Annotated in this window: 55 protein-coding genes, 2 tRNA genes and 2 rRNA genes (1 of these 59 running past the window's edge); 26 read left to right on the top strand and 33 right to left on the bottom strand. The window is 41.1% G+C overall.

Going from position 1 to position 57,671, the window contains the following annotated elements; all coding sequences use genetic code 11:
- Positions 1 to 840: the end of an ankyrin repeat domain-containing protein gene (locus tag JQC92_RS03900; RefSeq protein ID WP_204998416.1), read on the top strand. 7,017 nt of this gene lie to the left of the window's left edge; only the last 840 of its 7,857 coding nucleotides appear in the window; its start codon lies beyond the left edge, outside the window; the stop codon is at positions 838 to 840.
- Positions 841 to 908: 68 nt separating this feature from the next.
- Here JQC92_RS03900 and rplI read toward each other — a convergent pair whose 3' ends face one another.
- Genes rplI through rpsF form a run of 4 tightly spaced genes read right to left on the bottom strand, consistent with a single transcriptional unit; the run spans position 909 to position 2,355 of the window.
- Positions 909 to 1,361 carry a 50S ribosomal protein L9 gene (gene rplI / locus JQC92_RS03895; RefSeq protein WP_129945795.1) on the bottom strand — a complete coding sequence of 151 codons (453 nt, stop codon included), beginning with the start codon at positions 1,359 to 1,361 and terminating at the stop codon, positions 909 to 911.
- 26 nt (positions 1,362 to 1,387) lie between these two features.
- Positions 1,388 to 1,615 (bottom strand): 30S ribosomal protein S18, encoded by a 228-nt coding sequence (gene rpsR / locus JQC92_RS03890; RefSeq protein WP_129945797.1) that lies wholly within the window; start codon positions 1,613 to 1,615, stop codon positions 1,388 to 1,390.
- Between the two features lie 12 nt (positions 1,616 to 1,627).
- Positions 1,628 to 1,933, bottom strand: a complete 306-nt coding sequence (gene priB, locus JQC92_RS03885) for a primosomal replication protein N (protein WP_129945799.1) — start codon at positions 1,931 to 1,933, stop codon at positions 1,628 to 1,630.
- A gap of 8 nt (positions 1,934 to 1,941) precedes the next feature.
- Positions 1,942 to 2,355, bottom strand: coding sequence for a 30S ribosomal protein S6 (rpsF, locus tag JQC92_RS03880; RefSeq protein WP_129945801.1), 414 nt, complete (start codon positions 2,353 to 2,355; stop codon positions 1,942 to 1,944).
- Between the two features lie 220 nt (positions 2,356 to 2,575).
- Here rpsF and JQC92_RS03875 point away from each other — a divergent pair, with 220 nt between their 5' ends.
- Positions 2,576 to 3,328 (top strand): DUF481 domain-containing protein, encoded by a 753-nt coding sequence (locus JQC92_RS03875; RefSeq protein ID WP_204998415.1) that lies wholly within the window; start codon positions 2,576 to 2,578, stop codon positions 3,326 to 3,328.
- Between the two features lie 149 nt (positions 3,329 to 3,477).
- On the opposite strand, the gene JQC92_RS03870 is transcribed toward JQC92_RS03875, so the two are convergent.
- From JQC92_RS03870 to JQC92_RS03850, 5 genes are all read right to left on the bottom strand, one after another.
- The gene (locus tag JQC92_RS03870; RefSeq protein WP_204998414.1) at positions 3,478 to 4,782 is read right to left on the bottom strand and encodes a protein-tyrosine phosphatase family protein; all 1,305 of its coding nucleotides are present in this window, start codon (positions 4,780 to 4,782) and stop codon (positions 3,478 to 3,480) included.
- A gap of 365 nt (positions 4,783 to 5,147) precedes the next feature.
- Positions 5,148 to 5,885, bottom strand: a complete 738-nt coding sequence (gene rlmB, locus JQC92_RS03865) for a 23S rRNA (guanosine(2251)-2'-O)-methyltransferase RlmB (RefSeq protein WP_204998413.1) — start codon at positions 5,883 to 5,885, stop codon at positions 5,148 to 5,150.
- Between the two features lie 74 nt (positions 5,886 to 5,959).
- The gene (locus JQC92_RS03860) at positions 5,960 to 7,108 is read right to left on the bottom strand and encodes a protein-tyrosine phosphatase family protein (protein ID WP_204998412.1); all 1,149 of its coding nucleotides are present in this window, start codon (positions 7,106 to 7,108) and stop codon (positions 5,960 to 5,962) included.
- A 142-nt stretch (positions 7,109 to 7,250) separates the two neighbouring features.
- Positions 7,251 to 9,677, bottom strand: coding sequence for a ribonuclease R (gene rnr / locus JQC92_RS03855; RefSeq protein WP_204998411.1), 2,427 nt, complete (start codon positions 9,675 to 9,677; stop codon positions 7,251 to 7,253).
- Positions 9,678 to 9,720: 43 nt separating this feature from the next.
- Positions 9,721 to 10,347, bottom strand: coding sequence for a tetratricopeptide repeat protein (locus tag JQC92_RS03850; protein ID WP_239480333.1), 627 nt, complete (start codon positions 10,345 to 10,347; stop codon positions 9,721 to 9,723).
- 175 nt (positions 10,348 to 10,522) lie between these two features.
- Here JQC92_RS03850 and JQC92_RS03845 point away from each other — a divergent pair, with 175 nt between their 5' ends.
- Entirely contained in the window at positions 10,523 to 10,924 is a 402-nt protein-coding gene (locus tag JQC92_RS03845) for a VOC family protein (RefSeq protein WP_204998410.1), read from the top strand.
- A 29-nt stretch (positions 10,925 to 10,953) separates the two neighbouring features.
- Here the strand turns inward: JQC92_RS03845 and JQC92_RS03840 are convergent, their stop codons facing one another.
- From JQC92_RS03840 to JQC92_RS03830, 3 genes are all read right to left on the bottom strand, one after another.
- Positions 10,954 to 12,249: an adenylosuccinate synthase gene (locus JQC92_RS03840; protein ID WP_204998409.1), complete on the bottom strand. Its 1,296-nt coding sequence runs from the start codon at positions 12,247 to 12,249 to the stop codon at positions 10,954 to 10,956.
- A gap of 66 nt (positions 12,250 to 12,315) precedes the next feature.
- Positions 12,316 to 12,486 (bottom strand): DUF2065 domain-containing protein, encoded by a 171-nt coding sequence (locus tag JQC92_RS03835; protein ID WP_420851289.1) that lies wholly within the window; start codon positions 12,484 to 12,486, stop codon positions 12,316 to 12,318.
- A gap of 31 nt (positions 12,487 to 12,517) precedes the next feature.
- Positions 12,518 to 12,910 carry a VOC family protein gene (locus tag JQC92_RS03830; RefSeq protein WP_204998408.1) on the bottom strand — a complete coding sequence of 131 codons (393 nt, stop codon included), beginning with the start codon at positions 12,908 to 12,910 and terminating at the stop codon, positions 12,518 to 12,520.
- 87 nt (positions 12,911 to 12,997) lie between these two features.
- On the opposite strand from JQC92_RS03830, the gene JQC92_RS03825 reads away from it, so the two are divergent.
- Positions 12,998 to 15,097: a cytochrome-c peroxidase gene (locus tag JQC92_RS03825; RefSeq protein WP_204998407.1), complete on the top strand. Its 2,100-nt coding sequence runs from the start codon at positions 12,998 to 13,000 to the stop codon at positions 15,095 to 15,097.
- A gap of 87 nt (positions 15,098 to 15,184) precedes the next feature.
- Here the strand turns inward: JQC92_RS03825 and rpsI are convergent, their stop codons facing one another.
- From rpsI to zapE, 4 genes are all read right to left on the bottom strand, one after another.
- A complete protein-coding gene (gene rpsI, locus JQC92_RS03820; protein ID WP_129946061.1) occupies positions 15,185 to 15,577 on the bottom strand; it encodes a 30S ribosomal protein S9 in 393 nt (130 codons plus the stop codon).
- Positions 15,578 to 15,591: 14 nt separating this feature from the next.
- A complete protein-coding gene (gene rplM / locus JQC92_RS03815; RefSeq protein ID WP_129946062.1) occupies positions 15,592 to 16,020 on the bottom strand; it encodes a 50S ribosomal protein L13 in 429 nt (142 codons plus the stop codon).
- A 380-nt stretch (positions 16,021 to 16,400) separates the two neighbouring features.
- Complete coding sequence (rarD, locus tag JQC92_RS03805) at positions 16,401 to 17,285, bottom strand: EamA family transporter RarD (RefSeq protein WP_204998405.1); 885 nt, start codon at positions 17,283 to 17,285, stop codon at positions 16,401 to 16,403.
- A 347-nt stretch (positions 17,286 to 17,632) separates the two neighbouring features.
- Entirely contained in the window at positions 17,633 to 18,742 is a 1,110-nt protein-coding gene (zapE, locus tag JQC92_RS03800) for a cell division protein ZapE (protein WP_204998404.1), read from the bottom strand.
- Between the two features lie 400 nt (positions 18,743 to 19,142).
- On the opposite strand from zapE, the gene JQC92_RS03795 reads away from it, so the two are divergent.
- Positions 19,143 to 20,495, top strand: coding sequence for a DegQ family serine endoprotease (locus JQC92_RS03795; protein ID WP_204998403.1), 1,353 nt, complete (start codon positions 19,143 to 19,145; stop codon positions 20,493 to 20,495).
- Between the two features lie 147 nt (positions 20,496 to 20,642).
- On the top strand, positions 20,643 to 21,761 hold the full coding sequence (locus JQC92_RS03790) for a trypsin-like peptidase domain-containing protein (protein WP_204998402.1): 1,119 nt from the start codon (positions 20,643 to 20,645) through the stop codon (positions 21,759 to 21,761).
- Between the two features lie 54 nt (positions 21,762 to 21,815).
- Here JQC92_RS03790 and nfuA read toward each other — a convergent pair whose 3' ends face one another.
- Positions 21,816 to 22,394, bottom strand: coding sequence for a Fe-S biogenesis protein NfuA (gene nfuA / locus JQC92_RS03785; RefSeq protein ID WP_204998401.1), 579 nt, complete (start codon positions 22,392 to 22,394; stop codon positions 21,816 to 21,818).
- Positions 22,395 to 22,599: 205 nt separating this feature from the next.
- Here nfuA and JQC92_RS03780 point away from each other — a divergent pair, with 205 nt between their 5' ends.
- The gene (locus tag JQC92_RS03780; RefSeq protein ID WP_204998400.1) at positions 22,600 to 25,134 is read left to right on the top strand and encodes a M14 family zinc carboxypeptidase; all 2,535 of its coding nucleotides are present in this window, start codon (positions 22,600 to 22,602) and stop codon (positions 25,132 to 25,134) included.
- Positions 25,135 to 25,273: 139 nt separating this feature from the next.
- On the opposite strand, the gene JQC92_RS03775 is transcribed toward JQC92_RS03780, so the two are convergent.
- Both JQC92_RS03775 and JQC92_RS03770 read right to left on the bottom strand, forming a co-directional pair.
- Positions 25,274 to 25,876: a hypothetical protein gene (locus JQC92_RS03775; RefSeq protein WP_204998399.1), complete on the bottom strand. Its 603-nt coding sequence runs from the start codon at positions 25,874 to 25,876 to the stop codon at positions 25,274 to 25,276.
- 165 nt (positions 25,877 to 26,041) lie between these two features.
- The gene (locus JQC92_RS03770) at positions 26,042 to 26,785 is read right to left on the bottom strand and encodes a ComF family protein (protein WP_239480331.1); all 744 of its coding nucleotides are present in this window, start codon (positions 26,783 to 26,785) and stop codon (positions 26,042 to 26,044) included.
- A gap of 49 nt (positions 26,786 to 26,834) precedes the next feature.
- On the opposite strand from JQC92_RS03770, the gene bioH reads away from it, so the two are divergent.
- Together bioH and JQC92_RS03760 are read left to right on the top strand one after the other, a co-directional pair.
- Positions 26,835 to 27,608, top strand: coding sequence for a pimeloyl-ACP methyl ester esterase BioH (bioH, locus tag JQC92_RS03765; protein ID WP_204998398.1), 774 nt, complete (start codon positions 26,835 to 26,837; stop codon positions 27,606 to 27,608).
- Between the two features lie 65 nt (positions 27,609 to 27,673).
- Positions 27,674 to 28,168, top strand: coding sequence for a hypothetical protein (locus tag JQC92_RS03760; RefSeq protein ID WP_204998397.1), 495 nt, complete (start codon positions 27,674 to 27,676; stop codon positions 28,166 to 28,168).
- Between the two features lie 21 nt (positions 28,169 to 28,189).
- Here the strand turns inward: JQC92_RS03760 and JQC92_RS03755 are convergent, their stop codons facing one another.
- Positions 28,190 to 30,520 (bottom strand): Tex family protein, encoded by a 2,331-nt coding sequence (locus JQC92_RS03755; protein WP_204998396.1) that lies wholly within the window; start codon positions 30,518 to 30,520, stop codon positions 28,190 to 28,192.
- Between the two features lie 165 nt (positions 30,521 to 30,685).
- On the opposite strand from JQC92_RS03755, the gene greB reads away from it, so the two are divergent.
- Positions 30,686 to 31,162 (top strand): transcription elongation factor GreB, encoded by a 477-nt coding sequence (gene greB, locus JQC92_RS03750; RefSeq protein WP_204998395.1) that lies wholly within the window; start codon positions 30,686 to 30,688, stop codon positions 31,160 to 31,162.
- Positions 31,163 to 31,964: 802 nt separating this feature from the next.
- On the opposite strand, the gene JQC92_RS03745 is transcribed toward greB, so the two are convergent.
- The 3 genes from JQC92_RS03745 to zntR form a co-directional block, all read right to left on the bottom strand.
- Positions 31,965 to 33,809, bottom strand: a complete 1,845-nt coding sequence (locus JQC92_RS03745; protein WP_204998394.1) for a hypothetical protein — start codon at positions 33,807 to 33,809, stop codon at positions 31,965 to 31,967.
- A gap of 146 nt (positions 33,810 to 33,955) precedes the next feature.
- The gene (locus tag JQC92_RS03740) at positions 33,956 to 35,137 is read right to left on the bottom strand and encodes an SO_0444 family Cu/Zn efflux transporter (RefSeq protein ID WP_204998393.1); all 1,182 of its coding nucleotides are present in this window, start codon (positions 35,135 to 35,137) and stop codon (positions 33,956 to 33,958) included.
- 2 nt (positions 35,138 to 35,139) lie between these two features.
- Positions 35,140 to 35,604, bottom strand: a complete 465-nt coding sequence (zntR, locus tag JQC92_RS03735; protein ID WP_204998392.1) for a Zn(2+)-responsive transcriptional regulator — start codon at positions 35,602 to 35,604, stop codon at positions 35,140 to 35,142.
- Between the two features lie 269 nt (positions 35,605 to 35,873).
- On the opposite strand from zntR, the gene purH reads away from it, so the two are divergent.
- Complete coding sequence (gene purH / locus JQC92_RS03730) at positions 35,874 to 37,460, top strand: bifunctional phosphoribosylaminoimidazolecarboxamide formyltransferase/IMP cyclohydrolase (protein WP_204998391.1); 1,587 nt, start codon at positions 35,874 to 35,876, stop codon at positions 37,458 to 37,460.
- A 144-nt stretch (positions 37,461 to 37,604) separates the two neighbouring features.
- Positions 37,605 to 38,900: a phosphoribosylamine--glycine ligase gene (purD, locus tag JQC92_RS03725; protein WP_204998390.1), complete on the top strand. Its 1,296-nt coding sequence runs from the start codon at positions 37,605 to 37,607 to the stop codon at positions 38,898 to 38,900.
- A gap of 317 nt (positions 38,901 to 39,217) precedes the next feature.
- Here the strand turns inward: purD and JQC92_RS03720 are convergent, their stop codons facing one another.
- The 3 genes from JQC92_RS03720 to JQC92_RS03710 form a co-directional block, all read right to left on the bottom strand.
- Positions 39,218 to 39,949, bottom strand: coding sequence for a hypothetical protein (locus JQC92_RS03720; RefSeq protein WP_204998389.1), 732 nt, complete (start codon positions 39,947 to 39,949; stop codon positions 39,218 to 39,220).
- Between the two features lie 326 nt (positions 39,950 to 40,275).
- Positions 40,276 to 40,764, bottom strand: coding sequence for a hypothetical protein (locus tag JQC92_RS03715; RefSeq protein ID WP_204998388.1), 489 nt, complete (start codon positions 40,762 to 40,764; stop codon positions 40,276 to 40,278).
- 1,277 nt (positions 40,765 to 42,041) lie between these two features.
- Complete coding sequence (locus JQC92_RS03710; protein ID WP_204998387.1) at positions 42,042 to 42,962, bottom strand: manganese-dependent inorganic pyrophosphatase; 921 nt, start codon at positions 42,960 to 42,962, stop codon at positions 42,042 to 42,044.
- 195 nt (positions 42,963 to 43,157) lie between these two features.
- Here JQC92_RS03710 and JQC92_RS03705 point away from each other — a divergent pair, with 195 nt between their 5' ends.
- A complete protein-coding gene (locus JQC92_RS03705) occupies positions 43,158 to 44,069 on the top strand; it encodes a pseudouridine synthase (protein ID WP_204998386.1) in 912 nt (303 codons plus the stop codon).
- A 165-nt stretch (positions 44,070 to 44,234) separates the two neighbouring features.
- Here JQC92_RS03705 and JQC92_RS03700 read toward each other — a convergent pair whose 3' ends face one another.
- Together JQC92_RS03700 and JQC92_RS03695 are read right to left on the bottom strand one after the other, a co-directional pair.
- Complete coding sequence (locus tag JQC92_RS03700; RefSeq protein ID WP_204998385.1) at positions 44,235 to 44,723, bottom strand: CesD/SycD/LcrH family type III secretion system chaperone; 489 nt, start codon at positions 44,721 to 44,723, stop codon at positions 44,235 to 44,237.
- Positions 44,724 to 44,773: 50 nt separating this feature from the next.
- The gene (locus JQC92_RS03695; RefSeq protein WP_204998384.1) at positions 44,774 to 44,995 is read right to left on the bottom strand and encodes a hypothetical protein; all 222 of its coding nucleotides are present in this window, start codon (positions 44,993 to 44,995) and stop codon (positions 44,774 to 44,776) included.
- Positions 44,996 to 45,122: 127 nt separating this feature from the next.
- On the opposite strand from JQC92_RS03695, the gene JQC92_RS03690 reads away from it, so the two are divergent.
- From JQC92_RS03690 to mutT, 13 genes are all read left to right on the top strand, one after another.
- The gene (locus JQC92_RS03690; protein ID WP_204998383.1) at positions 45,123 to 46,025 is read left to right on the top strand and encodes a virulence factor BrkB family protein; all 903 of its coding nucleotides are present in this window, start codon (positions 45,123 to 45,125) and stop codon (positions 46,023 to 46,025) included.
- Positions 45,985 to 46,434 (top strand): D-aminoacyl-tRNA deacylase, encoded by a 450-nt coding sequence (gene dtd / locus JQC92_RS03685; RefSeq protein WP_204998382.1) that lies wholly within the window; start codon positions 45,985 to 45,987, stop codon positions 46,432 to 46,434. The genes JQC92_RS03690 and dtd overlap by 41 nt, the downstream gene beginning before the upstream one ends.
- A complete protein-coding gene (locus tag JQC92_RS03680; RefSeq protein WP_204998381.1) occupies positions 46,431 to 46,883 on the top strand; it encodes a thioesterase domain-containing protein in 453 nt (150 codons plus the stop codon). The genes dtd and JQC92_RS03680 overlap by 4 nt, the downstream gene beginning before the upstream one ends.
- An 80-nt stretch (positions 46,884 to 46,963) precedes the next feature.
- A complete protein-coding gene (locus tag JQC92_RS03675) occupies positions 46,964 to 48,427 on the top strand; it encodes a hypothetical protein (RefSeq protein WP_204998380.1) in 1,464 nt (487 codons plus the stop codon).
- Positions 48,428 to 48,968: 541 nt separating this feature from the next.
- Positions 48,969 to 49,415 carry a pilin gene (locus JQC92_RS03670; protein ID WP_204998379.1) on the top strand — a complete coding sequence of 149 codons (447 nt, stop codon included), beginning with the start codon at positions 48,969 to 48,971 and terminating at the stop codon, positions 49,413 to 49,415.
- Between the two features lie 125 nt (positions 49,416 to 49,540).
- Positions 49,541 to 51,247, top strand: a complete 1,707-nt coding sequence (gene pilB, locus JQC92_RS03665) for a type IV-A pilus assembly ATPase PilB (RefSeq protein WP_204998378.1) — start codon at positions 49,541 to 49,543, stop codon at positions 51,245 to 51,247.
- A gap of 39 nt (positions 51,248 to 51,286) precedes the next feature.
- On the top strand, positions 51,287 to 52,555 hold the full coding sequence (locus JQC92_RS03660) for a type II secretion system F family protein (protein WP_204998377.1): 1,269 nt from the start codon (positions 51,287 to 51,289) through the stop codon (positions 52,553 to 52,555).
- Positions 52,556 to 52,924: 369 nt separating this feature from the next.
- A complete protein-coding gene (locus tag JQC92_RS03655) occupies positions 52,925 to 53,446 on the top strand; it encodes a hypothetical protein (RefSeq protein ID WP_204998376.1) in 522 nt (173 codons plus the stop codon).
- 126 nt (positions 53,447 to 53,572) lie between these two features.
- Positions 53,573 to 54,490, top strand: a complete 918-nt coding sequence (locus JQC92_RS03650) for a prepilin peptidase (RefSeq protein WP_204998375.1) — start codon at positions 53,573 to 53,575, stop codon at positions 54,488 to 54,490.
- A 5-nt stretch (positions 54,491 to 54,495) separates the two neighbouring features.
- On the top strand, positions 54,496 to 55,107 hold the full coding sequence (gene coaE / locus JQC92_RS03645) for a dephospho-CoA kinase (RefSeq protein WP_204998374.1): 612 nt from the start codon (positions 54,496 to 54,498) through the stop codon (positions 55,105 to 55,107).
- A 4-nt stretch (positions 55,108 to 55,111) separates the two neighbouring features.
- Positions 55,112 to 55,846 carry a cell division protein ZapD gene (zapD, locus tag JQC92_RS03640; RefSeq protein WP_204998373.1) on the top strand — a complete coding sequence of 245 codons (735 nt, stop codon included), beginning with the start codon at positions 55,112 to 55,114 and terminating at the stop codon, positions 55,844 to 55,846.
- 44 nt (positions 55,847 to 55,890) lie between these two features.
- The gene (gene yacG, locus JQC92_RS03635) at positions 55,891 to 56,127 is read left to right on the top strand and encodes a DNA gyrase inhibitor YacG (protein ID WP_204998372.1); all 237 of its coding nucleotides are present in this window, start codon (positions 55,891 to 55,893) and stop codon (positions 56,125 to 56,127) included.
- A complete protein-coding gene (gene mutT / locus JQC92_RS03630; RefSeq protein ID WP_204998371.1) occupies positions 56,124 to 56,537 on the top strand; it encodes an 8-oxo-dGTP diphosphatase MutT in 414 nt (137 codons plus the stop codon). The genes yacG and mutT overlap by 4 nt, the downstream gene beginning before the upstream one ends.
- Here mutT and JQC92_RS03625 read toward each other — a convergent pair.
- The 5 genes from JQC92_RS03625 to rrf (JQC92_RS03605) form a co-directional block, all read right to left on the bottom strand.
- Complete coding sequence (locus JQC92_RS03625) at positions 56,527 to 56,802, bottom strand: HU family DNA-binding protein (RefSeq protein WP_204998370.1); 276 nt, start codon at positions 56,800 to 56,802, stop codon at positions 56,527 to 56,529. The genes mutT and JQC92_RS03625 overlap by 11 nt on opposite strands.
- A gap of 113 nt (positions 56,803 to 56,915) precedes the next feature.
- Positions 56,916 to 56,992 (bottom strand) — tRNA-Asp (locus JQC92_RS03620).
- A 40-nt stretch (positions 56,993 to 57,032) separates the two neighbouring features.
- Positions 57,033 to 57,148, bottom strand: a 5S ribosomal RNA gene (rrf, locus tag JQC92_RS03615).
- Positions 57,149 to 57,163: 15 nt separating this feature from the next.
- Positions 57,164 to 57,239: transfer RNA gene (locus JQC92_RS03610), tRNA-Thr, on the bottom strand.
- 97 nt (positions 57,240 to 57,336) lie between these two features.
- A 5S ribosomal RNA gene (gene rrf / locus JQC92_RS03605) occupies positions 57,337 to 57,452 on the bottom strand.
- Positions 57,453 to 57,671 lie beyond the last annotated feature (219 nt).

Raw genomic sequence — 57,671 nt, 5'->3', positions numbered from 1 at the left:
GACTTTACTTCAACCGCTGGTGACCGAAATCCACTGCAATTAAATACAAGCACGTCGCTTAGCCAAAGCATTGACTTAGGTATAGTAACCAAGCCTACACCACTGACTAATGAAAATTTAGTTATTCAACATGACGAAACACTTTTCAATCAAACAAATGCAAAAGACGGACCAAAATTAATACGAACAGAAATCAAGGATCAAAGTGCAAAAACAAAACCCACAGATTTACCTCAGAGTTATTGGGTTTCTAACCCTCTTATTACATACAAAGGTTCATCTGAACTTCTTGGTGATGTAACTCCTGTTGTCGAATCAACCGCCAAGCCTGAAAAAACAGCAAAGTTAGAAGTCTCTGATACCGATACCGCATGGCTTGAATACGCTCAAACACTCCAGGATGAATCAAAGATGAGAGATTTAATTATGGTTGCTCATGCTAAGGAAGTTTTAGACGGCGGATTTACTGAAGGGGTATCTCAGCCTAAAGAAAAGTTCGAAACTCCTCAAAGGTTATTGTCAAGATTTAAAGGTCCTATTGAAACTGACACTACAACTCAATCACTTCATAGTGGAGACCTTTATTTTCCGTTAGCAGATCCAGTATCTGGAGCTGATGAAGGTAACATTTTCCATTGGTTAATCGCTAATAACAAGCTACTTGCAATATCGTGCCTTTTAGAATTAAAAGAAATTGACTCAGATGCGGCATTCAACACTAAAAATAATCAAGGGGAAACGCCAGAAGAAATTGCGAAATTGCACAACTTAACATTGAAACGATGCGCACCGTTACCCGCTATCCAAAGCACTCAACCTCAGCCCATATTGGTTCAATGATTATCATTGTCCACAAACAAAAAACCCCAGCCAAAGCTAGGGTTTTATCTGCGGAGGCTTAAGTTTAATTAAGCTTCAGCTACAACAGAAATTTTAACTGTTGCTTTAACTTCTGTGTGAAGTTGAACTTCAACGTCGAACTCACCAGTGTGGCGTAGTGCACCGTTTGGTAGGCGAACTTCAGCTTTCGCTAACTCAACACCAGAAGCAGTTACTGCATCAGCGATGTCGCGAGTACCGATAGAGCCGAATAGTTTACCTTCTTCACCAGCTTTAGAAGCGATTTCAACAGCTTCTAGTGCAGCAAATTTTTCAGCACGTGCAGTTGCACCCGCTAATTCACCAGCAAGCTTAGCTTCAAGTTCTTGACGACGCTCTTGGAAGAATTTTTCGTTTTCTTCGTTAGCAACAACCGCTTTACCTTGTGGTAAAAGGAAGTTACGAGCATAACCAGACTTTACAGAAACCTTGTCACCTAAGTTACCTAGGTTAGCGATCTTATCAAGCAGAATAACAAACATTATTTAATCCTCTCAATTCGTTGCAATTACTGATGTAAGTCAGTGTATGGCAGTAGAGAAAGGTAACGAGCACGCTTGATAGCGCGAGCTAGTTGGCGTTGATATTTAGCGCTAGTACCAGTGATACGGCTAGGAACAATCTTGCCGCTTTCAGTGATGTAGTTCTTTAACGTAGCAATATCTTTGTAATCAATTTCTGCAACACCATCAGCGGTGAAACGGCAGAACTTGCGACGACGGAAATAACGTGCCATTTTGACAGTCTCCTAAATTTTCAAATCGACTTGTTCGGCATGAAGGACCATTTTATTCTGGCCACTGCGAGAGGTTTGCATAGCAATAAAACCCTCAACGCTCATCTCCATACCGGCTTCTAACTTTTCTGCAATTGGCGCAAATTGAGCGCCACTCATAATCACTTGAATTTGCAAATACACATTTCTAAGAAGCTCAGCCTCATAGCGCTGTGATTTATGCTCTAGCGTGGCTATCCAATGAGGAATGCCCGCTGGGCTTTTCATGCTTTTAGTACGTTTAACGGTACCAAACAAGCGAATGTGATTATCAGTCACAGATAAAATTACTCAGCAGCAGCTGTTTCTTCAGCTTTTGCTTCTTCTTTTGGCGCTTCAGCAGGTTTGTCAGCTGAAGGAGCACGACGAGCATCACGCTCATCTTTTGCTTTTGCCATTGGAGAAGCTTCAGTTACTGCGTTTTTAGTACGCATAACCATGCTACGTAGAACAGCGTCGTTGAAACGGAAAGCTGTTTCTAATTCTTCGATAGCTTCTGCAGATGCTTCAACATTCAAAAGAACGTAGTGAGCTTTATGCAGTTCAAGAACTGGGTAAGCTAGTTGACGACGGCCCCAGTCTTCTAGGCGATGAACGGTACCAGCAGCTTCAGTAATTAGGCCAGTGTAACGCTCGATCATACCTGGGACTTGTTCACTCTGATCAGGGTGAACCATAAATACGATTTCGTAATGACGCATTTATCATTCCTTACGGTTATCTAGCCTCGTTTTGGGATCAGCCAAACCAACGTTGAGGCAAGGAATTAATTAAAAAGGCTGAATCAGGCCGCGAATAGTACAGAAAATAGTAACAATTAGCAAGTTATTGGTGTGACCATAGAAAGGGGACTGGTCACAAAATCGGTTTTCAGTTTATGATATGCCTACCCACTCGATATTATGATATTTAGTTGTAATCATGCCACTCAAGTCTGTCCGTTTTTTCGCCTTGTGCACTACTTTAGTCACTTCCACTTGTTGGGCGCTTGTGCCCAGTTATTACAAAGATCCAGAAAATAACTTTAAAGCAGAGGTTGAGGCTGGATTTCAACTCAATACCGGCAATACAAGTAGTACTAGTTTCAATGGCCGAACTAAGATTGTTTACGACACTGACGAAGCAACACAAGAGATGACCGTCAAAGGCTTCTTTTCATCAGATAAAGAAAGAACGACCAGTGAGAAGTATGAACTGCAATTACAATCGAACTACAAGCTTTCGACGGGGTACCTCTTTGCTCAAGGAGACTTTACTTGGGATAGATTTGGTAGTTATACCAAGCTAAGTACCGTTTCGTCAGGTTATGGCTTTGATGCTTTGGATGATGGTAAGGCCAAACTGAGCTTAGAATTCAGTCCCGGTTTCCGCTATAATCTGCCGATTGAAACGGAAACTGAACCAACCCCTTCTAGTAACTCCGATATTATCTTACGTTCTGCAGCAAAGTTTACTTATAAACTTCAAGAGTATTCCAGTGTAGATGCCAGCTTAACGGCTGAAAACGGCGAAGATAATAATACGCTTACTTTAGATGCCAGTTATAAAAACTTGGTTTTTAAAGATTGGGCGTTCAAGTTAGGGGTGAATGTGAGGTATACAGAAGTTGTTCCTGCAGGGACTGAAAAGACCGATACCGTCACTACGTTTAATCTGCTTTATACCTTTCAGTAATTCCCCACTTGCTTTGCAAAGCTGGTTAATGTTTGCACACTAATCAGCATATCTGGATGTGCTGATTAGGAAAACGTCTAGCGCATGCAGTGTTTCAAGTTTGAAATAATAATTTGTCTAACCCAATGAGCTTGTGACACCATCAAATCTTAGGGGTTAAGTTGCCCTATGCCTCTTAAGTACAAATAATATCGTCCAATACTGACCAACATAGTCCTCTGAACAGCATGATTTATGGCTCCAGTTTGTCTTTGTTCTCTCATATTAAGAATAATTGAATCAATGCTTTGCTCTAAATTTACCTCACTGACTTTTCCTTTTAGTATTTCGGCTCTGAGTTGCACTCCTGCAAACAAAGTCATCGTTCTTCCTTTTCCAGCTCTACAGTGAACAACAACCCTAGAGTAGCATCTAACCTTATCAATAAGCCTCACAAAGTCACACAGTTCCGCATCACCAAAATCTTTCCAATGCTGAAAATGAAGATAGTCGACAACCTTTTTAGACAAATAGACTTTATTCCAATTTGTAGAAGTGATGAGCATTTTTGAAACACCTTCGCTTTCACTTAATTTTTCAGTCATAAACAATCTAAAATCAAAAGGTGTAACATTATGGCAGTGCTGCTCATTGTTTCGAAAATACTCGATTTCATTGTCTTTCTTTGAAGTTAAGTTAACGACAATCTCAATGTTATATTCCATAAGCATTTGCAGAAAGCGTTCTATATTGTCCGGTTTACTGGTTAACACAGGAATTCTAACTAGAGGGTACTGACAAGCAATGGCTAAATTAAATTCTGCAACGTGTATTGTGTTACCGTGATACAAACCTATCGTCGGTTCTTCGACCCAGCTCTCTCCTATTTCATTATTCATACGCACAGCATTTCCCCTATAAAAAGATTCTCCAGAAAACTTAGTATTCTGAATTGTCATCAATGGATTTTTTTTCAAGTACTCTGCTGAAACACGGATATTTGTATACCTTGAACTACTGTTTGCAAGTTCACTTTCAGTTAACTTAAAATCAGAGGGCTGCTTCAGAATAAATGTAGGGCGAGACTCTAATTGTGGGATTGGTTGTTCAGGGTATGTTTGAGTGCTTTGCTCATCTCGCACTTCTCTTTCGTGGCTTAACTGCCTGACTTGATATTCCTTCTGTGGATTGTTATTTGCTGAGGCGGGATGAAGTGCTCGCTGTTGATGAGATTCCTGCTCTGCATTTAAGCCAGTTTCTGTACCTTTTAAAAAAGAGACTACTCGCCTATAAGTACGAGTGAGTCTACTGGCTGTTGGTCCAGTAAAGTCAACTGAGCATGCCTGATACATCTTAGGGCTAACATACAGCCAATTAGACTGCTCTTCACTAGTAATATCTCCATTGTCATCACAATACTTAAAAACTGGTGCTGGAGTAATATTCTCGCCATTAGAAGGTGAACAATGTGCCATTATTAGATTCAAAATTAAAAGAAAGAGTGTATTTCAATTCTAATAATGACTTTATTAATTTTTGTTCATAATTTATAGCCCAACCTTATGTACAAAAAAGGTTTATACCCATGATACTTGAAGATGCATGTTTCAGGACTTTTTCAGCGCCAATTCTTTGAGGCGCATTAGCGAAGGAATATCGGGATTCTTTCGCTAATGTAACAAAGAAGAATTGGCGCTGAGAAGTCCACGCAGTGCGAGTTGCACAGCTTGTTACTCTTCGTTGCCAGTGCTAACAATAGTTCACTATTGCCGCACACCGTCGCCTTGATTAGCAAGTTGTGCATTCTCGCTGAAATCGAGCATCTTCAGGTATCATGGGTTTATAAGCGCTGGCGTACTGCCTCAAACAAACACACGCCTGTCGCAACAGAGACGTTCAAACTTGAAACGGCTCCAGCCATCGGAATCGAAATAAGACTATCACACGCTTCACGAGTTAAACGGCGTAACCCCTTGCCTTCAGCTCCCATCGCCACAGCTAATGAGCCTTTTAAGTCAGCTTGATATACATCACTGTCCGCTTCACCTGCTGTACCAACTATCCATACACCCAATTGTTGAATATGACGCATCGTACGAGCAAGATTAGTAACTTGAAATACAGGAACCGTTTCAGCCGCACCACAAGCCACTTTGCTTACTGTTGACGTCACAGCAACAGCATTGTCTTTGGGTACAATAACGCCCTGCACGCCTGCTGCATCAGCGTTGCGTAAACAAGCGCCAAGATTGTGAGGGTCTGTTACACCATCTAGAATCAATAAAAATGGTTGAGGTATTTTTTCTAATAAAGCATCTAAATCTTTTTCCGTTAGTGCCTTGGCTAGCTTAACTCGAGCAACCACACCTTGATGTTGATGGCTTTGTGCTTTTTCATCTAACACTTTTCTAGAGCTGCGTTGAATGCTGATACCATAGGTGTTAGCCAGTTCAATGATTTTTGCTAAACGTTCATCATCGCGACCTTGCAATAACCAAAGTTCTAATACGCGTTCTGGAGATTGTTTAAGAAGAGATTCTAAGGCATGAATGCCATACATTACATCGTGTTTTTTCATTGGCTAAATATAGTATAAGTGCAGATAGGGCGCACTTTAGCATAAAAGTGTTTTATTCTGGAAAATTACATGCGCTATTTTGCTATTTCGTTTAACCACGCTTCAGCCGCATCCAGTAGCAGCCATTTTTGCCCCTCTGAAGTCAGTACTTGGGTACCTCTTTCAGCCCGAGCTTGATTGATTATTTTTGCGACGGCTTCTTGGTAATTGGTCTTATCAATTGTGCCATTTTCAATTCCTTCTTTAAGCTTTATACCAGCCAAACAACACATAGTTCGCCCCCTTCCTTCTAAGCAGTGCACCAAAATGCCATCATCGATATGACCCTGCATTTCATTGACCAAACCTCTAAACTCAGAGACGCTGACGGCTCCCCCATCCGGCCAATTTTTGTAATGAAAACGATGAACTCTAAACTCTGTCTTTTCATCAACTTTAACCGTTAAACTTTGTCTTGAATTATCCAGTTCAGATGCTCTTACACTCAATTTCCCCTTTTCATCAGTATTTTTGTAATATTGGAACTGGCTCGGTTTTTCTGCCGAAGTTAAGTCATAGATAAACTGAATTTTTTTCTCTGCTATCATGTCCCAAAAATGATATTGCCCGTTAATGTCATGAGAGTGAGGATACGACATTGCTACAGCGCAAACTGAAGTACTTTCCCCTTCTTTTTGCTTCACTGTTATTGAGTTAGCATCAAACAATGGGCGCTCTTCTGCTTCGTGCGCTCCTTTAATGGTTTTGACCAATGTAGCTCTACTCGCCAATATATGATCATCGTTCCCAGTCATACAAAACTTGAAACCGCTAACATAATCAGAGTTTTCATCATTAATCCGATACGGTTTTAATGATGACAGGAATGCTTCGGGAAAAACTCTTGTTTTTTGCGCAGACGGCGTGGAGGGTGTAACTTTTTGTGTAGTTGATGAGTTAGCTGGTGCACTCTCTTTTTGGCCTGCATCATTTAAAGAAGTTGATTTTGAAAAGCTGAGTGTTAACTTCATTTGATTTGCTCTACTCCGTGCTTTTTTGCCTGAGTTTTGCTTATCTTCAAAAAAAACTGCATCAGGAGTACCTTTACTTGATTCTACAGTCGCTGTTGAAAATGTCTCACCTGAAGCGTTAATTGTTGGCTTATCATCTAATTTAGGTTGCTCATCGTTTCCACGGAAACTATTAACATCATGAGCTGGAAGGTCAGCAGAAAATGTTGCCATCGGTATCTACCCAGAGAGTTATGCATTAAATACAAAATACTCTGAACCTAGTGAATACTTAAATGAATTATTGTTTAAACTTAAATATTAAAGCCAACAAAAAGAAATCCTTAATGTTGGCCTTAATTTGATCAGAGGTGGATCAACGTTTACGAGATTTCTTCTTTGCGCCTGATTTTTTGGGTTTCTTGGTATCTAGATCTTTTTTAGGTTTAGATTTTCCTGACGCTGGTTTCTTCGACGATCGCCGCTTACTCTCAGTATTTCCCTTTTTCTCACCGCTTCTCGAAGCATGTTCTTTCTTACCATGCTTCGCCCCTTCAATATTCACTCGTTCTCTTGCCGTCATTGGCTTTTTACGACGAGAGGAACGACGCTTCTGTTGGTTGTCGCCATCCAACACTAAATCGATTTGTCGGTCATCAAGATTTACACTGGCCACTTGAATGGTGACAGGATCGCCCACTTGATAAATGAACTTGGTATTTTCACCAATCAATCGCTGCCTTTCTTGATCAAACTGAAAGTAGTCACTGGCTAAGGAAGATACATGCACTAACCCATCAATGAATAAGTCATTAAGACGTACAAACATGCCGAAATGCGTGACTGAGGCAATCACACCTTCAAATACATCGCCAACATGATCTTGCATGTATTCACATTTAAGCCAATCACTCACATCACGAGTCGCTTCATCAGCACGACGTTCATACTCTGAACACGTTTCAGCGAGCACATCTAATTCTTCTAGCAGATAATTGTAACCACCATCAGGTGTCCATTTTTCTTTATTCTGTCCTTTTTCCTTCGCCAATAAATGACGGATAACACGGTGCAAAATAAGATCAGGATAACGACGAATTGGTGACGTAAAATGCGCATATTGCTCAAGTGCTAACCCAAAGTGGCCATTATTATCTGGGCTGTAAACCGCTTGTCGCATTGAACGCAATAACATCACTTGTATCAGTTGCGCATCAGGTCTATCGGCAATCTCTAACATCAAATTTTGATAGTCAGCCGGCTCTGGTTGTAAGCCACCTGATAACGTAAGTCCTCGCTCAGCTAAAAACGTTTTAAAATTCGTTAGCTTTTGCTCAGATGGTGCTTCGTGAACTCGATAAAGTACTTCACCTTGATGTTTTTCAACAAACTTAGCCGCCGAGACATTTGCCAAAATCATGCATTCTTCAATGATTTTATGCGCTTGATTTCGATGCCTAGGTTCTATGCGCTCGATTTTACGTTGCTCATTAAAAATAAACTGGGTTTCGACGGTCTCAAAAGCAATAGCACCACGCTCTGCCCGTTTCTCTTCAAGCGTTAAATAGAGGTTCTGCAAGTTTTTCAACTGCGGCAGTAAATCTTGATGTTCTGGCAACCCTTGCTCACCTTCAAGCATGGCAGCCACTTGTGTATAAGTGAATCGAGCATGCGAATGCATGACTGCTGGATAAAACTTATAGCCAGACAATTTGCCATTGGCTGAAATCGTCATTTCTGCAACCATACATAGACGATCGACTTTAGGCTTAAGTGAACATAAGCCATTGGACAGTTTTTCTGGCAGCATTGGGATAACTTGTGATGGGAAGTACACCGAAGTACCACGAGCTTGCGCTTCTTTATCAATTGCTGAATCGGTACGTACATAATGGCTTACGTCGGCAATCGCCACCCATAGGCGCCAGCCGCCACTCTTTTTCGTTTCGCAATAAACAGCATCATCAAAATCTCGCGCATCTTCACCATCGATAGTAACCAACGGTAAATGGCGTAAATCAACGCGATCAGCCAATTCACTTTCAGTCACTTCGTCTGGCATTCTGCGCAATTTTTTCTCAATAACCGACGACCACGTATGTGGCAGATCGTAGTTACGCAATGCGATTTCAATTTCCATACCTGGCGCCATTTGTTCACCGAGTACTTCTGTAACTTTTGCTGTCGCCTTGATATAACGACTCGGACGTCTTGTTAACTCGATAACAACCACGTCACCATGACGAGCACCATTTCTGGATTCTGCTGGGATCAGTATCTCTTGAGTAATGCGCTTGTCATCAGCAACGACGAACCCCATACCGGCATCTAAAAAGTAGCGGCCAACTAATGGTGCAGTTCTCTCGCCTATCAACCTGACAATGCGTGCATCACGTTTGCTACGACCTTGATCGCCCGCTTGTTGTGCCAACACTTTATCGCCATGAAAATACATTTGCATATCACGGGCATTAATATAAAGGTCGTCACCACCTTCGTCAGGTTTAAACCAGCCAAAGCCATCTTTGTGGCCAAGAACGGTACCAGACAATAAGTCCATACGTTCTGGCAAGCCGTAGCTTTTACCTCGGGTGAAAACTAATTGTCCATCGCGCTCCATTGCTCTTAAACGTCGACGCAACGCTTCGAGTTGTTCTTCATCGAAGATGTTCAATGCTTTGGCAATTTTTTCTTTAGATTGCGGAGCGGTTTGAGATGTCAGGTACTCTAAAATGTACTCACGACTTGGGATGGGGTTTTCATACTTACTTTGTTCACGCGCTAAATGCGGATCTTTTGACATTCAATTTCCAATTTTTTCATTTCAAGCTCCGAGTATTGCAAATTTAATATTTTCCTCTTTGAGCTCGTTCTACGACACTTTGTGGCATTTTTTTCGCCAATTGTCGCAATAATTTTTCTGCTTTATTTTTAGTAACGTTATCATCAAAAGTATTGTGATAAAGCAGTCGATAACTCATTTCATAATCAAATGGACTACCATGACCTTCAATAAATAAACGTACTAACATCATTTGTGCAGGTACATACTCACCTGCTGCTGCGGGTAGAGCGTATTGAATTGCTCTATCCTTATTTTCGATGACGAGATCACCTTCGTCATAATAGCGAGCCAAACGGTACATGGCTCCGTTACTGCCTTGATTAGCACTGTCAAGAACTAATGTCATACCGCGCTTTTTATCTGCTTTGATACAAGTGCCAGTATTAAGCATTTCGCCCCATAAAAATTGGTACAAGGGCTCCTTTAACACTTCGGCTTTCGCTTCAATATCTTGTACTAACTGACAATCATCTCGCTTGACTTGCTGTAAATACTCATTCTTTTTAATGAGTTCTGACAACTGCTTCACCGAATAGATATCAATGGCTTGCAACTCTGCTTTGACAGATGAGCTAAAAAACAAACTGGTTGCAATGATAATAAATAATGAGGTCAGTGTATGCAGCATAGTCTTTCTCGATGACAGCAGAATTACAGTCATTATCGGCAGTATAACTCAAATCTTGAGCAAATGAATGCGATTGTTAGCAAATTGACAGCAACAACCTAGCATTAAGTAAAATTAATCCACATTCGAATTGATTACAAGTACATTAGATTTTTAGTAAATTACAAGGTGCATTATGTTTCAGTTTGACCATATCAACCTCAGAGTACCTGAAACAAAATTGATTAAAGAAAAGGATTTTTTCTGCGAAATTTTAAGCTTAAAAGATAGCACTCGAGTAAATCAAAAGAGTAAGGGGTTTTGGCTAAGTGACTCCCAAGATAACATTGTCATACATTTATCGGTTCTTTCATCCAGTAATCCAATCCCAACAAATACCGGTGTCATTGATCACATAGCATTTAGATCATCAAACGTCGATAAATTCTATGACCACTTAGAAGAACACGATATTCCCAGTTCAATAAAGTATCACGACAATAACAATGTCACGCAAATATTCTTTTACTCACCTTCTGGGATCAAAATAGAAGCTAACTTTACCAACGAAAAAATAACAAAAAAGGCGCCTCAATGAGCGCCTTTTTTTGTCAGTAAGAACAAGCGTTAGTTAAATGGATTAACTAGAATCATAGTTTCGTTACGATCTGGACCAGTAGAAATAATATCAACAGGCGTTTCCAGCAACTCTTCAATGCGTTTGATGTAATTGATTGCTGCTTGTGGAAGCTGCTCAACCGTAGTAGCACCTTCTGTGCTCTCTTTCCAACCAGGCATGGTTTCAAGTACAGGTGTGACTTCTTCATAACCTTCGGCCGCAAGTGGTGTTTGCTTCATTACAGTACCGTCTGGCATTTGGTAGCCAACACAAATTTTCACTTCATCTAAGCCATCTAATACATCAAGCTTAGTTAAGCAGAAACCAGTAATTGAGTTGATCTGTACAGCGCGTTTCATTGCGACTGCATCTAACCAACCTGGACGGCGCTTACGACCCGTCGTTGCACCAAACTCGTGACCTTTTTCACCTAAGTAATCACCAATTCCGTTTTGCAATTCAGTCGGAAACGGACCTGCACCTACACGTGTAGTATAAGCTTTGATGATACCAAGAACGTAATCTAAGTGACGTGGACCAAAGCCACTACCTGTTGCTACGCCACCCGCAGTGGTGTTCGACGACGTTACAAATGGATAGGTACCGTGATCGATATCAAGCAGTGTACCTTGAGCACCTTCAAATAAGATTGGCTCACCAGCTTTGCGAGCCGTATCAAGTAACTCAGTAACATCAACACACATAGATTGCAGATAATCAGCAAGTGCTAACGCATCTGCTAGGGTTTTATCGTAATCTACGGCTTCAGCTTTGTAGTATTCCGTAAGCATAAAGTTGTGATAATCCATCACGTCTTTTAGCTTCTTAGCGAATAATTCTTTATTGAATAAATCGCCAACACGAAGACCACGGCGAGACACTTTATCTTCATACGCAGGGCCAATACCACGACCTGTCGTACCAATGGCATTGTTACCACGAGCATGTTCACGAGCTAAATCAAGTGCACAGTGGATAGGTAGAATCAAAGGACAAGCTTCAGAGATCAATAAACGCTCTTCAACTGGAATACCACGCTCTTTGAGCATGTTGATTTCTTTCATTAGGGCATCGGGTGCTAAAACAACACCATTACCAATAATGCATTTCACATTATCACGAAGAATACCAGATGGAATAAGATGAAGAACGGTTTTCTCGCCATCGATCACTAGGGTGTGACCAGCATTGTGACCGCCTTGATAACGAACTACGTATTTTGCCTGTTCTGTCAGAAGGTCGACAATCTTACCTTTTCCCTCGTCACCCCATTGAGTGCCGAGAACTACAACGTTTTTGCCCATTTTCATTCGTAGGTAGAGGTTAAAAAAGGATTTTAACAGATCTTAGGGGTTAAGTGGCAAGCATTTTTAAGAAAAAATGATCAACAAAACAACTCCAGCAGTTACAAGGCACCCACCAAGCCGTTGAAGTGACTGAGGTGATTGTTCTGAAATTGAGGCCAATACCTTCTTCCAGACCGTTGGAGCGAATAATGGGCCGAGTCCCTCAAGAATTAATACCAGGCCCACCGCTAACATAATCAATGCAAATGTCATTGTTAACGTTACCTTATGTAATTTTCCCTTGTGGTGGTTCCCACAATTCGACTTTATTATCGTCAGGATCCATAACCCAACCAAACTTGCCAAACTCAGACTCTTCAATCTCATCCATAACCTGACAACCTTCTTTCTTTAGTACGCTGAGCAACGCTTTCAAATCATCAACCCGATAATTGATCATAAAACCTGATTCACTCGGGTTAAAATACTTCGACGATTTATCAAATACACTCCAAACCGTTGCACCATTTTCGTTTGATTGGTTTTCATTGTGCCATTGAAAAGAAACACCGCCCCAATCTTGAATATCCAAACCGAGATGCTGCTTGTACCAATCTCTTAATCGTTGTGGATCTTCTGATTTAATAAATACGCCACCAATCCCTGTTACTCGTTTCATTTACACACCTTTTTCGTCAAAAAACCTAATTAAGACTATGCTTATATCTGTGTGAGTTTCTACTTTATTGCGATGGAGAGCAAGTTGATGTTAGTAAGAACACGATTTTTAATTACTTCTATTATGATTTCAGGGCTGATTGTAGGTTGTGGTAGTGATTCTAAAAGTAAAAAAGTTGAACCAGAAATTATTGAGCCTGCAAAAGAGCTAACCGCAAAAGAAATCAGAGAGTTTATCGCTCAGCAAGTAGGAAGTTTAGAACACTTAAAAATACCAGCGACAAATACAGCCATTCCATTACCGCCAGTTGATGATGACAAAGATTATTACATTAAAACCACTGAAGAGAAACGTTATCTAGGTAAACAACTTTTCCATGACTCTGTTAGAACCGTACGGATTCGTCCAGAGTTTGGTGGTATGCCTGAATTAGCGCAAACAGGTTCTTGTGGTAGTTGCCATTTTGGTGAAGTTGGTTCTAAAGCGGGCACTCAAATTAACTTCAACCTTGGTGGTGAAGGAAAAGGCTATACCGATGCAGAAGGTAAATTCCATCCTCGCCGTCGAGCTAGAATGGATATTCTTGACGCTCTTCGTTCCGACCCCTTATTCGAAGGTGATCTTAAAGTTGACCGTGTTCCAACGCTCACTGATGTTTATGAAAATGCAGTTGGGCTTCCATCAATACCACAGTTCGTTGATGAACCAGGAGCACTGATTCATTCAGGTCGTTTTGATGCGGTAGATAGTGTTGGAAGAAATGCTCCCAGTGTGGTCGGTTCAGCATTTAACAACAGATTATTAGGCGGTGGATTTGCTGGTGAGCCCATGAATAACCCAATAGCCATTAATCCTTTTGGGGATCCTGCACAAGAAAATATTACCTTGTTGCTGCTAGATGCTCACCGAATGCTTGAAGACCAATCAGCGGTGCTTCAGCAAATTCCGGGCTATGTTGAGCTATTCCGCCGAGCATTCCCTCAAGAAGCAAGAGCAGCGGAAGAACTCGACGATCTTAACCTGCTTATTAACGATCAAACAGTACTTAGAGCGACAGCAACCTTTATCAGAACAGTGATCACTCGTAACACGCCTTGGGATCATTTTTTAGCTGGAGATGATGAGGCGTTAACACCTGCTCAGCTTCGTGGTGCGAAGCTGTTCTTCACTAAAGCAAAAGATGATGGTGCTGGGTGTGTCAGCTGTCACTCAGGTCCAGCACTAAACAAGCAAATTAATGACCCCGATATTGCTGGTGTTGGCGAGTTTGTTGAAGAAAACTTCTTTAATTTAGGTTTGTCCGATCACCCTCTTCAAGCTTTGAATCGCCATGTGAGAAACGATCCAAACTATCGAGATGAAGGACGAATGGAAGTGACTGGTAGGGAAGAAGATGCCCATAAATTCCGCACCACGACACTACGTCAATTAAAAGGCAGCCGAGTGTTTTTCCATAATGGTGAATTTAAATCAATAAAAGGCGTAGTCGAGTATTTTAACGCTGGTCAGCCTCAAGATAGCATTACTGGCAACTCACCAACTCTGAGCACACGTTTTACCCACCCTAGGGGAGAAGGTAGCGAAAGAGGCTTAGGTTTATCTGAAACTGAAATAAACGATCTTGTCGCTTACTTAGAAGATGGATTATACGATGATGCATTTGTGAATTTTGATCCAAACTCTACCACTGATACCTTCCAGTTAAATGAAAGAGATGTCACTTATTCTGTGCATCGTCCGTTTCTTACCAATGCTGGAGTAGCCGATGGCTTTGTAATTAGTGGCATGGCACAAAACAACAATGACCCACTGACCCGCCGTGATGCGGGGATGGAGTTTTTAGACGTAACCGATAAAGTAGAAACCAGCTTATATCAACGTATAAAAACTGACGGTGAACAAAGGGATGAAATAAAGATTAAAAATTCCAGTGATTACTTTATTGATACTCATCTTCTGATCATTATTGATGGTTTGCCTGATGGTGTCACTTTAGTTAATGCCAGCGGAATGACTGAAGATACAGAGAAGCCATATTTAAGAGTATTTTTAGATGATGAAGGGGTGCTTAAGGCTGGAGCAAGCAAAAAGGTAACATTTACCCTTGCAGATAAGCGAGATGCCGATGCGCAATCAACAATTGATGATTATGTGCTCACGCTAAAATCAGGGCAAGGAAACCCATAACCCTAAAGGGCGTTCCCAGTTAGTTTGACTGCCAATAAAAAACCCAGCAAAAGCTGGGTTTTTTGACAAAGGTTCCGAGCGTAAAACTTAACGCTTAGAGAATTGTCTCTTACGACGTGCTTTACGGAAACCAACTTTCTTACGTTCAACTTTACGAGCATCACGGGTAACGAAACCAGCAGCACGTAGAGTAGGACGAAGAGTTTCGTCAAGTTGCATTAGAGCACGAGTAATACCGTGACGGATCGCACCAGCTTGACCAGTAGTACCACCACCTTTAACAGTGATGTTTAGGTCTAACTTTTCTAGCATCTCAACCAATTCTAGAGGTTGACGAACTACCATGCGAGCAGTTTCACGACCGAAATAAACGTCCAAAGAACGATTATTTACTGTGATGTTACCACTGCCTACTTTTGCAAATACGCGAGCAGTTGAAGTTTTGCGACGGCCAGTGCCGTAGTACTGAGTTGCAGCCATTAGCTTAATCCCGTTTAGATATCAAGAACTTGAGGTTGTTGTGCAGCGTGGTTATGTTCTGCGCCTGTGTAAACTTTAAGTTTACGGTACATAGCGCGGCCCAAAGGACCTTTAGGTAACATACCCTTAACTGCTTTCTCGATGATCATTTCTGGCTTATGAGCTTGTAGCTTTTCAAAGCTAATTTGCTTGATGCCACCTGGGAAGCCTGAATGCGAGTAGTACGTCTTGCCTTTTGCTTTGTTACCAGTAACAGTAACTTTCTCAGCATTGATCACGATGATGTAATCACCAGTATCAACATGAGGAGTGTATTCTGGCTTATGCTTTCCGCGTAAACGAGCAGCGATTTCAGTTGCAATACGACCTAAAGTTTTACCTTCAGCGTCTACAACATACCAGTCACGAGTTACAGTTTCTGGTGTAGCAGTAAAAGTCTTCATTTACAAAAACCCAATGTTATATGTTGTTTCACACATTATTAGCCGATGCTAGTAATGTAAAAAGTGCCTTCGATGTTGCCCCTTCGAGCAAACGAAATGGCTTAATAATCCGCTAATTAAAACGGTTTAACGTGGGCAGGCGCAAGATTGTACTAGAAGATGAGTTAAAAATCATCTATTTTTTCGTAGCTCAGCATACTCAATGCGGCTTTTTGTTTAACCACTAAAGGAGTTTCCATGTAGTTTGTATTTTCCAACTCCTATGAGCGTCTTTCATGGAAGAGTACATCATCAAATTTCCATTTGGTCAAAACACTAAAGACTTGATTAGATATACAAATAAGGGCTACGTCAGCGTTCATCTCATGGATAAAAATCCACTAAGCTAAATTCCCTTGCCTGTTAAGCTTAAGCTCGCTTGAAAACAATATTAACGCTAACCAAATGAAAGCAAACGCTATCGCCTTATCCCAAGTTATCGCTTCATGTTGCCAAAACAATCCACAACAAAACATTAAAGAAGGAGACAGATATTGAAGAAACCCAAGCACAGTGACAGGTATTTTGACTATTGCACCAGTAAAACAAATTAGAGGTATTGCGGTTAGAATGCCTAATATTATAAAGCTCATCTGTGTAGTGAAAGAGTAATTAAATGTTTGCCAATGACCTGAATATAACTGCCATCCTGCATACATCAGCAGCATAGGGAGCAGTAATATTGATTCAATCAAAAGTCCGAGCCTGACATTAATTTTTATCGCTTTTCTCAATATGGGATATAAACTTGAAACCACAGCCGTAATTAATGCAAACATCGGTAAGTATCCAAACACACTGGCTTGAATCGTGACGCCCACAAGAGCAAAAAAAATCGCAACCCATTGATATCGAGATAGTGTTTCTTTATAAAAAACAACACCGAGTAACGACGTCATTAAAGGCATCATAAAATACCCTAAACTCACTTCTAACGTTCTCTGATGGTTCACAGCCCAAATAAATACAGTCCAGTCGATTACGAGTAAAATAGCAGTACAGAACAGCATCAATATAATGGTTGGCTTATCCAATACTTTTTTTAGTTGTTTAAAAAAATTTAGAGAAAAAAGTGATAAGAAAAACAGTAGCCATAGACTACGAAAAAAAACTAAGTCGGTCGCAGTCGTCTGCCCTCCCAAAGTATAAAAAATGGGACCTAAGCCCCAAAAGGTATAAGCACACAAAGCCAATAACAAGCCCTTATCAAACTCTGTTATTCGCATAAACCCTCAGAAACAATACCTTAAAAAAATAACTTATCAGCTTTAACTAATAAAAAGCTGAATCGTAACTGACAATGAGCCGTTTTTTATCTGGACTTCGTTTCCGTTGAGTCAATAAACAGTGTAAACGGCAATAAGATGGGAAACGAAATCGAACATTGCAAATCGTCAGGACGACAAAGATGGGCTAATGAGCAATTCTGTTGTTACTTCGATAGAAGCTCATCGTGCTATTGCCGTTGATAATGTATCACTGACAAAAATATTGACTGATTGGGTGGTCATTCAAAGATAATGATGTCAGCCCTGACAACTTTGCCTCTGAATGAACGTCATTTTAATTAAAGCTACGGTAGGTGCTCTAATGCTAAATAGTCGTGGGATTGCATTTCAATTAAACGTGAACGGCATCGTTTAAACTCAAAATTGAGCTGACCGTCTGTGTAAATATCCTCAAGAGCGACTTCTGCAGAAATGATTAATTTCACATGGCGTTCATAAAATTCATCAACCAAAGCGAGAAAACGACGAGCGATATCGTCACCCGTTTGTTGAGAGCCCATTTGCTTAACACCACTGATCATTACTGTATGATAGAGACGAGCTAATTCCATATAATCAGTCTGACTTCTAGGACCATCACAAAGTGCAATAAAATCGGCCATGAGCACCCCTTGCGAGTGTTGGCGAATTTCAATGCTTCTTCCCTCTACTTCAATCTTACTGGTATCGACCTCTGACTCCGACGCCAGTTTTGCAAAGTAGTCAGTAAGATTAGTTTCGGCTTGCTCATCTAACGGGTAATGATAAATTTCTGCTTGTTTCAATGTCCGTAAGCGATAATCAATACCAGAATCAACATTTAAGACTGAGCAATTAGCATTCAGCTCAGCGATTGCAGGTAAGAATCGTGCTCGTTGTAGACCATTCTTATATAAGTCGTCTGGAATAATATTTGACGTCGCAACCAGTACTACGCCACGTTGAAATAACTCTTGGAAAAGTGTTCCCAGCAACATAGCATCAGTAATGTCTGAAACGAAAAATTCGTCAAAACAAATGATTTTATACTGTTTCGACATGTTCTCAGCAATGACTTTTAGCGGATCTTGCGTACCGGTCAATGCTTTCAAGTCATGATGAACTTGATGCATGAAACGATGGAAGTGAGCTCGTAATTTTTGCTCGAAAGGAAGCGCATCAAAAAAGGTGTCCATTAAATAGGTTTTACCTCGTCCGACTCCTCCCCATAAGTATAAGCCTTTAACTTTCTCTTGTGATGAATGTCCGAACCAATTCAATACCTTCTGCCAGCCCAAAGCGCTTTGCTGCGCTTCAAGCAAGTCATCATAGACTTTTTGTAGCGCCTTTACAGCCTGCTCTTGTGCTGGATCATGATTAAAATCATCTCGTTTAAGGTCTTGCTTATAATGCTGCAGGGGCGTTAATTTCGACACTACTGAACTTCTCTTCGATAAAGATTAAAACGGCGCAATGTTAGCACGAGTTAGAAAAAGAAATATGTTTTTACATTTAGTCTACTGATTTTTGGCGAATAACTTGATATTTATTGAATCGACACCTATCTATACTAGTAGGTTAATTCTTCTGCGGCACTGTTTATGCGCAAATATTCAGCATCAAATACCTGATTTCTGAAACTTTGTGAACTTTGTTAATACTGCCCGGTCGGAATTATAAACACCTTGAAAAGTACTTTTAAGATCATAAGCCAGAAATTATTTTTCAAGTATTGAAACAACTTGGACGAGAGTGGATATTAAGTAACACCCAGGCGCTACTTTTCATCAAACACTCATCATCTAAAACTTTGAACGTTTTTGGAGCAACAAATTGATGAAGACAAAACTAACTGTCCTATCAGCTGCCGTTTTAGGCGCTGCACTAACGCTGACCCCTGCGATTTCTCAAGCATCAATGCCACAGTCTGTCGATGGCCAAGAGATGCCAAGCCTTGCACCTATGCTACAGAAGGTGACGCCAGCAGTGGTTTCAGTCAACGTTTCTGGTGTTCAAGTTTCTAAGCAACGTGTACCTGATGTTTTCCGTTACTTTTTTGGCCCTAATGCACCACAAGAACAAGTACAGAAACGCCCGTTCCGTGGTTTAGGTTCCGGTGTCATTATCGACGCCAAAAAAGGTTATATCGTTACCAACCACCATGTAATTGATAATGCTGATGATATTACTGTCGGCCTAACAGATGGCCGTGAAGTACCCGCAAAATTAATTGGCAGTGATTCAGAAGCCGATATTGCATTACTGCAAATCAAAGCTAAAAACCTTTCTCAAATTCAACAATCTAACTCTGATAATTTGCGAGTGGGTGATTTTGCAGTAGCTATTGGTAATCCATTTGGGTTGGGACAAACCGTCACATCAGGTATCGTAAGTGCATTAGGCCGAAGTGGTCTAGGCATCGAAATGCTAGAGAACTTTATTCAAACAGATGCTGCAATTAACAGCGGCAACTCAGGTGGTGCCTTAGTAAACCTTCGAGGCCAGCTCATCGGGATTAACACAGCGATTGTTGCACCTAGCGGCGGTAACGTAGGTATTGGTTTTGCCATTCCAGCAAACATGGTCCATAACCTAGTGACTCAAATCATTGAGCACGGTGAAGTTCGTCGAGGCATACTGGGTGTCACAGGCCGTACCTTAACTAGCGAGCTTGCTAAAGGCTTTGGCCTCGATTCTCAACACGGCGGATTTGTGAATGAAGTTCAACCTGACAGTGCTGCGGATAAAGCTGGCATTAAAGCGGGTGACATCATCGTGAGCGTGAATGGCCGTAAGATTAAATCATTTACTGAACTTGCAGCAAAAGTGTCGACTCTTGGTGCTGGCGCTAAAGTTGAATTAGGCATTATTCGTGATGGCAAGACTAAAAACGTCAATGTCACGTTGGGCGAAGCCAAACAAGTGCAAGAAAAAGGTGCAGGTGAACTTCATCCGATGCTACAAGGTGCTGCACTGAAAGACACACGCAAAGGTGTCGAAATTACGGAAGTAGCTTCAGGCTCACCAGCTGACGCAGCGGGTCTTCAAAAAGGTGATGTAATTGTTGGCATCAACCGTAATTCAATTCGTAACCTTAAACAGTTACGTAAAGCACTTAAAAATAAAGAAGGCCAAGTGGCTTTAAAAATTGACCGTGAAGGTAATCATTTATTCTTAATACTTAGATAAAACTGATTCGTTTCTACTCTAGAGGAGGCTGACGCCTCCTTTTTGTTTTATATCAATAACATCTATCCCCAACCATCATTTTGATTCATAGGCTGACTCTGGTAAACTTTTAAGTTCTTTTGCGGGTTTATGGATTGCTGGGCCAATATGTTTTTTAAGAATTCACTGATATACATCACTAAAGCCATCGCCTTCGGTTTGATCATGGCTACCGTGGTGATTGTGCTATCGTCATCTTTAGGGCAAAAGCTAAAAATCAATGAATGGTTTGGCCGTGAGAATGTCTCTGAACGTTTATCTTTTGCCAAAGCCGTGCGAAAATCGGCCCCAGCTGTAGTTAATATTTACAGCATCAATATTGTGCCTGCACGTGGCTCCTCGTCAAAAACCTTACAATCAAGATCAAGATTACAGGGATTAGGATCAGGCGTGATTATGCGTAAAGATGGTTTAATCCTAACTAATTATCATGTCATTCAAAAAGCTGATGAAATTGCCGTATTACTTCAAGATGGTCAGCAGTTTGAAGCTGAAATCATCGGTATGGATCCAGCAACAGATCTTGCCGTCCTCAAAGTAAATGGCACTAATTTACCTGTGATAAAGTTTGATGTTAAAAGCATGCCGCAAGTGGGTGATGTTGCTCTTGCCATTGGTAACCCATACAACTTAGGGCAAACCATCACTCAAGGCATCATAAGTGCGACTGGCCGTGCTGGATTAAGTGCTGGTTATCAAGAGTTTTTACAAACTGACGCTGCAATTAATGCTGGAAACTCTGGCGGTGCACTGATTGATACTAAAGGAAACCTCATTGGCATAAACACGGCCGCATTTCGTGTAAGAGGTGAAAACGAGCAATCTCTTGGTTTTGCCATTCCGATTAAGCTGGCTTATGACGTGATGAGTAAGCTCGTAAAATACGGTAGAGTGATTCGCGGAGAGATTGGTTTTAACGGTGGAGCCGTTGCTGCCAATCCAAAGCTCGCACAAATACTAAGGCTGCCTGATCTCTCTGGTGTACTGATCCAAGGCGTTGATAGAAACAGCAGCGCCTATTCGCATTTAATGGTTAATGATGTTGTTATTGCCTATAACGGCGAGAAAATTCCTACTGGCGTACAAGGTACTTGGATGTTGAGAGATAGAATTGCTGAGAGTAAGCCAGGTTCAAAAGCTAAAATTACCTTTATCCGTAACGGCAAAGAAATGACGACGGAAGTGAATGTAACCGAAAAGCCAACGTTACCGTTAAACGTGAGATAAATACAAAAACACCAGCTTTCAGCTGGTGTTTTTCATCAATAATAGATCAAGATGCTAGTAGAACGAATGCTCACCACGTTGGTGTTCTGTGGCATCTTTTACAGCCGTCAACTCACCTGGGAATTGTTCAAGCAGTTGCTTTTCAATTCCATCTTTCAAAGTTACGTCAACTTGAGCACAACCGTTACAACCACCACCGAACTGAAGAATCGCTTCACCTTCTTCTGTTATCTCTAACAATAAAATGTGACCACCATGACTCGCTAACTGCGGGTTGATTTCAGCTTGGATCATATATTCAATACGATCTTTTAATGGCGCATCATCATCAACTTTTTTAACCTTAGCATTAGGTGCTTTCAGTGTTAGTTGAGAACCTAATTGGTCCGTAACAAAGTCAATACTCGCCTCTTCTAAAAAAGGAGCGCTCTTTTGATCAATCTTAGCATTGAAGCCATTGAACTCCAGCGAAATATCATCGTCTTCAACGGCATCTGGAGGACAATACGACACGCCACATTCAGCTTGAGCTGTACCTGGACTGATCACAAACACCCGAATATCTGTACCTTCAGGCTGATCTTTCAATAACTTAACAAAGTGTTCTTGTGCTGATTCAGAAATGCTAATCATTCAAACCTACTTCTTCAGGCTATACCTGAGTGTTTTACTTGGGAATTGCGTCATGATAACAATTTTAGCACTGATTTGACCACCTTATATCATCGACATTAACTAATTCGATGATAAATTTAATAACACATTTCCATTTCACATCTAAATTACGAACTGGTAACTTAGCCGCATAAAAATTCAAAACAAAAAGAATGAACACACTATGATTAAGCCTCTTACACGCTCATTACTATGCGGTGCATTATTGTCCGCAGGTTTTAGCCTTTCAGCTCACGCTGACATAAAACGCACCTTTGAATTGCCGGATGCACAGTATTTGCAGCAATTACCTACACCTGAAACTTTATTAGGTTACCCACTAGGAAAATGGCACTTACGCCATGATCAGCTCAATCAATACATTAAAACACTCGCAGAGAACAGTGAACGAGTAACGCTTGAAGAAACCGGTTTTTCTCATGAACAACGTCAGCAGTTGTCATTAGTGATTTCTTCAAAAGCGAATCAACAAAACCTAGATAAAATCATCAACGCTCGTGGTCAAGTTAAAAACGGTAAAAGTTCAAAAGGTCCTGTCGTTATTTGGTTAGCCTATTCCATTCATGGGGATGAAGCCAGTGGCTCACATGCGGCAATGGCGTTGAGCTATTACCTAAGCGCAAGTAAAGAGCAATGGGTACAAGATTTACTCGATGATGCAATCGTGATCATTACTCCTAGCCAAAATCCTGATGGCATGGACAGATTTGCAACTTGGGCAAACAACAACCGCAGTAATACTTTGAATACTGACCCGAATAATCGTGAGCACCACCAACATTGGGCTCGTGGTCGGCTAAATCACTATTTAGCCGATTTAAATCGAGATTGGTTGTTCTTACGTCACCCTGAGTCTCAAGGCCGAGTGGCACTTTTTCATAAGTGGCAACCGCATTACGTCGGTGATTTTCATGAAATGGGCCACCGTTCAAGCTATTTTTTCCAGCCTGGTGTACCGAGTAGAACTCACCCATTAACACCACAAAAAAACCAACAGCTCACCGATAAAATCGCGAACTATCACCGCACAGCATTAGATAGTCTAGGGCAAGCGTATTACAGCAAACAATCTTTCGATGACTTCTTCTATGGTAAAGGCTCGACCTATCCTGATATTAACGGTGCTATCGGTGTTCTATATGAACAAGCCAGTGCGCGCGGTAAAGCACAAACCTCAATGAATGGGGTGGTAACGCTAGAGCGTGCGATTCAAAACCAATTCGCAACTTCACTTTCAAGCCTAAAAGGCGCATTTGCTGTCAGAAACGAGTTACATCAATACCAAAACGACTTCTTTGCTGAAAAAGCTTTCAAGTCAGGCAGTCAAGACGGTTGGTTAATGACCACGAGAAATGACAATCAACGTCGTGATGCATTTGCTGAAATGCTGAAACAACATAAAATTCAATTTTCTTACTTAACGTCTAATGTGACAGAAAATAAACAGAATTTCACACCCAATGACAGCTTATTCATTCCAAGCCAACAACCTCAAGTGGATTTAGTGGCAGCATTATTTGATAAGCGTACAAACTTTAAAGATGCCACTTTCTATGACGTCTCAAGCTTTGATATGGCAGCCGCATTTAATTTGACTGTTGTAGATGACGCAAGTTTATCAGCCAAAAAGCTCACTTCATCAAAGCCAAATCAAGTCGAAGTTAACATCCATGATGATAGCGTTGCAGTATTGGTTGATTGGCAGCAAGGCAGTGCCGCACCTTGGTTACAACAAGTGTTAGCTCAAGGTGTGATTGTAAAGTTTACTGTAAAACCATTCACAGCGAATAATAAACAAAATTTCGGGGCTGGTAGCCTACAAGTAAATTTGACTCAAGATAACTTATCAAGAAAACAAATTATCCGAGTATTGGAAACAGCGGCTCGTATTCATGCAACGCAACTTGCCCAAGTAAACACTTTTGCAGCAATCAGCGGTGGTGATTTAGGTAGCCCAGATGTGCAACAAGTACTACCTGTTACACCACTATTGCTCACTGATGGTAGTACAAACCCAATGGAAGTCGGTCAAGTTTGGAATTATCTGGATAATACTCTCCAGATGCCTGTAACGCTATCTGATACCCGCAGATTGAGCCGCATAAATACGAATCAATACAGTCACATTATTATGGCCCATGGCAATTATGGTGAGCTCGGAGATAAACAAGCTGAGCAATTGAAAGCGTTTGTCCGCCAAGGTGGAACCATCATTGCGATGAAAAGTGCCAATAGCTGGTTGAAAAAACACGGATTGATTAAAACTGACTTATTTGACCGTAAACAGGCTGATGCTTTGTTTGAAACCGATGGGTTAAATTTTGCGGATAGAGCTAATCTACGTGCGAAAAAAACCATTGGTGGGGCAATTGTTAATCTTGACCTCGATCTCACTCACCCACTCAGCTTTGGTTTAAATAAACCACAACTTAAAGTAATGAAAAAAGGCACCTTAGCTTTCAATCAGCCAAACAAGCCTTTTGTCGTAGCAGCCGATTATAGTAAAGACACACTGTCGAGTGGCTTTATGGCTTCGAACTATCAATCGGTTTACCCAAATAAATCCGCATTTATTGTGGAAAGAATCGGGCGTGGGCGTGTGATTGGTTTTGCTGATAACCTTCTGTTCAGAAATATCTGGTTAGGGTCAGAGAAAGTTGTTGCTAACGCACTGTTCTTTGCGCCGAGCTCTCTATAAGATAATCGTTAGCGCAGCACACATGCTGCGCTAACTCGTTATGAGTGATCATCCTGTATTAGGAACACTCAAAGCCTCTAAATCGACATAAAATAGAAGGGTTTAGACTTCATTATCGTCAATGTAAAATTTCAAGAACTTATGATTTTACAGTATTATTCCACTGCATTGCTTTAGATAAATCACTGATAATTCCTTTGGCATCAGTTTCTACTCGTTGAAGTGTTCCTGGAGGTAATTGTCCACTTAGAATTTCTCCAGCGACACCAACTAAGTCCACAATATCACCTGAAGCATTTTTCGCCTGTATCATTGCATTAAGGATATCTTCACCAAAAGGTTTTCCATCTTGCGCCAGTTGCTCTATGTTTTCTTTAAGTTTTGAAGCATCATTTTTTAGTGCCTCAATGTGCTTCTGATTGATCACGCCTTTAAGAGGATTTTTTCCTTGTTCAATATCATGAACTGCATCCTTCATTGCTTCCTTCAAGCCACCGTCTTTTTTAATCTGTGCAACAATGTCTTCGCCAGCCCCCACCGCTTGATGAGCCATATCTGCCACAGCATGCAGGCCATTTTTGATGTCTTTACCAACCGCCTCGACATCATTGGTAATTTTTGGACAATGTCGATGAAAAAAATCAGCTAAAGCAGAGTGCTTGCTATCATCCCAGCCGTCACTGGCAGGTTTAACTGAAGTTTGATCAACTGAGCTTGCTGAAGTATTACTGACCGTAGTCATAACTGACTCCTCGTAAATTAACGTACCAATACCTTCATTAGTTTCAAAAGCAACAGTACTAAACAGCGCTTTAAAAATGAGGTTCAAATAACACAAATACTTACCTTTAAATATACCGTTGCAAATTATTGAACAAGAATTAGTTCAGAAGTTGTAAGTAATCCTTCAGGTATTCAGGTCAGGTGCTTCAGCTCTCGCCAAACACCACACTTGAACATCAATATTTCGCCTTTGAAAGCATTGAGCAATTTCATTGACCGTTGTCCCCGTTGTAACCACATCATCAACCAGAGCAATACGCTGATAGGCGAACTCATTATTCAATTCGAATGCCTCACTGATGTTTTTTCTTCTTTGCTTTCCATCTAAACCGGCTTGCGCCTGCGTGTCTTTTACTCTGATGAGAACATCATCAATTAAAGGAAGAGCCAATAATTGACTCAATTGCGAGGCGATTAACCATGCTTGGTTATAACTGCGCTGTTTCAAGCGATTAGGATGAAGTGGCACTGGGATGATCGCCTGTGGTAATGAGTACCAAGACTGCTGTTGCAACTCTAGAACGCTTTTCGCTAACTCATAATTTAATGCATTTAATACTGCGAATTGCTTCTGGTATTTCATTGCAGCGATCCAAGTACCTAATCCATCGTGATAACTACAAGGAGCAATAATTTTTATCGGTTCTAATTTTTGGCATCCACCACAATAAGGCAAAAGGTAGCATTCTCCGGGTTCGGCAATGTTGATACCACACCCTAAACAAACAGGCTGTTGATAGATGCCACTTTTCAAGCAAACTGCGCATATGCCTTGTTCATCACTCTGTAAACTTTGACGACAGGCAATACAACGATTTGGCAGAAGTCTGAGCAGTGACTTTAGTCCGTATTGCCACACTCTTTGCATTGAATTTTCGATATAATGTCACTCCATTGAATTATTTCGAGCACTATTAATGACACATTCTCCACTTCATATCGAGTCTATTGGACATGGGAAAGATATCGTGATGCTTCACGGCTGGGGAATGAACAGCGGTGTTTTTACGCCACTGCAATCAGAATTAGCTCACTTTCGAGTGCATTATGTCGACCTGCCAGGTTACGGCTATAGTCAGTCTAAATCAGGAAACATCAATGAATGGGTAAAGATGATCGCAGAAAACACACCGAAAAATAGTGTCTGGTTAGGGTGGTCATTGGGAGGATTAGTGGCTAAAACCGCAGCGTTACACCACCCTGAACATGTTAAAGCCCTTGTGACAGTTGCATCATCGCCCTACTTTGTTGCAGAACCGCAAAATCAATGGCCAGGAATTGATGCGAAAGTACTGACGACGTTTGCTAATCAGCTCAATTTAGATGTCAAAACGGTCATTGAACGGTTTCTTGCGATTCAAGCTATGGGCAGCGAAACCGCAAAACGAGATATTAAGTTACTAAAAGAACACGTTTTGTCACGCCCTTTGCCAGATAAAGCCGCACTAGCCCAGGGCCTACAATTTTTACAGCACGTAGATTTACGTGAACAACTTGAACATATTTCGCAACCTTGGTTACGCATGTGGGGCAGGCTCGATGGTCTAGTACCTCGTCACTTACCGCCAAAAATGCCACGTCATCATGGTGATGTTACGGATCATGTCATCAAAAAAGCGTCCCACGCTCCTTTCTTTTCACACCCACAAGAATTTAGTGAAGCACTGCTTAACTGGTTAAAAAACCTTTAAAAACGAGGCAAACACGACTATTATTCATACTAACAAGGAGCAAATATAGCGTTAGGATAATCGTCATGGCTATCATTACCAATTACCCAAATGTACCTATTGTGACCACCAACGTTGCAACAGATTCAGTACGTAATGATAATGAACACAAATCCAGCGTTGCTCCCACCGACAAAGTCAATAAGCTCCATGAAGAACGTGCAATTGATCCTGAAAAAGAACATGATTCCAACCAACAACATCATGAACAACAACATCATGAACAACAACATCGACAATCAGCATCTACAGATGAAGATGATGTTTCTCTATCAGAAGAGTTAGAAAAAGAAAGTGTAAAAGCACAAGAGATGCTGGCTGTAAAATATGCGGCCCTATCGCGCAAAGATATCAAAATTTATGCAAAAGCGACGGACTCAAACCACAGTGAAACAAGTGACTTGTCTGAAAATGAAAACGTCCTCAATCAAGAGGACGTTAAACAAGTCAAAAAAAATCTAAATTCCGCTTATCAAACTCAAGAAAGCAAACCTAAGTCTAAATTGAGTGAATGGGGTTAACCACTCAGTCAATCAAAGTCACTATTTCTTCATCTTTGCAAACGCTTCAGCAAAGGCATTACCCATCGCTTCATTTTTTTGTTGTTTCGGTTTATGAGAATGTGATTTCTGACCTTGATTTTTATGTTGTGGTTTCGAATTTTGTTTATGGTTACTTGCTTGTTTTTGTTGTCCAGCTTGTTCATCTAAGCGCATACTTAAACCAATTCTCTTACGGGCAACATCCACTTCCATGACCTTCACTTTAACCACATCGCCAGCTTTCACAATCGTATGTGGGTCACTGACAAACTTATCCGTTAATGAAGATATGTGGACTAGGCCATCTTGATGAACACCAACATCAACAAAAGCACCAAAGTTAGTCACGTTAGATACCACGCCTTCTAGGATCATGTTAAGTTCTAGATCCTTAATTTCTTCAATACCGTCTTTAAAAGTTGCGGTTTTAAACTCGCCACGAGGGTCACGCCCTGGTTTATTCAGCTCAGTAATGATGTCATTAATGGTAAATTCACCAAACTGTTCAGTCACAAATGTCTTAGATTCGATACCCTTTAATAAATCACTATTACCGATTAAGTCAGCGACACTAACCTGTGTTTGCTCAGCGATTCGTTCAACAACGTTATAAGCCTCAGGGTGAACCGCCGAGGCGTCCAGCGGATTCTTACCATCACGAATTCTTAAGAAACCTGCGGCTTGCTCATAAGCCTTAGGACCTAAACGAGCGACTTTCAATAGTTGTTTACGATCACTAAAGGCACCATGCTCATCACGAAACGCCACTACGTTTTTCGCCAACGTTTTACTAAACCCAGCCACTTGGGCCAGCAAAGCCATTGATGCCATATTTAAATCGACACCCACAGAGTTAACACTGTCTTCCACCACGGCATCTAGAGATTGTGATAATTGACTTTGGTTTACATCATGTTGGTATTGACCCACACCGATAGATTTTGGTTCGATTTTAACCAGTTCAGCCATTGGGTCTTGCAGACGACGAGCAATAGAAACCGCCCCACGCAATGACACATCGAGATCAGGAAACTCTGCAGCCGCCAATTCAGATGCCGAATATACCGATGCTCCTGCTTCACTCACCATAACCTTAGTGACTGATGAATGCTTTTCTTTCACGGCGGCTATGACTTCTGATGCCAACTTATCCGTTTCACGAGAGCCAGTACCATTACCTATGGCTAACAGCTCAACCTTGTGCATATTCACTAAGTTAGCTAGAGTTTTAACTGATTTGTCCCATTGCTTTTGCGGCTCATGAGGAAAAATTGTTGTGTGTGCCACCAGCTTGCCGGTTTTATTTACGATGGCAATTTTTACACCAGTACGTAGGCCTGGGTCCAGACCCATTGTGGCCTTTGCACCAGCAGGTGGTGCCATCAATAAATCATTCAGGTTACGGGCGAAAACGTTAATTGCTTCGGACTCTGCACGCTCACGCAATGATGCGATGAACTCATTTTCCATCTGAAGCGCAATTTTTACGCGCCAAGTAGCATTCACTACTGTTTTTAACCACTGATCTACAGACGAATCACTGAACTTAAGATTAAAATGTTCGGCGATAATGACTTCACAATAACTGCCAAGTTTCGCCTCTGAGTTTGGATCTGCATTCATTGAAATGGAAAGTAACCCTTCATTACGTCCACGCAGCATGGCTAAAGCTCGGTGAGAAGGCACCTTATCCATCAACTCAGAATGTTCAAAGTAATCACGGTATTTAGCTGCGTCTTTCTCTTTACCTTTGACTAATTTACTTTCAAGAGTGCAGTGATTATTTAATTGCTTACGGATCTTTTGCAGCAAGTCTGCATTTTCTGCAAAACGCTCCATTAAAATAAATCGAGCACCGTCCAATACCGCTTTAACATCTGCGAAGCCTTTTTCTGCATTTACACATTCAGCCGCTTTGGTTTCAAGATCGGCGGTGCGATGTTCAAATAAGAAATCCGCCAAAGGCTCAAGCCCTGCTTCAATTGCAATTTGCCCTTTAGTACGACGCTTTGGTTTGAATGGCAGATATAAATCTTCAAGCCGAGTTTTGGTATCCGCTTGCTTAATTTGAGCTTTCAATTCAGGCGTTAATTTGCCCTGAGCTTGGATACTCGATAACACCACTTCACGACGTTCATACAGATCTCTTAAATAGCCCAAGCGTGAATCTAATGTCCTCAGTTGAGTATCGTCTAACGCACCTGTTATCTCTTTACGGTAACGGGCAATAAACGGTACAGTTGAACCTTCATCTATTAGCTTGATGGTGGCGTCAACTTGATTTTTTGAGACATTCAATTCATCGGCGATGATCTGAGAAATGGTTTGCATAAACTCTCGTTCTTTATAACTGCAATTTAATGAGGGCTAACCATATCACAATCGTTTTGAAAATTTTATCTTTGTACTTTATTCGCTCAACTAAACAACAACCGGATTGATCTCAAGCTGATTTTTGACGATCCTGTCACTAACTTTTAAACCGGAATGATACCATTGCGAACAAACTTGATTACGCCTGAAGGCATGGAAAAGCTCAAAAAAGAGTTAGATTATTTATGGCGAGAATACCGACCAGAGATAACTAAAAAAGTGGCTTGGGCTGCGAGTCTTGGTGATCGCTCTGAAAATGCTGATTACAAAGAAAATAAACGCTTACTGCGCCAAATAGACAGTAGAGTGCGTTTCTTGCGTAAGCGTATTGAGGCACTCACGGTTGTCCATCATGCCAAAGAGCAACAAGGCAAAGTTTACTTTGGTGCTTGGGTAGAAATTGAGAACGAACAAGGTGAGACGTTGAAATTTCGCATTGTCGGTCCCGATGAGATCTATGGCGAAAAAGATTACATCTCCATCGATGCCCCAATGGCGCGGGCTTTATTAAAAAAAGAAGTGGATGATGAAGCGGTGGTCATTATACCAAACGGTGAACAAGTTTGGTTTATTAATGTGATTGAGTACAAAGCCAAGTAGCGAGCTCAAAGCAATCACTAACAAACTGTTAGTTAGGCGTCTAGGAAGCACCGATAGAAAATTTAAATTCCAAAACGCCTAGGGGCTGTTGATCTTTGTTTAATAATTCAGCTGAGCAATAAATCGCCTTAATCGAGGCGGAAATAGTGCAATTTAGTCATCTAAATAAACTATTTTTAACACAGAGTAAGGCGATTTAGACTCAGCCCGTAGGGCAATGGTTATTTTTAACGCTATCTGCATTGTCACTGCGCTCATTTAGAAGAACTAAATAACGCTTGTTCCGCTTTGCTATCGTCAAAAATAATCATTGCTGAAAATATCAACAAAGATCAACAGCCCCTAATATGAATACTGTGATGTCTAAATATAAAAGCAGTTAGTACATATACCCATATACTTGAAGATGCATGTTTCAGGACTTTTTCAGCGCCAATTCTTTGAGGCGCATTAGCGAAGGAATATCGGGATTCTTTCGAGCTAATGTAACAAAGAAGAATTGGCGCTTAGAAGTCCACGCAGTGCGAGTTGCACAGCTTGCTACTCTTCGTTGCCAGTGCTAACAATAGCTCACTATTGCCGCACACTGTCACCTTAATTAACAAGTTGTGCATTCTCGCTGAAATCGAGCATCTTCAGGTATCATGGGTATAAAACGTGATAACTGCTTTTTCTAGGTTAAAATAATTTGGATAACGGTATTAATAGTGCTGCCAGTAAATGTGATTTTCGTAATTATATCCGCTTTAACGAATCAAACATATAAACTGAACACTCACAAGTAGCACTGATATAAAGTCAATTATTTACAAGTATTTAATGATGAATCAACAAACTTCCAGGGTTTGTTACCATCAGACTTATTACCAAAGTTTTCATCAGGGGTCTCTCCAGCATTCGCATACCAAATATTTTGATATTTATGGCCTTGATAATTTACTGGCTTTGAACACCCTGGATAACTTTTACTTGGATCCCAGTTACCTGGTTTCACTGGATCAGGTTTTGGCGCAGGCTTATAATCACCTACCGATATATCACAAGTGCTATTTTGGAAATTTACATTCATTTGCTTAGTTTTGATGTTGTCAGGTGATGCCGTAATATCTTTAAACGCATCAACCGCTTCTTTAGTACAATAAACTGAACCGTCTGACATTCTAATGATATTAGCATTCGAAGCGATGGTCATTTCAGCACCTGGATTTAAGTAATTATTATTTAAAACATTGCCAGCAGGATCTTTAGCGACAAAATACATTTGTCCACTGATATTCGGCGCAGTATAAATATGCACCAAAGAATCGTTATTAGGATTATCTTCATTTGAACTTGTAGCTGAAAAGTCAGCCTTTGTTAAGTGCTCAATATTTGATATTGCGCTATCAACCACTTTGAATATAGATTGTCGTTCAGACTCTGATGCAAGGCTGAATGTTCTATTACTGGATATATCCATATTAGCCATTGCAGATCTAAATGCACCATCAACAATTTGATTACTAATAATCGTTAAGCTGTCTTTGCTAGGATCACTTTTATATGACAATTTACTCATACTTTTAGCGAAAACATTCTTTAGCTCATTAATTGAAATAACTACATTATTTTTGATATTAAGGCCATACTTTGATAAATCTTTACCAAACAACTGGTCAGCATAAAAAGACACTTGCCTTGGATAACGATAGTAAGTATCTCCTCCTGAATCTTTCGTTCCAATAGCTGCACGATAATCACTTGGATTCAATGAATAATCATTTAAGCTTGCTAGCTGACTGGGATCTTGGTTGGTGCAAACATTAAGGTAAGATGAAAATACAGGGCTGTAATCACCAGCATTATAAATAACATTCATAATAAAATCTGTTACTCGTAAAGCATTAGGATTTTTCGCAAGTTCAGGGTTTGTCATTTCCCCCCAACACTTTTTCCAGGCATCTCGATTTACATACCAGTTTGTTGCTGACTCTATATTTAGGCGATTAACATCGTTAAAATGATAAAAAGCAGTTGCCATAGGACCAAAATACAAATTATCTAATGAATCAGGTCCAACATTTTCTGTCTGCTTACCACTGTCTTGATCATCAATACTGTATCCCAAGGTTGTGCGCAAAGCATCATAATTAACAATCCCCAACCCACCCTTTGCAGTGGCAAAAGGTAACTTCTTACTATAATCGTTGATTTGATACGGACCACCTTGCCCTGCAATTAGATAAGATTCTTTTATCGCCGGATTATTAATATCATCATTTTCGGCGAATTTAGTATTTATGCGCGTTTTGTCTAAACCAGATTCCTGCAACAACTGCCCTAACATGGTGCCGATCATATATTCATTGTTGAATTGAAGCTTTGGATATTTTTCTTTCATCAGATGCGTATACATCACACCAGCAATTAAATTCGAGGCAATAATGGCGTGAGAAAAATTATTATTGATTAGATGACCATTACTGTCCTTACTCTGAATGTTAAATACATCTAAATCACTATCTGATGCTGAATAAGGGAAATGTGTATGAAAGATTATTTTATTGGAAGAATTAACGTTTGGGGTATTTTCTGCTTGGCTTATGCCTGGTAAAAAACTGAATGAAAGTACTGAAGCAATAGCAAGCATTATTGGACTTTTTTTCATAAGACGACCCTAAGAATTGATCAATGTTCGTCTTTAGATCTAAAGTAAATATTGACTGTTTAAAAGCTAAATCAGGCTCTTTGAATAATCTTTAATTCTCTGACAATAATAAATTAAGGAAAATCCAAAGAATGCCTTTCTTTTAGTTACGAACAACAATCCTTAGGCTTAGATTTCAGCGGCAATTTGTCGTAGATCACTTTACCCATAAGCAAGGCTAAGACAATACCACTGATCGCCACCACACTTTGCGGTAACATTGCGTGCTGCTCACCGATTTGTGGTGCCACCACAATGCCGTACTTTTCGACCACAAAGTCAGTAATAAAGCCCGCAATCACTGCAACACCAATCACGCCACTTAAATAGCCAAATAATGCACGTTTACCTAACTCTTTCGTGACTACACCTAACGTCGCAATATTGGTCGCAGGGCCTGCAAGCATAAACACTAACACTGCCCCCGGTGAAATACCTGCAAGCAGTAATCCCGCAGCAATGGGCGTTGATGCCGTAGCACAAATATACATAGGAACTGAAATCGCAATCATCACCAACATGGCGATAATGCCGCTACCATGCTGTGCTAAGAAATCTTCAGGTACGTAGGTTTTGACCACAGCAGCAAAGAAAATACCGACTAATAACCAAATCGTAGTATCACGAACTAAATCGGTTGCCGCATATTTAATACCTGCAATAATTTTTGCAAAAAAGCCTTGTGGAGACTCAGCTTGTGAATGGCTATGTCCATGATGTTCGTGACTTTCAGACTTCGAACTACAACAACTCGACTCCGCTTTCACAGACTCTTGCTTTTGGCTACTACAACCACTTTCAGCTTTCACTGGTTCAACTTTTTTAGTGCTACAACAACTGGATTGAACGTCACCTTTTGATTCTGCTTTAGACTCTTGTGTGATCACATCATCCTTACTGTCTGGCCCCACCAACATTCCTGCGACAATAGCACTGATCACTGCGGCAATCGGGCGAACAATGGCCATAAAAGGACCAAGCAAAATATAAGATACGCTCACAGAATCAACACCCGTTTCAGGAGTCGAAACCATAAACGTTGTGGTCGCTGCTTTTGACGCACCCGCGCGTCTTAGGCCGACAGCAGCAGGAATAACGCCGCATGAGCACAAAGGTAATGGCGCCCCAAATAACGCCGCCTTGATTACCGTTTTAAAACCGTAACCGCCCAATTGCTTGTTCATCCACTCCATCGAAACGAACATTTTTAACAGACCAGCAATTAACAACCCAAGGAGTAACCAAGGTGCTGACTCTAAAAATAACTCTAGAAAATTCTCAACCAACATGGTCACTTCTCCTCTGCATCATGGTGCAATACTTTATCGCAATGGTGAACATGGCGATGTTCTTTATAACTGTCATCTAACGCTTCCAAAATTGAGCAGTACTCAGCACTTTCATCACCACCACAACATGAGTCTGAAAGCTCTTTCAATCCTTTTTGAAAACGCTGTAATTCTGCAATTTGTGCGGAAATTTTATCCAATTTAATATCGACTCGACCTTTCACATCAGCGCAAGCCCATTGAGACTTATTCATTTCTATCGACACAAGTTCTTGAATTTCGTTGAGTGTAAAACCTACACTCTTAGCCCGAATGATAAACTTCAGCAACACAGCATCTTGTTCGCTGTACATCCGATAACCCGACTCTGTACGAGCCGAAGGCGACAAAAGTCCGTGTTTTTCGTAGTATCTAAGCGTGTCAGACTTCATATTGAATAGGTCTGCCAACTCTCCAATTCGATACATTTATTCATCCTGTTATGGCGTCAGTATTTCAGAGTATAAACCTTGGAGCTTAGTCCAAGGTCAAGGTTTTCGATTAAAACAATTTTGAAAACACTGAATTTCGGCTTACTTAAGGGCAAAAAGCTCAGAAAAAAAACCAGAAATAAAGGATTTACGATAGAATAGCGACCGCTGACGAAGAGGTACTTTCGAGGGCTTTTTGGAAAGTAGGCGGCCGACGCTTATTTTCCGAAAAATCCTTGAAACTAAAATAAGATTAAGTACCCACAATGAATAACGCCAGACCTATTCGTCGCGCACTACTGAGTGTATCTGATAAAACCGGTATCCTAGAATTTGCTCAAGCATTACATACGCTAGGAGTTGAAATTCTATCAACAGGCGGCACTGCCAAGCTATTAGCTGATAACAATGTGCCTGTCATTGAAGTGTCTAATCACACAGGTCATCCTGAAATTATGGACGGCCGTGTTAAAACGCTGCACCCTAAAATTCATGGTGGCATTCTAGCCCGTCGTGGTGTTGATGAAGCCGTTATGGCCGACAACAACATCGCTGGCATCGATCTTGTTGCCGTAAACCTTTACCCGTTTGCTCAAACCGTTGCCAAAGAGGGTTGCACCCTTGAAGATGCGATTGAAAACATCGACATAGGCGGCCCAACTATGGTGCGTGCTGCAGCAAAGAACCACAAAGATGTCACCATCGTGGTAAATGCCGATGACTACGGTCGCATATTGGCAGAGCTTGCTGACAATCATGGCAGCACCACCTACGAGACTCGCTTTGATCTCGCCATTGCGGCATTTGAACATACCGCGCAATACGATGGCATGATTTCAAATTACTTCGGTACTAAAGTGCCTGCGCACTTTGATAATGTGACTGAAGATTCTAGATTCCCACGCACTTTCAACACCCAAATGGTGAAGAAACAAGATTTGCGTTACGGCGAAAATAGCCACCAGCAAGCCGCATTTTATGTTGAAAACAACATTTCTGAAGCTTCTGTTGCTACCGCAACTCAACTGCAAGGTAAGGCGCTTTCATACAACAACATCGCCGATACAGATGCAGCACTAGAGTGTGTTAAAGAATTTGAGCAACCAGCTTGTGTGATTGTAAAACACGCAAATCCTTGTGGTGTGGCTTTAGGCGAAGACATTCTTGAAGCCTATAACCGCGCATTCAAAACCGACCCAACCTCCGCATTTGGTGGCATCATCGCATTCAACCGTGAATTAGACGAAGCAACAGCAAGTGCTATCGTTGAACGTCAGTTTGTTGAAGTGATCATTGCCCCTAAAATCAGCGAAGCTGCAAAGCAAGTAGTATCAGCCAAAGTAAATGTGCGTTTACTTGAGAGCGGTGAATGGTCACAAGCATTATCAGCGCTTGACTATAAGCGTGTAAACGGTGGCATGTTAGTACAAGACCGTGACCAAGGTATGGTTGCAGAGTCAGAGCTAAAAGTGGTTTCAAAACGTCAACCAACAGCTGAAGAAATGAAAGACCTAATGTTCTGTTGGAAAGTGGCTAAGTTCGTTAAGTCTAATGCAATTGTGTATGCCAAAGACCACATGACTGTCGGTGTGGGTGCAGGCCAAATGAGCCGCGTGTATAGTGCAAAAATCGCAGGCATTAAAGCAGAAGATGAAGGATTAACGGTTCCGGGTTCAGTCATGGCGTCAGATGCCTTTTTCCCATTCCGTGATGGTATTGATGCTGCTGCGGCGGCGGGCATTACTTGTGTCATTCAACCTGGTGGTTCAATGCGTGATCAAGAAGTCATTGACGCTGCTGATGAACATGATATGGCGATGGTATTTACTGGTATGCGCCATTTCCGTCATTAATTTTTAAGCTTTAATAGTCATACTCGCGAAAGCGGGTATCCAGTGACTTTAGGTTAAATAAACCTTAAAGTCACTAGAATACAAAACTGTCGTTATGTCATTTCCTGCTTTCGCAGGAGTGACCCAAATGTCAAGGAATTGAATATGAACATTCTTGTAATTGGTGGCGGTGGCCGTGAACACGCCCTAGCATGGAAAGCCGCACAAAACGCAAACGTAAACACGGTATTTGTGGCTCCGGGTAATGCGGGCACAGCCTTAGAACCTAAACTGGAAAATGTTGCCATTGGCGTTGAAGACATCAATGCCTTGATTGATTTCGCTAAAAACAACGATATCGCACTGACCATTGTTGGCCCTGAAGCGCCATTAGTTATCGGTGTGGTTGATGCGTTCCGCGCTGCTGATTTACCGATCTTTGGCCCAACCGAAGGAGCTGCACAACTTGAAGGCTCAAAAGCTTTTACCAAAGACTTTTTAGCGCGCCATAAAATCCCTACAGCGGATTATCAGAACTTCACTGAAATCGAGCCTGCAAAAGTATTTTCAGCACAATTAGCAGAAAAAACAGGTTATCCTGTTGTGATTAAAGCTGACGGCCTAGCGGCTGGTAAAGGTGTGATCATCGCCCAAGATAAAGCGGAAGCGGAAGCAGCGATTGAAGATATGCTTGCTGGCAACAAATTTGGTGATGCAGGTTCTCGTGTGGTTATCGAAGAATTCTTAAAAGGCGAAGAAGCCAGCTTTATCGTTATGGTTGATGGTAAAAACATCCTGCCAATGGCCACCAGCCAAGATCATAAAGCCCGAGATAATGGCGACAACGGCCCAAATACCGGCGGTATGGGCGCTTATTCGCCAGCACCTGTTGTCACACAAGCGATTCACGATTGGACTATGAGTAACGTCATAAAGCCAACGGTTGAAGGCATGGCAGCGGAAGGCCACCCATACACTGGCTTCTTGTATGCAGGGCTAATGATTGCGGCTGACGGTACCGCTAAAGTTCTGGAATACAACTGCCGCTTTGGCGACCCTGAAACTCAGCCAATCATGATGCGTCTGCAATCAGACCTCGTTGAGCTTTGCCTAGCGGCAATGCGAGGAGAACTCGATAAAGTGACCGCTGAATTTGATGCCCGTGCGGCAGTTGGCGTAGTAATGGCGTCAGGTGAATACCCAGTTGCTGCTCGCAAAGGTGATGTAATTTCAGGGCTGACTATTGGCGATAACAACATCAAAATGTTCCATGCGGGTACCGCTGAAAAAGATGGTCATGTTGTTACTAACGGTGGCCGTGTGCTTTGCGCAACGGCACTTGGTAATACCGTTACTGAAGCACAAAAACTCGCTTATGGTTTAGTGAACGAGGTGCATTGGGATGATGTGTATTTCCGTACAGATATTGCTTACCGTGCAATAGCTAGAGAGAATAATTAATATTCTCTTTATATACCCATATGATACCTGAAGATGCTCGATTTCAGCGAGAATGCACAACTTATTAATCAAGGCGACAGTGTGCGGCAATAGTGAGCTATTGTTAGCACTGGCAACGAAGAGTAACAAGCTGTGCAACTCGCACTTCGTGGACTTCTCAGCGCCAATTCTTCTTTGTTACATTAGCTCGAAAGAATCCCGATATTCCTTCGCTAATGCGCCTCAAAGAATTGGCGCTGAAAAAGTCCTGAAACATGCATCTTCAAGTATCATGGGTATACAATCATGAGCCTGCGTTTGCAGGCTCTTTTTTTTAATTATTTTGTTGCGCCACAAACCCAAGCACCATACCCATTGTAAAAGTTTGGATCATCTTCCGAAACCAGTGACGAAAAGATATAGGGAACGTTAGTAAATTTCTGATCGCTAGCTGTTCCCCACTTACCAGCTTGACTCCAAGTAATGAAATAACCACTGAGTTGTTGAATATTCGCCATAACATCCAGTCGATAATCTAAGTCAAAGCTATAATCTCTGATAGGTAAAGATTTACTTTGGCCATTTGCATTGTTATCCAATTGAACATAAGCCTGTGTAACATACTTTTTACTATTTCCCTGTTTTTCACTCTTTAAGTACGGCACAGGGAACTGGACACTACTAACGAAAAATTTTTGTTGATCAAAGCGAGTGAGATTGAATTGAATGAAGGCGTCAGCAGGGGTTCTTGTTCTGACCGTCAGATATTTCTTCGAACTCACGTCGGTTTGTTGAATCTCTGGAATAGTAAGCAGAGACGCTTTGAAGTTAGGGGCAACATATGCAGCAGGAATTGAATCTTTAGATCGAATCGGAGTTTGATTGTTTACGGCCGTTGAATAGATCACTAAAGGCGTACCTCCAGCAGGGCAAGTGTAATTTTCTACAAACCCTTGCGAATCCATAAACTGATTATTTCCTAGAGCGGTCAATTGATTAACTTGAATGGTGGCAGAAGCAGTTAGAGGGAATAAACAAATAAGAACGAGTTTAGAGCATTTTATATTCATAGCAAAAAACCTTATTTAATACTTTACATTCACCATTCAAACTTCTTTTTAGTATCACAATCAAATTAAACATATTTAACTTCAAAAGCCGTAGTTTTAAGAGTTGATTAGATGCTTCCCCTTTATTCTCTCCACTTGTAGAAATAACCAATTTATCGCTGCAAAAGCAATCACGAAAGATCAACAGACCCTAAAAATATTCTGCTCTTAAAACTATTGCTAACCGCATGATTACCAAAATAACAGGTGAACACTCAGTAAAATCGTAACTTAGATAACTTTTTCTTTGTGGGTTTATAGCCACTAAAGTGCTTTAGTTCAATAGGTTATAGATAATCATCAAGCCAAGATTCAGTTCCAAAAAGTGATTCTTCAGCGCTGGTTTTCTTTGGTAGCACCAAATATTTTGCGGTGCCTTCAGTTTTTGGCTTAGCGGGTTCTGCTGGCGCTGACTTTTTATCTGGCTTTTCGATACCTTGAGTTATTGGCTTAGCAGATTTTACAGGCACTAACTTTTCATTTAAAAATGCTTGTAATCTTTCTGGTACTTCGCTGCTTATTGCGCCAAAACAACCTGTGTTTTCCATTCTCAAATTAATTGTACCATTAGTCTTTTTATGTACTTGAGTCAAAAAAGAAAGCAGACAAGTCTTATCACTACTTTTATAGTGCACTCCCCAAAATTCAACGCGAAATTTGAACTTTGAATTAGGCGCTGCAGCCTTAATGTTGAGAATAAGATCTTCGGATACTTTACTGACTTGCCCCCCATCAAAACTCACTTGTTGGATACCAGAATGATTAACACTGGCCATATTGCCCCCAATAATGAAGATCATATCTAAAACAATTTACTCAATTATATATAAGTCTCTATTCACAGAATATTTCTAATAAATGAACTTAGATTAATTAAAAAGTCAAAGCTAACGACAAGACCGAATAGTATGGCTACATTTCAGTGATGATGATATGAACAACCTCAATCTTACTTTCCCTTCAACGTAAAAGCTTAACTATTCTAGTAAGATATTTTATAAGCTGTTACAGATAGTTGTAAGCATTCAACACCTGTAAAATCTAATGATGGTTAAGTGAGTGTTCAGCAAAAACCATGAACGAAGCGGTGCGGTATACCCATGATACCTAAAGATGCTCGATTTCAGCGAGAATGCACAACTTGTTAATCAAGGCGACGGTGTGCGGAAATAGTGAGCTATTGTTAGCACTGGCAACGAAGAGTAACAAGCTGTGCAACTCGCACTGCGTGGACTTCTCAGCGCCAATTCTTCTTTGTTACATTAGCTCGAAAGAATCCCGATATTCCTTCGCTAATGCGCCTCAAAGAATTGGCGCTGAAAAAGTCCTGAAACATGCATCTTCAAGTATCATGGGTATAAAATACGATAAATTGAATATGTTAGAAAAAACAACATCAACAACTCATTCTTCCCATAGTTCGCCAATAAATCAGCTTGAACTAAAAAGCAAGCCAAATACTCAAAAAGGTCGTTTTCCTGCTACATCTAATTTTTTAAACGACAGACGCTGCTCATCTGGGCTATAGAAAATCAAGCATCATCCCAAGATAGTTATATCACTCAGCTTCTTGAACCTAGAAAACTCAGTTGGGTACGTTTTCAAGCGCAGAAAAAATTATCGGTAGCAAGGAAGAGCGTGCAGCAAGTAGTTAATCTACTTGCAAATGTTCTAACGCAGATAACGGCAATTTTAACCAGCTTGTGAGCGTAGAGCGATTCACCCAACAGGTGATAATATTCAATCAGGTTATTAATTTACTTTCATGGGCTTAAAAAGTCATTTAGCGTTCAACTGAGTTTTTTAGGTTGAAGCTAACGCAAGCCCGAACAATCGAAAATCTGGCGGGCAAACACTGATATTTTACGCAGTACAAGTTGGTAATCTTCCGTTACTTAAAGCAAAACCTATTGCCAATATAAACTTGAATAAATTTAAATCATCTTCAGAGTTCCAAACGATAGTTAAAACACTCAACGAACTGCAAGACAATGCGAAAAGAACTTAATGAAGTGAAGCTCAGGTACTGGCCCAAGCTTCAAACTAGAATAAATTAAGCAAACACACCTTGAAGCGGTGGTACAACTTGCTTCTTACGACTTAATACACCCGGCAACCAAGCACGGCCGTTTTCAGTAGCGATATCGTAAGCTTTCTGACTTAACTCTTCATCATCGCTCACGATAAGAAGCTCAGAACCTTCTTGCATAATATCGGTGAGCAACAACATAACCGTATGACGGTTACCTTCTGCTTTTAGCGCTGCAATATCTGCTTCTAGGTCTGCTTTAATGTTATCAAATACAGATAAATCAACCACTTCAAGTTGACCAATACCAACAAGGTTACCGTTCATGTTGAAGTCTTTAAAATCACGCATCACAAGATCACGAGGCGCAGTACCACCAACGGCAGACTTCACTTTAAACATTTCCATGCCTAACGCTTTGAAATCTTCAACGCCTGCAATCTCTGCAAGCGCTTCAACGCAACGAATATCTGCAGTCGTGCATGTTGGTGATTTAAAGATAACCGTGTCACTTAAAATCGCACACAACATGATACCAGCGATGTCTTTTGGAATATCTACATTGTAGAAGTCATACATCATCTTAATCACTGTGTTTGAACAACCTACAGGGCGGATCCAACACTCAAGTGGGGTAGACGTAGTCAAGTCGCCCAACTTGTGGTGATCAACAATACCAACAATCGTTGCTTCTGCAATATCATCTGGTGCTTGAGTTAGCTCTGAATGATCAACGATGTAAACTTCTTCTCCTGCATAGCTCATTTTTAATTCTGGTGCTTCGAAACCAAAACGATCCAGAATAAATTGAGTCTCAGGCGATGGCTCACCTAAACGCGACGCTTTTGCTGGCTCGCCGATTTGATTTTTCAAATACGCCAGTGCGATAGCACCACAGATTGAATCAGAATCAGGGATTTTATGCCCCACTACATACATTGACATTGCAAACACTCTCTAATTGGTTTTAATGGAAGGGATTTTAGCAAATCTACGCTGAATAAAAAAATACCTTAACAATAATAGCCTGCTCTCACTCGATTTAATGATTCATCGGCAACGACCTTAAGGGAGACTTTCACTCACGTTGCCTTCAAGATACAATTCGACCTTGGTCTTAACTGTAATTGTAATTATTAAATGTCATCGTCTGCTCAAGCTGCACAGCCTTCTTATATTTTTATCCCTGATAACGTCTCTTCACAGCTCACTGTTGTAGATTTCCTGATACAGCAATTTCCACATGTTTCAGCAGAGACTTGGCATCAGCGTATAAAGCAGAGCAAAATTCATTGGCAAGATAACTCATCATTAAACCTCGACACGCTTTGCCGACCGAGGCAGCGTGTGTATTACTACCGTGAAGTACAACAAGAGACAAAAGTCCCTTTTACAGAACGAATTTTATTTGAAAATGACCGTTTCTTGATTGTCTTTAAGCCGCACTTCTTACCCGTTACTCCCAGTGGTAACTATGTCAATGAATGCTTAGTTCATCGACTTAGAATAAAAACGGGCATTGAAACTATCGCACCTGCGCATCGCTTAGACAAAGATACAGCGGGGCTAATGTTGTTTACCAAATTGCCAGAGTGTCGCAATACTTATCATTCTTTATTTAAAGACGGTAATATCCATAAACAATATCAAGCCATTGCCAAGCTTACTCCTGAAGCCCGCTCCGAATTCACACAACGTGGTCAACAACACTGGGAAATAAAAGATAAACTCGTCAGAGGTGAGCCTTCTTTTTTAGTCAAGCAAACCAGCGGTGAAGCAAACACCCACTCTAAGATTCGATTAATTCAAGTAAAGGGAGATTATGGCCTGTTTGAATTAGAGCCAATAACAGGTAAAACCCACCAGCTTCGCGTGCACATGCTTGGGCTTGGAATGCCAATATTGAATGATCGCTTTTATCCAGAATTACAGCCAAAATCTGAGCCGACTTTCGAAAATCCTTTGAATTTACTTGCCCAAAAATTAGCATTTACGGATCCTATCGATCAGCAAAATCACGTATTTACCTGCTCCGCTTTAACGCTCGATTAACCAACGATATTCAATGATGATGGCCTATCTGATAACAAACCTGAAAACCCACCACGTATTAAAGGGTTAAGCACTTCAGCATGGGGAAACAAGGTATATAAAGAAAAGGAATAAACCAGATCGTCTCAAACAAGCCCATAGATTCAACGACAAAACAATTCTTGTTTAGCGCCCGTTCAGCTCATCAAGTAATTTTCTGGCTTGTTCACCAATATGGTGTTCATCAGGGCGAATATAACTCTGATCTATGGCCGTTTGTAACGCTTCACGAGCTGAAGGTTCGTCCCCTAAACTTAAGAAGCATTGGCCAATGCGAAACGTTGCCCCTGGGTCACAGGCATCCATCACCAACGCATAACCATAAAAATTCAGAGCATGTTTAAATTCACCAAGCCAATGCAAAGTTGAACCAAGCGCCATTTGAAAGCGCCTGTCCCAAGGCATGTGCATGACTAAATAGGTAAACTCAGTCATGGCTTCGTCAGGCTTGCCAGCATTGTATTTTTCTAATCCCTTAGCATAAACAACTTCCAGCTCTTTAGGCGTAATGTTCTTAATTTCAGCTAACGTCTTATGTTCACTTAATGCTTGCTCACACGCTTTTTCAAGCTTTTTCAGATCAATCTTGAGATCCGCTTCCTCTTTATTTGTCATAGACAACCCAAGTTTCTATATCAATAAAAGTCTAGACGAGACTCACACGATCAGCTGCTTTTATACAGCGCTGCATCAATAATCGCCCATAGGTGAGCCACCACAGCAATCACACCTGGGAACACCAGCCACCAGAAAAAATAACCTAAGCTACATACGACGAAGAAAAACACCGCAAAAAAGATTTTTCCCTGAACCAGCTGCCCAAGTCCCGGAATAAAAAAACTTGCAACCGCAGCGATTACATTTCCTGTAGATCCTTGTCCACTCATATCAATACTCCATATCTCTGTTTATTGGTTATCTCAATTTTTGGTTATATATTGTGAACTCAGTCAAACTTTGCCATAGTTAGCCACTTATTTAAAAAGCCCTCTAAATGGAACTGGAGCAATTGCCATGAAATGGCCGACCATTGAGCAACTCAAGCAATATAGCCAAACGTTTTATCAATTCTGTTTACACCTTAAACAGAGGTTAAAACAAGATCAAATCAATATTGTTTCAGGACATTTAACTTACGTTACTTTACTCTCTTTAGTGCCTATCATTGCTGTCATGATGTCCATGCTCTCTGTATTCCCAGTGTTTCAAGGAATACGTGAACAAATTGAGGTATTCATTTACGGTAACTTCTTACCATCAGCTAATGACACAATCAAAATCTACATCAATTCTTTTGTCGATAACGCATCAAAAGGCACAGCCATAGGTATCTTGGCCTTAGTGGTCGTAGCATTTCTACTGATGTCGGCGATTGATAAGACTCTCAATAAAATATGGCGAGTCACCAAAAAGCGCCGATTAATCATTTCATTCTCAATGTATTGGATGGTACTGACACTTGGCCCCGTCTTTGTGGGTGCCAGTTTAGCGGCAACATCCTATTTAGTATCATTAAAAATTTTTAATGCCGACCAAATCGCCGACGTTGTGCCATTTTTTGTTGCTCGTTTGCCAATGCTGTTTTCAATGGTGGCTTTTTTAATGATTTATCTTGCGGTGCCGAATCAAAGCGTTAAATGGCAACATGGACTGATTGGTGCAGCCACCGCAGCAATCTTGTTTGAAGCAGGTAAAAAAGTCTTTACCTTTTACCTGACCCACTTCCCAAGTTATGAAGCCATTTATGGCACAATGGCCACCATCCCTATTTTATTTGTTTGGGTCTACATCTCATGGATGATTGTATTGTTGGGTGCTGTCATCACCTCCGCCTTACCCGAATTTACTGAGCAGTTACATAACATAGAAAATCAAGATGAAAGCCATAATCCAAAGAGTGAAACAAGCGCAAGTTGATGTAAACAACAAGACCATTGGTCAAATCAATCAAGGGATTTTAATTCTCTTAGGGGTTGAGCAACAAGATACACAACAAGATGCGGAGCAACTGGCGCAGCGAATTATCAATTACCGAATATTCAATGACGATAACGGTAAAATGAACCTCAACCTTGAGCAAATTCAAGGTAAGCTATTAGTGATCTCACAATTCACTTTAGCGGCGGACACCAGCCGAGGCCGTAGACCCAGTTTCTCATCCGCTGCAACGCCGCAGCAAGCGAATACCTTGTATCAGCACTTTGTGAAGTATTGCCAACAACAAAATATCACGACAGCAACGGGTGAATTTGGTGCGGATATGCAAGTAAGCCTAATTAATGATGGGCCAGTAACCTTTGCATTAGAGACAAAAGAAAAATCATGACAGCTAACAACCAAACGTTACTCCAACAGCTCACACAAACATGGCATAACACCATTCCTGTCAGCCAATTTATGCAAATCAAACCACTTGAACTCACTAGGGGTACTTTTAGCGTTACTGCCCCCATTGAACCCAACATCAATTGCCACAACACCATGTTTGCTGGTTCATTATCAACCCTCGCGACACTTACGGGTTGGGGTGCTATTTGGTTACAACAAAAACTCAATAATGTGAATGGCGACATTGTGCTGGCGGATGGACACATTCGTTACCTTGCACCAGTAACATCGCAACCAATAGCCCAAGTAGCGTGTCATAACTTCGAGTTTTCTCGTTTAGTGGCGGGCAAAAAACAACGCTTCGAGCTGAAAGTAAACATCATCTGTAATCAACAAGTATGTGCTGAATTTTCAGGTCAATATGTCAGTTTGCCTGTCGGTAATTAACAAACTTTAACTCTAACACTCAAACTTCACCGCATTCATTTGATATATTATCTGGAGTATTATTTCAGGTAATAAAAGCCATGTCTTCTTCTGTCAGTAACCCCCTATTATCTTTAGAAGTAGGGCAATCTATTAATGCGACTGTGTATCATCAACAAGAAATCAGCACATCACCGGCTGATGATGAATTTGGCACATTACTTAACATAATGAAAGTAGACGTTGGCACCATTAAGAGGGTCGATGACTCGGTGGCGTCAAAGTTCCATACAGACAAAACAAGGAACAGTCAGGAAATGCCAACAAAACTTTTGTTTACTCCAAAAGACTCATTAGAACGCTATGAAATAACAGTAGATTCGAAATGCATAGATAAACAAAGAAAATGGTTTACATATTATTACTCATTTCAAATTTCTCACCCCTATCACACTCTGCAACTTGAGCAGTCTCAGGCATCAAGCGCATCATCGACAGCCGTAAACAAAACGAATAAGGTTTCTAAAACTCCAACAGAGAAAAGTAAAACAACACCTAAGAAGGTATCCTCGCAAGGGTCTTCACAAGCCTCACATCTAAAAGATACTAACAACAAACAGTTACCAATGTCTTCTGAGGCAAGTAAAGTGAAATCGACAAAAAAATTAGACACCCCTAGCGCAAAAATGAAAACCGCTAAAGTATCAGTTGCAACAGATTTAACTGAGCGCCCCAAACGCCATGACGCAATCGCACCACTAACCCATACATCACAAGATAAAGAAGCAGCATTTAATCTGCTAAAACAACAAGCTAAAAACCCAAAAAACTTTACAGAATTGAAGCAAAGTTTTGATGATTTTGTGAAAACACTGCACATTGATAGGCAAGACAAAGCACAACTCATTATCGCAAAGTCACCTGAAAACCCTAGTGGCCCGTGGCAAGTCACCATCAAGTATGGTAAAGCAACTCTAGTCACAGCAAAAGTGAAAGCTGAGTCGATGTCAGCACAGCAGCAGTTTACCCGTCAAACTATCGACCAAATGAAAGCACATTGGCAGCAAACAAAAGCCAACGACTACTTAGCTGATGCTTGGCAATATTTAGCAAATAATGACCCGACAATGGCTCAAAGGCTTAAACATCTGCAAGAAGACGAAGCATATAGAACAGCCAATTTTACTAGCTATGAAGTGAGCAAGAACAATTCAGACCTTGTAACCTTAACGTTTAATGTTGATCGCAGCAGCAAACCTAAAAGACTCACAGTTAGGCCAATTTTTGATCCTGCTGTCCATAACCCTCAAATATCTTTTCATGGAATGTTGCTTGACAAAAATCAACCATTTCAGAATCTCAAGCAATTAGTGGAAAATGTTAAAGGCACAGCATGTGACCCACAATTACACGTACAATTGTCACCATACATCAACCTCTTAAAACAGAATTTAACGGATGATTGGTGGTGTGACCCAACGATGTATAGAATGTTGCGCCAAGTTCGTTTAAGACAAACAAACTTAGCCGAGCTTATGGGGTTAAGTGCACCTTCATCAAAATGAGCCTGTCGTTATAAATATAACCATTAAAAACAATATAAATTCGTCATTTTTTTGACACCTCCAGATAAAAATCAATAAAATTGACCATTTAACCGTCGAGATGACTGATAACGCTTGCATAAAACAGACGAAATTCTACATAAATCAACATTTTTGATTAAATTTTTAAACCTTTTATACAAAATTTTGTTTCAATTTCACCCAATTTGTAATACTTTTACCCTACTTATAGTGACCCACATCAAAAAAGTCAGTTTTGTTTGATGTTGTGGTCAAGGTGAGCAGGTAAACAAGGATGATGCAATGTTAATGGAGCTGCAGTATCAGTCAAACTGACAATGCAAAGTAACAAAGTTGCCCGGCCAAGCTTTAGCTTAATTGCTGAGTTAAGAGTCTAGAGCCTAAACTCGCAGTAAGTCGGCAACCTAAGAAGCAGCAAAGGTTACGAGCGCCTAGGCGCGAATACCTGGGTACTCAAATTTTAAGTGACCACCAATTTAGTCACTTAGTCATACAAAAGTGGACAGTGGAGAACATAACCATGAAAGGTTTAAACTCAATGAAGAGTGTAAAAAATGCGAAGGGTTTCACCCTGATTGAATTAATGATTGTTGTGGCGATTATTGGTATTTTGGCGGCAGCGGGATTACCTGCATACCAAAATTACACTTTAAAAGCTAAATTTTCAGAATTAACTAATGCAACAGCTTCTGTAAAATCAGCAGTTGAAGTATGTTCGCAATTAGAAGGTGCAACAACTAATTGTTCAGGCGGTTCAAATGGTATTCCATCAAATGTTACAGCAGGTACTGGTGATCCATACTCATTAACAACTACTGGCACTGCTGCGAATGTAAAAATTCTAGTCACTCCAGCGAGCATTGACGGTCTTGATCCGAAAGATACTTACACACTAACTGGTGAATTTGCCGATGGTAGACTGACTTGGGAAGAAAGTTGTGGTAACGACACAACTCAATTCTGTTAATTAAATTTATTGTGTACTGAGGTACTTTACCTCAGTACTTTTTCTCAAAGGACTGAGTAAAATATGATCCAAAAACTTAGTAATGATCATCACCATTACTCATCACAATAAAAGACACGTCGTTTATGCCTAATACTGTGCTTCACACTGGTCTTTCTAATCTCTTAATTCGCAAAGAGCAAATTACGTCGTCACAACTTGCTGAACTTACCCAAAAAGCCAGTAAAAACAACACCTCATTTCCCAGCATTCTCATCAGTGAAAACATCCTTTCGCCGCTGGCACTCGCCAATTTAGGCCACGAAGAATACGGCACGCCACTGCTGGATATCAATGAGTTTGATTTAACCAGCATTCCTGAAGAATTTTTAAACCGTAAGCTGATTGAAAAACACCACTGCTTGCCGTTATTTAAACGTGGCAACCGTCTGTATATTGCCACCGCAGATCCGACTAATATTGCTGCGTTAGAAGAGTTTCAATTTAATGTTGGCATGCACGCTGAAGCCATTTTAGTGGAGGTGGATAAGCTCGAAACCGCCATTGAAACCGTGTTAGAAGATGACTTATCCAGCCTCGATTTAGACAGCCTCGATGAAGAAGGCTTAGGCGACATTGAAGTTGCCGATACTGAGCGCAAAGATGAAGACACGGGTGACGGCAAAGACGATGCGCCCATTGTTATCTACATCAATAAAATTCTCACCGACGCAATTCGTAAAGGGGCATCGGATCTCCATTTTGAGCCTTACGAAAAAAAATACCGCATTCGTTTTCGCATCGATGGCGTGTTACAAGAAATCTCCCAGCCACCGATTGGCCTATCAGCGCGGATTGCCGCACGTTTAAAGGTAATGAGTAAGCTGGATATCGCTGAGCGCCGAGTGCCACAAGATGGCCGCATTAAATTAAAGCTGGGGCGTAACCGCAGCACCGATTTTCGTGTCAGTACCCTGCCGACCATTTGGGGCGAAAAAATCGTAATGCGTATTTTAGATTCCGCCTCAGCGCAACTCGGCATTGAAAAGCTCGGTTACGAGGCCGATCAGAAAAAACTGTATATGGATGCCCTTGCTCAGCCCCAAGGGATGATATTAGTCACCGGACCAACAGGCTCTGGTAAAACCGTCTCTTTGTATACTGGCCTGAATATCCTTAACACCGAAGAGCGCAATATTTCCACCGCCGAAGACCCGGTAGAAATTAACCTTGAAGGCGTAAACCAAGTCCACATCAACTTAAAAGCAGGCTTAACCTTTGCCTCGGCACTGCGTTCATTTTTACGACAAGACCCTGATATCGTGATGGTCGGTGAGATCCGTGACTTAGAAACCGCTGAGATCGCCATTAAAGCGGCGCAAACAGGTCACTTAGTGTTATCAACGCTGCATACCAACTCAGCGGCAGAAACCTTGACTCGTTTATCGAATATGGGCGTACAAGGTTATAACATCGCCAGCTCAGTGAGCTTAATTATCGCTCAGCGTCTTGCTCGCCGCCTCTGTGAACACTGTAAAACCCCAGAAGATGTGCCAGAAGTTGAATTACAACGCTTAGGCTTTACTCAATCACAAATAGAGCAAGGGTTTATTGTCTACAAGCCCGAAGGTTGTGACCAATGCACTGCTGGCTATAAAGGCCGTGTCGGTATTTATGAAGTGATGAAAATGAGTGAAGATTTATCAAAATGCATCATGGAAGGCGGCAACTCATTAGAATTACTTGAGATTGCACAAACTCAAGGCATGCGCACCTTACGCCATTCTGGGTTGATGAAAGTACAACAAGGGATCAGCAGCATTAACGAAATTAATCGCGTCACCAGTTTTTAAACTTTTATGCGGTAAACAGGAAATGATCAGGAAAGGATTATGGCAACGGCATCAGTAAGCACTAAACGAGCAAATCGTAAGGCCAAAAAGTCTAAAGCGGCTCAAACAGTCTTTACCTTTCAGTGGAAGGGGTTAAACCGTGACGGCGCGAAAAGCTCGGGCGACATCCAAGCTTCCAGCGTTGCCGAAGCCCGTGCCTTATTAAAACAACAGGGCATTATCAGTAAGTCCGTTCGTAAAAAATCAAAATCGATTTTGTCTGGCGACAAACCCATTAAGCCAATGGACATCGCCATGATCACCCGCCAAATTGCCACCATGCTTTCCGCAGGGGTTCCCTTGGTGACCACCATTGAAATGTTGGCCAAAGGCCATGAAAAGCCAAAGATGCGCACACTGTTAGGTGGCATTTTGAATGACTTACAAGCGGGTATTCCTCTCTCGGACGCATTGCGTCCACACAAGCGTTACTTTGATGATTTATACGTCGACTTAGTCGCTGCAGGTGAACATTCAGGGGCGCTTGATACCGTATTTGATCGCATTGCGACTTACCGTGAAAAATCCGAAGCCTTAAAGTCGAAAATCAAAAAAGCCATGTTTTACCCTGCAGCGGTTGTCGTCGTTGCAATAATTGTGACAGTTGGATTGTTGTTGTTTGTGGTCCCCCAATTTGAAGAAATTTTTAAAAGCTTTGGTGCAGAGCTACCCATCTTTACCCAATTTGTACTCGGCATTTCCCGTTGGTTACAAGAATGGTGGTGGGTATTCTTTATCGCCATAACCGCAGGCGTGATTGGTTTTATTCATAGCCATCGGAATTCACAACATTTTCGCGACAAAGTAGATGCGTTAATCTTAAAAATTCCACTGATCGGTGAAATCTTACATAAAGGCGCCATGGCCCGTTTTGCCAGAACACTGGCGACAACGTTTGCCGCAGGTGTGCCATTGATTGACGGTATTGAGTCCGCTGCAGGTGCTTCAGGTAATGCCGTGTATCGCAAAGCATTAATGCAAGTACGTCAAGAAGTCATGACAGGAATGCAAATGAACGTCGCCTTGCGCACCACTAATTTGTTCCCCGACATGCTGATTCAAATGGTGATGATTGGTGAAGAATCTGGCTCACTGGATGATATGCTCAACAAAGTCGCCAACATTTATGAAATGCAAGTTGATGATGCGGTAGACGGTTTATCCAGCTTAATTGAACCAATAATGATGGTGGTCATTGGTACCGTAGTTGGTGGCTTGATCGTCGCCATGTACCTACCAATCTTTGAAATGGGCAATGTGGTTGGTTAACGCTGTTGTATTTGTTAATCAATCTTCACTAACCTTTTAACTGATGGCAACACTTGAAACCCACTTTGATTATAAACTTAAGATACATTGAGTTTATGAGATATTTGGTGTTATACCCATGATACTTGAAGATGCATGTTTCAGGACTTTTTCAGCGCCAATTCTTTGAGGCGCATTAGCGAAGGAATATCGGGATTCTTTCGAGCTAATGTAACAAAGAAGAATTGGCGCTGAGAAGTCCACGCAGTGCGAGTTGCACAGCGTGTTACTCTTCGTTGCCAGTGCTAACAATAGCTCACTATTGCCGCACACTGTCGCCTTGATTAACAAGTTGTGCATTCTCGCTGAAATCGAGCACCTTCAGGTATCATGGGTATAAGCCTTTTAGCTAAAACGTCAGTACTCGATCTTAATGACACAACAATATTCGACGGCTCCCATGAAGGTGCTTCATTTACAAATGAGCACCTCCGTTTTCAAGCCCGTGCGTGCACCATTGCGACTGAGCTAACTGAGTTACATACCAGCCAGGTTAATGAAGCCCCAATTGCAGATGTCTCGGACTATCAAGTAACGGCCTCGCAACAAATGGAACGTGAAGTCGAAACAATCCAAACTCAATGCCAAGCGCAGCTAGATAAATTAGCATTAAGCCTACCAAGAGTGTTAATTGAAGAAGTTCCTGAAAGTGATATATCCGAGTTATTTGCTGAGCTTCCCGAATTATTTTCACTTCCGTACACTCAGGAAAAAACAGAACTTATATTCTTCGCGTTATCCATAAAATCGGGGTTAAATTCATTAAAGAGTCGTTTGAATCATCAAGATGATTTAGCGGGTGGGATTGATAACTTTAAAAAGCACTGGTTGAACAGTTTACAAAATAACTAACTTAATGAGCTATTGCTGACTATCCGTTAAAACTTAATTTAACATTTTTGAAAAATACGCCTGCAATCACAGCATTATTCATATTACAATCAAAGCACAGATCTCATTACATTCACGAAAGCACTCATGTCCGATTTTTTAATTTTGCTCAATGAACAGCCTATTGTTTTTACAACGTTAACTTTCGTCTTTGCTGCTATTGTGGGTAGCTTTTTGAACGTTGTCATTCATCGTATGCCAGTGATGTTAAAACGAGAGTGGCAACAAGAATGTAATCATTATTTAGAAGAGTACCACCCGCAGCGATTTAAAGCGTTGGGCGAAAAGGAACTCAATAAACCGATTGATAACTTTCCTGAAACGTACAACTTGCTTACGCCCACGTCAGCCTGCCCAAAGTGCAACAGTAAAATTAAACCGTGGCATAACATTCCAGTTTTGGGCTGGATATTGTTAAAAGGAAAATGTGCTGGCTGCAGCAAACCGATATCGGCAAGATACCCTGTCATCGAGTTCATCACTGGTGCAATGGTGGCATATTTGGCTTGGCACTTTGGGCCGACACTTGAATTTGCTGCAATGAGCTTTTTGACCTTTGTGCTCATTGCTCTTACAGGCATCGATTTAGATGAAATGTTACTGCCAGATAACCTAACGCTTCCCCTGCTGTGGCTTGGTTTGATTTTAAATGTGAATGACACTTTCGTATCACTTGAGTCATCACTGATTGGTGCTGTTGCGGGTTACTTGAGTTTATGGTCAGTCTTTTGGCTGTTTAAACTTGCAACGGGCAAAGAAGGCATGGGCTATGGCGACTTTAAATTAATGGCCGTATTTGGTGCTTGGCTGGGTTGGCAGATGCTACCGCTCATCATTTTATTATCCTCCCTTGTTGGCGCCATCGTGGGTATTGGTTTAATTGCCACCCGTAAGCTTCATTCAGGGAATCCAATTCCTTTCGGACCTTATATTGCGATAGCAGGTTGGATAGCCATGTTATGGGGAAAAGACATCGTAAACTGGTATTTGATTAATTGGGTCTAAAAGCCATGGATAAATTTGTCGTTGGATTAACGGGTGGTATTGGCAGCGGAAAAACAACCGTCGCCAATTTATTTGCTGCTCAAGGAATTGAGCTTGTTGATGCTGATATTGTTGCCCGTGAAGTGGTGGCAATTGGCAGCGAAGGGCTTAATGAAATTGCAGCACATTTCGGTGAATCTATTTTATTAGAAAACGGTGAGCTCAACCGAGCAAGCTTGAGAGAGAAAGTATTTTCCAATGAAGATCAACGTCAATGGCTTAATCAGTGTTTGCATCCTAAAATAAGATCAAGAATGTTACAGTTGATTAATTCTTCATCAAGTGAGTATACTGTGTTGGTCGTGCCCTTGCTATTTGAAAATGGTTTAGATAAGTTGGTAAATCGCACTTTAGTTGTTGATATATCAAACGAACTGCAAATAAAGCGCACATCCAAACGCGACGCCGTTTCAAAAGCTCAGATCCAAAGTATTATTGATAGCCAAATGTCACGGAAAGACAAGTTATCAAAGGCCAACGACGTCATCTGCAATCAAGGAGAGATTACCGATTTAGAGCAAGCAGTTATAGCTCTGCATGAAAAGTACTTAACACTAATAAGAAAAGCTAAAGATTAAGACTATGACTGAACTCACATACGAACAGCCTCTCAACGAAAAAACTCGTAGCTATTTACGACTTGAATACCTCGCTGATCAACTTGAGTTCAATTTTGAGAATGATCACCAACACGCCTGTTTTTTTCCTTTATTTTCCTTATGGGAACTCTGTGAACGTTGCGACTATCGCAATGATGTGATCAAAGAATTCGACCGACAACTTTGCCTACTAAACAAATGGCGAGATCTCCCAGATTCAGACAAACCACAGATTCAGCAGCTTGTTGATAAGATCAATTTACATCGCTGCCAGCTAATCAAATCACCACGCTTGGGGCAAGCGCTCAAAAATGATCGTTTTTTATCGGCAATAAGACAACGGTTTAGTATGCCGGGTGCCAGTTGCAGCTTCGATCTACCTCAGTTACATTTTTGGCTTGCTAAACCCTGGTCAGAACGCCAACACAATTACCAAGTTTGGTGTGAACACTTCAGGCCATTACTCGAAGCCGTAAAGCTGATTTTAGAACTCTGCAGGAATACCGCTCAATTTCAAACCCAAATAGCCCCTAGCGGCTTTTACCAAGGTGAGAGTAATCAAGCTTTAGCGTTAGTGAGAGTGCGTCTAGAAGAGTGTAATGGCTGCTACCCAACCGTCAGTGGCAACCGTAATCGTTTTGCCATTCACTTTGTGACTTTTGAGCACCATAAGCATACAGATCAAGCAATTAAATTCGAACTGGCTGCTTGCCGTTAGAAACGATATCATTTACCCATTATTTTCTATCATAAAGTAAAACTATGCCTTTAACGGTTAAATGCCCTACTTGCCAACAACATGTTGAGTGGAAACCTGAAGCTAAATTTAAACCTTTTTGTAGTGAGCGCTGCAAAATGATTGACTTAGGTGATTGGGCTTCAGAGAAACACGCTATTCCCGTCAATCCACAAATGGATATTACTCATATTGACCTTGAAGATATTGGTTATGATGAGCCGAGTTTTTTTAATGATGACAACACTAAAGGTAACTCATGAAACGTGTTCATGTTGCTGTGGGCGTAATCATTAACGATGCAAATCAAATTTTAATTTCGAAGCGATTGGATCATTTGCACCAAGGTGGCAAATGGGAGTTTCCTGGTGGTAAGGTCGAAGCAGGTGAAACAACGTCACAAGCGTTAATCAGAGAGCTTAAAGAAGAAGTAAACCTTAATGTCACCTCGACAACACCTTTTATGACCCAAAGCTTTGATTACCCAGATAAGCAAGTGTTTCTCGACATTCACCTTGTAACTACATTTACGGGTGAAGCTAAAGGCCTAGAGCAACAGCAAATAAAGTGGGTTTCAAAAGCTGACATCAGTAATTATCAATTTCCTGATGCCAACTATGCCATTATCGAAAGATTAGAGCAGAAAAACTGCTATCAAACACTTAATCGTTAATCACTTGCTTTACATTAGCCGAGAATTTAAAGCTTGGCTGATTATATCCTTCAATCTCAATGCTTTCTCCGGTCTGAGGGTTCCGTCCTTGCTTTGGTAAGTGATATCTCAGTTCAAACGTACCAAACTGTGGTAAAAATACTTTTTCCCCCTCAGAGAGCGCTTGATGAAGCATCTTCAAAAGTGAGTTTAACGCTGACTTAGTGTCTTTTTGCGTTGTTTCAGATAATTCAGCCATGGCTTTAACCAATTCAGACTTGTTCATACTGCAACCTTGAAACAAATAATGATAAGAGCTCAAATAATCCAAATATAGATTAATTTAAAACGAGAACAAAACAAAAAAGCCCCGTCATTTCTGACGAGGCTTCGTTGTGTTGGCGGAGCGGACGGGACTCGAACCCGCGACCCCCGGCGTGACAGGCCGGTATTCTAACCAACTGAACTACCGCTCCAACTCTTTATGTTTAGGCGTTGACACTAAACAAATTTGGCGCCTGGCGATGACCTACTCTCACATGGGGAGACCCCACACTACCATCGGCGATGCTGTGTTTCACTACTGAGTTCGGGATGGAATCAGGTGGTTCCGCAGCTCTGTTGTCACCAGACAAATTCTTTAACAATGGTGCTGATACCCAGAATCGAACTGGGGACCTCATCCTTACCAAGGATGCGCTCTACCGACTGAGCCATATCAGCTAATTTTTTATGTCGTAAAGCGACTTTATCTACCTTTAATGCCAGTAGATTTGAATCTCTTTTCGTTTTACTTACTTAAAAATAAAACTAAATTGGTGTCTGGCGATGACCTACTCTCACATGGGGAGACCCCACACTACCATCGGCGATGCTGCGTTTCACTACTGAGTTCGGGATGGATTCAGGTGGTTCCACAGCTCTATTGTCACCAGACAAAATTCTGCTCTTTACCGCTGTCGCAGTAAATTAATAATTCGGAAAGCTCATCTCAAGCTCTTTCGAGCGTTCTCACTTCATTAAGTGTTTTGTATTCAAACTAAGGTTTAGCAAATTGCACTGAAATCTTTCATTCAGTAAAACCCATTAGGGTTGTATGGTTAAGCCTCACGAGTCATTAGTACAGGTTAGCTCAACGCCTCACAACGCTTACAC

It is taken from the genome of Parashewanella hymeniacidonis (assembly GCF_016900895.1).
In the GTDB taxonomy this organism is placed as follows: domain Bacteria; phylum Pseudomonadota; class Gammaproteobacteria; order Enterobacterales; family Shewanellaceae; genus Parashewanella; species Parashewanella hymeniacidonis.
Note: the sequence above shows the minus strand (reverse complement) of the source record. Positions and strands in the feature narration are given on the sequence as shown.

Excerpts from the sequence above, each read along its gene's own strand:
- rplI (WP_129945795.1), bottom strand. The coding sequence starts at position 1,361 with ATGTTTGTTATTCTGCTTGATAAGATCGCTAACCTAGGTAACTTAGGT.
- rpsR (WP_129945797.1), bottom strand. The coding sequence starts at position 1,615 with ATGGCACGTTATTTCCGTCGTCGCAAGTTCTGCCGTTTCACCGCTGAT.
- rpsF (WP_129945801.1), bottom strand. The coding sequence starts at position 2,355 with ATGCGTCATTACGAAATCGTATTTATGGTTCACCCTGATCAGAGTGAA.
- JQC92_RS03875 (WP_204998415.1), top strand. The coding sequence starts at position 2,576 with ATGCCACTCAAGTCTGTCCGTTTTTTCGCCTTGTGCACTACTTTAGTC.
- JQC92_RS03870 (WP_204998414.1), bottom strand. The coding sequence starts at position 4,782 with ATGGCACATTGTTCACCTTCTAATGGCGAGAATATTACTCCAGCACCA.
- rlmB (WP_204998413.1), bottom strand. The coding sequence starts at position 5,885 with ATGAAAAAACACGATGTAATGTATGGCATTCATGCCTTAGAATCTCTT.
- JQC92_RS03860 (WP_204998412.1), bottom strand. The coding sequence starts at position 7,108 with ATGGCAACATTTTCTGCTGACCTTCCAGCTCATGATGTTAATAGTTTC.
- rnr (WP_204998411.1), bottom strand. The coding sequence starts at position 9,677 with ATGTCAAAAGATCCGCATTTAGCGCGTGAACAAAGTAAGTATGAAAAC.
- JQC92_RS03850 (WP_239480333.1), bottom strand. The coding sequence starts at position 10,347 with ATGCTGCATACACTGACCTCATTATTTATTATCATTGCAACCAGTTTG.
- JQC92_RS03845 (WP_204998410.1), top strand. The coding sequence starts at position 10,523 with ATGTTTCAGTTTGACCATATCAACCTCAGAGTACCTGAAACAAAATTG.
- JQC92_RS03840 (WP_204998409.1), bottom strand. The coding sequence starts at position 12,249 with ATGGGCAAAAACGTTGTAGTTCTCGGCACTCAATGGGGTGACGAGGGA.
- JQC92_RS03835 (WP_420851289.1), bottom strand. The coding sequence starts at position 12,486 with ATGTTAGCGGTGGGCCTGGTATTAATTCTTGAGGGACTCGGCCCATTA.
- JQC92_RS03830 (WP_204998408.1), bottom strand. The coding sequence starts at position 12,910 with ATGAAACGAGTAACAGGGATTGGTGGCGTATTTATTAAATCAGAAGAT.
- JQC92_RS03825 (WP_204998407.1), top strand. The coding sequence starts at position 12,998 with ATGTTAGTAAGAACACGATTTTTAATTACTTCTATTATGATTTCAGGG.
- rpsI (WP_129946061.1), bottom strand. The coding sequence starts at position 15,577 with ATGGCTGCAACTCAGTACTACGGCACTGGCCGTCGCAAAACTTCAACT.
- rplM (WP_129946062.1), bottom strand. The coding sequence starts at position 16,020 with ATGAAGACTTTTACTGCTACACCAGAAACTGTAACTCGTGACTGGTAT.
- rarD (WP_204998405.1), bottom strand. The coding sequence starts at position 17,285 with ATGCGAATAACAGAGTTTGATAAGGGCTTGTTATTGGCTTTGTGTGCT.
- JQC92_RS03795 (WP_204998403.1), top strand. The coding sequence starts at position 19,143 with ATGAAGACAAAACTAACTGTCCTATCAGCTGCCGTTTTAGGCGCTGCA.
- JQC92_RS03790 (WP_204998402.1), top strand. The coding sequence starts at position 20,643 with ATGTTTTTTAAGAATTCACTGATATACATCACTAAAGCCATCGCCTTC.
- nfuA (WP_204998401.1), bottom strand. The coding sequence starts at position 22,394 with ATGATTAGCATTTCTGAATCAGCACAAGAACACTTTGTTAAGTTATTG.
- JQC92_RS03780 (WP_204998400.1), top strand. The coding sequence starts at position 22,600 with ATGATTAAGCCTCTTACACGCTCATTACTATGCGGTGCATTATTGTCC.
- JQC92_RS03775 (WP_204998399.1), bottom strand. The coding sequence starts at position 25,876 with ATGACTACGGTCAGTAATACTTCAGCAAGCTCAGTTGATCAAACTTCA.
- JQC92_RS03770 (WP_239480331.1), bottom strand. The coding sequence starts at position 26,785 with ATGCAAAGAGTGTGGCAATACGGACTAAAGTCACTGCTCAGACTTCTG.
- bioH (WP_204998398.1), top strand. The coding sequence starts at position 26,835 with ATGACACATTCTCCACTTCATATCGAGTCTATTGGACATGGGAAAGAT.
- JQC92_RS03760 (WP_204998397.1), top strand. The coding sequence starts at position 27,674 with ATGGCTATCATTACCAATTACCCAAATGTACCTATTGTGACCACCAAC.
- JQC92_RS03755 (WP_204998396.1), bottom strand. The coding sequence starts at position 30,520 with ATGCAAACCATTTCTCAGATCATCGCCGATGAATTGAATGTCTCAAAA.
- JQC92_RS03745 (WP_204998394.1), bottom strand. The coding sequence starts at position 33,809 with ATGAAAAAAAGTCCAATAATGCTTGCTATTGCTTCAGTACTTTCATTC.
- JQC92_RS03740 (WP_204998393.1), bottom strand. The coding sequence starts at position 35,137 with ATGTTGGTTGAGAATTTTCTAGAGTTATTTTTAGAGTCAGCACCTTGG.
- zntR (WP_204998392.1), bottom strand. The coding sequence starts at position 35,604 with ATGTATCGAATTGGAGAGTTGGCAGACCTATTCAATATGAAGTCTGAC.
- purH (WP_204998391.1), top strand. The coding sequence starts at position 35,874 with ATGAATAACGCCAGACCTATTCGTCGCGCACTACTGAGTGTATCTGAT.
- purD (WP_204998390.1), top strand. The coding sequence starts at position 37,605 with ATGAACATTCTTGTAATTGGTGGCGGTGGCCGTGAACACGCCCTAGCA.
- JQC92_RS03720 (WP_204998389.1), bottom strand. The coding sequence starts at position 39,949 with ATGAATATAAAATGCTCTAAACTCGTTCTTATTTGTTTATTCCCTCTA.
- JQC92_RS03715 (WP_204998388.1), bottom strand. The coding sequence starts at position 40,764 with ATGGCCAGTGTTAATCATTCTGGTATCCAACAAGTGAGTTTTGATGGG.
- JQC92_RS03710 (WP_204998387.1), bottom strand. The coding sequence starts at position 42,962 with ATGTCAATGTATGTAGTGGGGCATAAAATCCCTGATTCTGATTCAATC.
- JQC92_RS03705 (WP_204998386.1), top strand. The coding sequence starts at position 43,158 with ATGTCATCGTCTGCTCAAGCTGCACAGCCTTCTTATATTTTTATCCCT.
- JQC92_RS03700 (WP_204998385.1), bottom strand. The coding sequence starts at position 44,723 with ATGACAAATAAAGAGGAAGCGGATCTCAAGATTGATCTGAAAAAGCTT.
- JQC92_RS03695 (WP_204998384.1), bottom strand. The coding sequence starts at position 44,995 with ATGAGTGGACAAGGATCTACAGGAAATGTAATCGCTGCGGTTGCAAGT.
- JQC92_RS03690 (WP_204998383.1), top strand. The coding sequence starts at position 45,123 with ATGAAATGGCCGACCATTGAGCAACTCAAGCAATATAGCCAAACGTTT.
- dtd (WP_204998382.1), top strand. The coding sequence starts at position 45,985 with ATGAAAGCCATAATCCAAAGAGTGAAACAAGCGCAAGTTGATGTAAAC.
- JQC92_RS03680 (WP_204998381.1), top strand. The coding sequence starts at position 46,431 with ATGACAGCTAACAACCAAACGTTACTCCAACAGCTCACACAAACATGG.
- JQC92_RS03675 (WP_204998380.1), top strand. The coding sequence starts at position 46,964 with ATGTCTTCTTCTGTCAGTAACCCCCTATTATCTTTAGAAGTAGGGCAA.
- JQC92_RS03670 (WP_204998379.1), top strand. The coding sequence starts at position 48,969 with ATGAAAGGTTTAAACTCAATGAAGAGTGTAAAAAATGCGAAGGGTTTC.
- pilB (WP_204998378.1), top strand. The coding sequence starts at position 49,541 with ATGCCTAATACTGTGCTTCACACTGGTCTTTCTAATCTCTTAATTCGC.
- JQC92_RS03660 (WP_204998377.1), top strand. The coding sequence starts at position 51,287 with ATGGCAACGGCATCAGTAAGCACTAAACGAGCAAATCGTAAGGCCAAA.
- JQC92_RS03655 (WP_204998376.1), top strand. The coding sequence starts at position 52,925 with ATGGGTATAAGCCTTTTAGCTAAAACGTCAGTACTCGATCTTAATGAC.
- JQC92_RS03650 (WP_204998375.1), top strand. The coding sequence starts at position 53,573 with ATGTCCGATTTTTTAATTTTGCTCAATGAACAGCCTATTGTTTTTACA.
- coaE (WP_204998374.1), top strand. The coding sequence starts at position 54,496 with ATGGATAAATTTGTCGTTGGATTAACGGGTGGTATTGGCAGCGGAAAA.
- zapD (WP_204998373.1), top strand. The coding sequence starts at position 55,112 with ATGACTGAACTCACATACGAACAGCCTCTCAACGAAAAAACTCGTAGC.
- yacG (WP_204998372.1), top strand. The coding sequence starts at position 55,891 with ATGCCTTTAACGGTTAAATGCCCTACTTGCCAACAACATGTTGAGTGG.
- mutT (WP_204998371.1), top strand. The coding sequence starts at position 56,124 with ATGAAACGTGTTCATGTTGCTGTGGGCGTAATCATTAACGATGCAAAT.
- JQC92_RS03625 (WP_204998370.1), bottom strand. The coding sequence starts at position 56,802 with ATGAACAAGTCTGAATTGGTTAAAGCCATGGCTGAATTATCTGAAACA.